Origin of the sequence: Prosthecobacter vanneervenii (assembly GCF_014203095.1) — a bacterium.
GTDB classification, from domain to species: Bacteria; Verrucomicrobiota; Verrucomicrobiia; order Verrucomicrobiales; family Verrucomicrobiaceae; genus Prosthecobacter; species Prosthecobacter vanneervenii.
In genome coordinates this window covers 1-54,548 of the sequence record NZ_JACHIG010000018.1, presented here as the reverse complement: position 1 = coordinate 54,548, position 54,548 = coordinate 1, and the positions used below count along the sequence as shown (strand labels likewise).

The 54,548-nt window shown below is 60.6% G+C and carries 45 protein-coding genes and 2 tRNA genes; 23 read left to right on the top strand and 24 right to left on the bottom strand.

Annotation, left to right across the window (positions count from 1 at the left end):
- Nucleotides 1–37: 37 nt before the first annotated feature.
- The 5 genes from HNQ65_RS25310 to HNQ65_RS25290 form a co-directional block, all read right to left on the bottom strand.
- Nucleotides 38–1,012 carry a hypothetical protein gene (locus HNQ65_RS25310; protein WP_184344431.1) on the bottom strand — a complete coding sequence of 325 codons (975 nt, stop codon included), beginning with the start codon at nt 1,010–1,012 and terminating at the stop codon, nt 38–40.
- Between the two features lie 135 nt (nt 1,013–1,147).
- On the bottom strand, nt 1,148–1,564 hold the full coding sequence (locus tag HNQ65_RS25305) for a MotA/TolQ/ExbB proton channel family protein (RefSeq protein WP_184344429.1): 417 nt from the start codon (nt 1,562–1,564) through the stop codon (nt 1,148–1,150).
- A 3-nt stretch (nt 1,565–1,567) separates the two neighbouring features.
- Nucleotides 1,568–3,307: a DUF1549 and DUF1553 domain-containing protein gene (locus tag HNQ65_RS25300; RefSeq protein WP_184344427.1), complete on the bottom strand. Its 1,740-nt coding sequence runs from the start codon at nt 3,305–3,307 to the stop codon at nt 1,568–1,570.
- Nucleotides 3,308–3,314: 7 nt separating this feature from the next.
- A complete protein-coding gene (locus HNQ65_RS25295) occupies nt 3,315–4,685 on the bottom strand; it encodes a DUF1501 domain-containing protein (protein WP_184344425.1) in 1,371 nt (456 codons plus the stop codon).
- 90 nt (nt 4,686–4,775) lie between these two features.
- The gene (locus tag HNQ65_RS25290; RefSeq protein ID WP_184344423.1) at nt 4,776–5,267 is read right to left on the bottom strand and encodes a GNAT family N-acetyltransferase; all 492 of its coding nucleotides are present in this window, start codon (nt 5,265–5,267) and stop codon (nt 4,776–4,778) included.
- Between the two features lie 192 nt (nt 5,268–5,459).
- Between HNQ65_RS25290 and HNQ65_RS25285 the strand changes: the two genes are divergently transcribed.
- From HNQ65_RS25285 to HNQ65_RS25270, 4 genes are all read left to right on the top strand, one after another.
- Nucleotides 5,460–6,542, top strand: a complete 1,083-nt coding sequence (locus HNQ65_RS25285) for a Gfo/Idh/MocA family protein (RefSeq protein ID WP_184344421.1) — start codon at nt 5,460–5,462, stop codon at nt 6,540–6,542.
- Between the two features lie 77 nt (nt 6,543–6,619).
- Nucleotides 6,620–7,318, top strand: coding sequence for an SUKH-3 domain-containing protein (locus tag HNQ65_RS25280; protein WP_184344419.1), 699 nt, complete (start codon nt 6,620–6,622; stop codon nt 7,316–7,318).
- On the top strand, nt 7,315–7,728 hold the full coding sequence (locus HNQ65_RS25275) for a hypothetical protein (protein ID WP_184344417.1): 414 nt from the start codon (nt 7,315–7,317) through the stop codon (nt 7,726–7,728). Before HNQ65_RS25280 ends, HNQ65_RS25275 begins: the two co-directional genes overlap by 4 nt.
- A complete protein-coding gene (locus tag HNQ65_RS25270; protein WP_184344415.1) occupies nt 7,712–8,269 on the top strand; it encodes a DUF6924 domain-containing protein in 558 nt (185 codons plus the stop codon). Before HNQ65_RS25275 ends, HNQ65_RS25270 begins: the two co-directional genes overlap by 17 nt.
- A 77-nt stretch (nt 8,270–8,346) precedes the next feature.
- On the opposite strand, the gene HNQ65_RS25265 is transcribed toward HNQ65_RS25270, so the two are convergent.
- From HNQ65_RS25265 to ndk, 4 genes are all read right to left on the bottom strand, one after another.
- The gene (locus HNQ65_RS25265; RefSeq protein ID WP_184344413.1) at nt 8,347–9,573 is read right to left on the bottom strand and encodes a Gfo/Idh/MocA family protein; all 1,227 of its coding nucleotides are present in this window, start codon (nt 9,571–9,573) and stop codon (nt 8,347–8,349) included.
- 211 nt (nt 9,574–9,784) lie between these two features.
- Nucleotides 9,785–10,627 (bottom strand): helix-turn-helix domain-containing protein, encoded by an 843-nt coding sequence (locus HNQ65_RS25260; RefSeq protein WP_184344411.1) that lies wholly within the window; start codon nt 10,625–10,627, stop codon nt 9,785–9,787.
- 353 nt (nt 10,628–10,980) lie between these two features.
- A tRNA-Leu gene (locus tag HNQ65_RS25255) sits at nt 10,981–11,065 on the bottom strand.
- A gap of 51 nt (nt 11,066–11,116) precedes the next feature.
- Nucleotides 11,117–11,542 carry a nucleoside-diphosphate kinase gene (ndk, locus tag HNQ65_RS25250; RefSeq protein ID WP_184344409.1) on the bottom strand — a complete coding sequence of 142 codons (426 nt, stop codon included), beginning with the start codon at nt 11,540–11,542 and terminating at the stop codon, nt 11,117–11,119.
- Nucleotides 11,543–11,650: 108 nt separating this feature from the next.
- Between ndk and HNQ65_RS25245 the strand changes: the two genes are divergently transcribed.
- Nucleotides 11,651–12,394, top strand: a complete 744-nt coding sequence (locus tag HNQ65_RS25245; RefSeq protein ID WP_184344407.1) for an HAD family hydrolase — start codon at nt 11,651–11,653, stop codon at nt 12,392–12,394.
- A gap of 74 nt (nt 12,395–12,468) precedes the next feature.
- Here the strand turns inward: HNQ65_RS25245 and HNQ65_RS25240 are convergent, their stop codons facing one another.
- Complete coding sequence (locus HNQ65_RS25240) at nt 12,469–15,108, bottom strand: right-handed parallel beta-helix repeat-containing protein (RefSeq protein ID WP_184344404.1); 2,640 nt, start codon at nt 15,106–15,108, stop codon at nt 12,469–12,471.
- 97 nt (nt 15,109–15,205) lie between these two features.
- Nucleotides 15,206–16,342, bottom strand: coding sequence for a LexA family transcriptional regulator (locus HNQ65_RS25235; protein ID WP_184344403.1), 1,137 nt, complete (start codon nt 16,340–16,342; stop codon nt 15,206–15,208).
- Between the two features lie 323 nt (nt 16,343–16,665).
- Between HNQ65_RS25235 and HNQ65_RS25230 the strand changes: the two genes are divergently transcribed.
- Nucleotides 16,666–18,393: a serine/threonine-protein kinase gene (locus HNQ65_RS25230; RefSeq protein ID WP_184344401.1), complete on the top strand. Its 1,728-nt coding sequence runs from the start codon at nt 16,666–16,668 to the stop codon at nt 18,391–18,393.
- Between the two features lie 112 nt (nt 18,394–18,505).
- Nucleotides 18,506–19,870, top strand: coding sequence for a serine/threonine-protein kinase (locus HNQ65_RS25225; protein ID WP_184344399.1), 1,365 nt, complete (start codon nt 18,506–18,508; stop codon nt 19,868–19,870).
- Nucleotides 19,871–20,043: 173 nt separating this feature from the next.
- On the opposite strand, the gene HNQ65_RS25220 is transcribed toward HNQ65_RS25225, so the two are convergent.
- From HNQ65_RS25220 to HNQ65_RS25210, 3 genes are all read right to left on the bottom strand, one after another.
- Nucleotides 20,044–20,208, bottom strand: coding sequence for a hypothetical protein (locus HNQ65_RS25220; protein WP_184344397.1), 165 nt, complete (start codon nt 20,206–20,208; stop codon nt 20,044–20,046).
- Nucleotides 20,209–20,432: 224 nt separating this feature from the next.
- Complete coding sequence (locus HNQ65_RS25215; RefSeq protein WP_184344395.1) at nt 20,433–20,822, bottom strand: hypothetical protein; 390 nt, start codon at nt 20,820–20,822, stop codon at nt 20,433–20,435.
- Nucleotides 20,823–21,053: 231 nt separating this feature from the next.
- The gene (locus HNQ65_RS25210; protein ID WP_184344393.1) at nt 21,054–22,211 is read right to left on the bottom strand and encodes a Gfo/Idh/MocA family protein; all 1,158 of its coding nucleotides are present in this window, start codon (nt 22,209–22,211) and stop codon (nt 21,054–21,056) included.
- Nucleotides 22,212–22,294: 83 nt separating this feature from the next.
- On the opposite strand from HNQ65_RS25210, the gene HNQ65_RS25205 reads away from it, so the two are divergent.
- On the top strand, nt 22,295–23,380 hold the full coding sequence (locus HNQ65_RS25205; protein WP_184344391.1) for a Gfo/Idh/MocA family protein: 1,086 nt from the start codon (nt 22,295–22,297) through the stop codon (nt 23,378–23,380).
- Here HNQ65_RS25205 and HNQ65_RS25200 read toward each other — a convergent pair whose 3' ends face one another.
- Complete coding sequence (locus HNQ65_RS25200; protein ID WP_184344390.1) at nt 23,381–24,256, bottom strand: YicC/YloC family endoribonuclease; 876 nt, start codon at nt 24,254–24,256, stop codon at nt 23,381–23,383.
- Between the two features lie 113 nt (nt 24,257–24,369).
- On the opposite strand from HNQ65_RS25200, the gene HNQ65_RS25195 reads away from it, so the two are divergent.
- Genes HNQ65_RS25195 through HNQ65_RS25185 form a run of 3 tightly spaced genes read left to right on the top strand, consistent with a single transcriptional unit; the run spans nt 24,370 to nt 27,395 of the window.
- On the top strand, nt 24,370–25,281 hold the full coding sequence (locus HNQ65_RS25195) for a ParB/RepB/Spo0J family partition protein (protein ID WP_184344388.1): 912 nt from the start codon (nt 24,370–24,372) through the stop codon (nt 25,279–25,281).
- A 31-nt stretch (nt 25,282–25,312) separates the two neighbouring features.
- Nucleotides 25,313–25,804: a nuclear transport factor 2 family protein gene (locus tag HNQ65_RS25190; RefSeq protein WP_184344386.1), complete on the top strand. Its 492-nt coding sequence runs from the start codon at nt 25,313–25,315 to the stop codon at nt 25,802–25,804.
- A 25-nt stretch (nt 25,805–25,829) separates the two neighbouring features.
- Nucleotides 25,830–27,395, top strand: a complete 1,566-nt coding sequence (locus HNQ65_RS25185) for a fused MFS/spermidine synthase (protein WP_184344384.1) — start codon at nt 25,830–25,832, stop codon at nt 27,393–27,395.
- 116 nt (nt 27,396–27,511) lie between these two features.
- Here the strand turns inward: HNQ65_RS25185 and HNQ65_RS25180 are convergent, their stop codons facing one another.
- Nucleotides 27,512–28,939 (bottom strand): S41 family peptidase, encoded by a 1,428-nt coding sequence (locus HNQ65_RS25180; RefSeq protein WP_184344383.1) that lies wholly within the window; start codon nt 28,937–28,939, stop codon nt 27,512–27,514.
- A gap of 82 nt (nt 28,940–29,021) precedes the next feature.
- On the opposite strand from HNQ65_RS25180, the gene HNQ65_RS25175 reads away from it, so the two are divergent.
- Both HNQ65_RS25175 and HNQ65_RS25170 read left to right on the top strand, forming a co-directional pair.
- Entirely contained in the window at nt 29,022–29,258 is a 237-nt protein-coding gene (locus HNQ65_RS25175; RefSeq protein ID WP_184344381.1) for a DUF4160 domain-containing protein, read from the top strand.
- Nucleotides 29,239–29,637 carry a DUF2442 domain-containing protein gene (locus HNQ65_RS25170; RefSeq protein WP_184344379.1) on the top strand — a complete coding sequence of 133 codons (399 nt, stop codon included), beginning with the start codon at nt 29,239–29,241 and terminating at the stop codon, nt 29,635–29,637. The genes HNQ65_RS25175 and HNQ65_RS25170 overlap by 20 nt, the downstream gene beginning before the upstream one ends.
- Before the next feature lie 11 nt (nt 29,638–29,648).
- On the opposite strand, the gene HNQ65_RS25165 is transcribed toward HNQ65_RS25170, so the two are convergent.
- The gene (locus HNQ65_RS25165) at nt 29,649–33,353 is read right to left on the bottom strand and encodes a PVC-type heme-binding CxxCH protein (RefSeq protein ID WP_184344377.1); all 3,705 of its coding nucleotides are present in this window, start codon (nt 33,351–33,353) and stop codon (nt 29,649–29,651) included.
- Between the two features lie 176 nt (nt 33,354–33,529).
- Between HNQ65_RS25165 and araD the strand changes: the two genes are divergently transcribed.
- The 3 genes from araD (at nt 33,530) to HNQ65_RS25150 (ending at nt 36,820) form a co-directional block, all read left to right on the top strand.
- Nucleotides 33,530–35,272 (top strand): L-arabinonate dehydratase, encoded by a 1,743-nt coding sequence (gene araD / locus HNQ65_RS25160; RefSeq protein WP_184344375.1) that lies wholly within the window; start codon nt 33,530–33,532, stop codon nt 35,270–35,272.
- A gap of 96 nt (nt 35,273–35,368) precedes the next feature.
- A tRNA-Pro gene (locus tag HNQ65_RS25155) sits at nt 35,369–35,445 on the top strand.
- Nucleotides 35,446–35,485: 40 nt separating this feature from the next.
- Entirely contained in the window at nt 35,486–36,820 is a 1,335-nt protein-coding gene (locus tag HNQ65_RS25150) for a response regulator (protein WP_184344373.1), read from the top strand.
- A gap of 2 nt (nt 36,821–36,822) precedes the next feature.
- Here the strand turns inward: HNQ65_RS25150 and HNQ65_RS25145 are convergent, their stop codons facing one another.
- A complete protein-coding gene (locus HNQ65_RS25145) occupies nt 36,823–38,913 on the bottom strand; it encodes a PAS domain-containing hybrid sensor histidine kinase/response regulator (RefSeq protein ID WP_184344371.1) in 2,091 nt (696 codons plus the stop codon).
- 175 nt (nt 38,914–39,088) lie between these two features.
- Here HNQ65_RS25145 and HNQ65_RS25140 point away from each other — a divergent pair, with 175 nt between their 5' ends.
- Both HNQ65_RS25140 and HNQ65_RS25135 read left to right on the top strand, forming a co-directional pair.
- A complete protein-coding gene (locus HNQ65_RS25140; RefSeq protein ID WP_184344368.1) occupies nt 39,089–40,267 on the top strand; it encodes a Gfo/Idh/MocA family protein in 1,179 nt (392 codons plus the stop codon).
- 127 nt (nt 40,268–40,394) lie between these two features.
- Nucleotides 40,395–40,934, top strand: coding sequence for a DUF1287 domain-containing protein (locus HNQ65_RS25135; protein WP_184344366.1), 540 nt, complete (start codon nt 40,395–40,397; stop codon nt 40,932–40,934).
- Here HNQ65_RS25135 and recJ read toward each other — a convergent pair.
- Entirely contained in the window at nt 40,922–42,652 is a 1,731-nt protein-coding gene (gene recJ / locus HNQ65_RS25130; protein WP_184344364.1) for a single-stranded-DNA-specific exonuclease RecJ, read from the bottom strand. The two genes, HNQ65_RS25135 and recJ, sit on opposite strands and share 13 nt — an antisense overlap.
- A 77-nt stretch (nt 42,653–42,729) precedes the next feature.
- Here recJ and HNQ65_RS25125 point away from each other — a divergent pair, with 77 nt between their 5' ends.
- Entirely contained in the window at nt 42,730–43,227 is a 498-nt protein-coding gene (locus HNQ65_RS25125; protein WP_184344362.1) for a DUF3592 domain-containing protein, read from the top strand.
- Here the strand turns inward: HNQ65_RS25125 and HNQ65_RS25120 are convergent.
- Together HNQ65_RS25120 and HNQ65_RS25115 are read right to left on the bottom strand one after the other, a co-directional pair.
- The gene (locus HNQ65_RS25120; RefSeq protein ID WP_184344360.1) at nt 43,210–44,649 is read right to left on the bottom strand and encodes an arylsulfatase; all 1,440 of its coding nucleotides are present in this window, start codon (nt 44,647–44,649) and stop codon (nt 43,210–43,212) included. The two genes, HNQ65_RS25125 and HNQ65_RS25120, sit on opposite strands and share 18 nt — an antisense overlap.
- 54 nt (nt 44,650–44,703) lie before the next feature.
- Nucleotides 44,704–45,369: a hypothetical protein gene (locus tag HNQ65_RS25115; RefSeq protein WP_184344358.1), complete on the bottom strand. Its 666-nt coding sequence runs from the start codon at nt 45,367–45,369 to the stop codon at nt 44,704–44,706.
- A gap of 129 nt (nt 45,370–45,498) precedes the next feature.
- Here HNQ65_RS25115 and HNQ65_RS25110 point away from each other — a divergent pair, with 129 nt between their 5' ends.
- The 3 genes from HNQ65_RS25110 to HNQ65_RS25100 are packed head-to-tail and all read left to right on the top strand — an operon-like array spanning nt 45,499 to nt 47,666.
- Complete coding sequence (locus tag HNQ65_RS25110; protein WP_184344356.1) at nt 45,499–46,086, top strand: flavodoxin family protein; 588 nt, start codon at nt 45,499–45,501, stop codon at nt 46,084–46,086.
- Nucleotides 46,083–46,802, top strand: coding sequence for an AAA family ATPase (locus HNQ65_RS25105; RefSeq protein ID WP_184344354.1), 720 nt, complete (start codon nt 46,083–46,085; stop codon nt 46,800–46,802). Before HNQ65_RS25110 ends, HNQ65_RS25105 begins: the two co-directional genes overlap by 4 nt.
- Before the next feature lie 39 nt (nt 46,803–46,841).
- Entirely contained in the window at nt 46,842–47,666 is an 825-nt protein-coding gene (locus HNQ65_RS25100; RefSeq protein WP_184344352.1) for an HNH endonuclease, read from the top strand.
- A gap of 17 nt (nt 47,667–47,683) precedes the next feature.
- On the opposite strand, the gene clpB is transcribed toward HNQ65_RS25100, so the two are convergent.
- Both clpB and HNQ65_RS25090 read right to left on the bottom strand, forming a co-directional pair.
- Nucleotides 47,684–50,269 (bottom strand): ATP-dependent chaperone ClpB, encoded by a 2,586-nt coding sequence (gene clpB / locus HNQ65_RS25095; protein WP_184344350.1) that lies wholly within the window; start codon nt 50,267–50,269, stop codon nt 47,684–47,686.
- A gap of 524 nt (nt 50,270–50,793) precedes the next feature.
- Nucleotides 50,794–51,984, bottom strand: a complete 1,191-nt coding sequence (locus HNQ65_RS25090) for an AI-2E family transporter (protein ID WP_184344348.1) — start codon at nt 51,982–51,984, stop codon at nt 50,794–50,796.
- 62 nt (nt 51,985–52,046) lie between these two features.
- On the opposite strand from HNQ65_RS25090, the gene HNQ65_RS25085 reads away from it, so the two are divergent.
- Nucleotides 52,047–52,910 (top strand): M48 family metallopeptidase, encoded by an 864-nt coding sequence (locus HNQ65_RS25085; protein ID WP_184344346.1) that lies wholly within the window; start codon nt 52,047–52,049, stop codon nt 52,908–52,910.
- Between the two features lie 95 nt (nt 52,911–53,005).
- Here the strand turns inward: HNQ65_RS25085 and HNQ65_RS25080 are convergent, their stop codons facing one another.
- Nucleotides 53,006–54,463, bottom strand: a complete 1,458-nt coding sequence (locus HNQ65_RS25080) for a sulfatase family protein (RefSeq protein ID WP_184344344.1) — start codon at nt 54,461–54,463, stop codon at nt 53,006–53,008.
- Between the last annotated feature and the right edge of the window lie 85 nt (nt 54,464–54,548).

Genomic DNA, 54,548 nt, shown 5'->3' with positions numbered 1-54,548 from the left:
TCACACAGCAGCATCGATCTTGATTCATGGACGGGAGCTAAAGTCCCAGATCTCCCTCGGCCATGACGGTGTGCTTTGGGGCGTGCTTCATGAGTTCTGGAAGTAGGAAGAAGTGGCAGACACGCTGGGGGCGCTGCATGAGGGAAGGGGCGTGGTCCCAGCCATGGTCGGAGGGGAACTTGGCTCCGGTGACGAGAAGGGCGCCGCCGGGAAGAATGCCTGGCTCTTTGACCAGCAGGCCTGTGAGGGCAAGGAGGTCACTGTCATCCTCATATGCGGTGAAGGTTTCCAACACATCCCAGCTGCGCAGGCCACGTACTTTTCGAGGGGTCACGATGAGATAGCTGCTTAGCGTGCCTGCGCCGTCCGCCAGACCAAGGAAGTGATGCTGGCGCGCAGTGGATCTACAGAACCAACGCAGGTAGTCAGGCGTGATCCATTTTTCGATCCGGTCGGCGCGCTGCCAAGGACGTGCCATGGCCACAATCTCCGCTGGATCTGTGATTACGCGCAGGTGTGCAGGCAGCGACGGCCACCAGAAGCGCCCACTGAGATGTGAGGCGATACCTGCAGGAAAGAAGTGGCGTATGACGGTCTGCTCCGCACGTGCACCCAGCTTTAAAAGGGCCTCCTGTACCCGGGGGTTGGGAGTGGAGTGAGTGATCATGCGCTGCGCCACGAGCTCACGCTGATTCAGGAAGATTTGCGCGGCAGCTCTCGGGTGGTGCGGGTCCACGCAAAAGGTGGTGGCATTGAGTGTCTGGAAAGTGCGCTCCCGAAAGGTGGAAATGGCCGGAATAGAGCCGCCATAAGCGACGAGACGCCCCTCTGCGTGCACCCAGCGTCCGCGTTCTGGATCTGTGACAGCGGCGGGATTCTCATCCCACCAATGCTGCATGCGCTGCTCCCAGCCGGGACCTTCTCGCGGCGGGATCTGACGCGTCAGGAAGTCCACCAGCTCCGCCCGTGCTTCAGGGGTGTCGGGGTAGGGGCTGATGTCGAGTTTGGGCATGATGGCTTGCCGAAGGTTCCTAAAATCCACCAGCAGAACCGGGGTTCAAGCATTGTGATGTGTCTTTGATCTTGTGGCGGATGTGGCGTCAAGTGCCACAGGCAATCCCTGGCTGTGAAGATGTAACGGCCGATTTCAAAGCTCTGGCAGGCTTTGATTGGGTCGCAGAAACTCCTCTTTTTTTAGCAGGGCGTAGATGAAGAAAAACAGGCCAAAGGGCATGAAGTAGCTGAAGAAGATGAGGGTGCCGTAGATGCACAAGAACCAGTACATCCATACAGCGCGGTAGCGGCATACTGTGATGGCGATGAGAATCAGGAGGATGCCCACCAGGGAGAGAGCAATGCCTGTGAAGGATGCGGCGAGGACGTCACCGATAGCTCTGCTGAGTTCGGCGGTATCGCCCTGACTTGGCGATCCGAGGGCTTTGAAAGCTTTCCTCATGCCGGTCACCGTGCCGACGAAACCGACGAGCTGTGCGAGCTGAAGCCATGCTCCGAGCCTGGCAATGAAGGCACCGCTAATGGAGGTGGAGGGTGGAGTGGGATTCATGGCTCAATCCACATAAACAAACTCATTCGAGTTCAGCAAGGCCAAGCAGTAGTCGGCCAAAGCTTCGTGGAATGCGGAGGTGAGGGCGGTTTGCTTTTGCAGGTAGTTTTGTCCGGCCCCGATCTCCTGCGCCGTGGGAGTGCGAGCGAGGCAGCGCAGCGAGGCGGCGGTGATGAGGGCGGTTGTATCCGAGCCATGCTCCATCTGAAGGTGGGCGGCCAGCTTTGACGCAATGCACTGGGCGAATTCGGAATTGAGCAGCAGGAGAGCCTGTGGAGCGGTGGTAGAGGTGTTTCTCCGGGCACAGCTCATCTGGGCATCCGGGCGGTCAAAAAGCTCGAAGAGCGGATGGCGCAGATTGCGCCGGGCAAAGGTGTAGATGCTGCGGCGGGTGTGCTCACTGGTGTCCTTGGTGGCTTCGGCCTGGCTTTTGATGAGGGTGCTGCTGATCTCTTTTGGCAGCGGCAGCTTCACGCCTGGGCCGCCGGTTTTGAGATTGAGCTGGCCGCTGACACTGAGCATGGCATCGCGCAGCATTTCGCCGGTGAGGCGGATGGGTTGCGCCCTTTTCTGCCGGTAGGTCTGCGACATGAGGATGACCTTGTGCAGGCGCTTGAGACTCCAGTTTTGGCGAGGCAGCTCGGTGGCCAGCCAGTCGAGCAGGGCGGGATTTGACGGGGGCTCCCCTTGGTGTCCGAGGTCTCCAGGGATGGCGGCCAGAGGGCTGCCGAAGTGCTGCTGCCAGAAGCGGTTGGCCATGGCGCGGAGAAAGAGAGGGTTGTCCTTGCTGGCGATCCACTGAGCGAGTGTGGTGCGGTCAGGTTTGGGCGGGGTGGTGCCGAAGATGCGGGGAAAGGCGGGCTGGATCTCAGGGCCTGGGCGCTTGAAGTCGCCACGGACAAAGACGGTGCTGGCGGGAATGCCTTCGGTGTAGATGCGAACTGCCGGGCCTAGAGGCTTGCTGTTTTTGGTGAGGACGGTGTTGTCGAAAAAAGCGCGCAGGCGGTAGAAGTCGGCCTGGCTGATGGGATCGTAGGGATGGTCATGGCACTGAGCACAGCCAACAGTGAGGCCCAGGCCCACGGAGCCGATAGTGGTGGTGATGTCATTGAGCAGTGCATGGCGGCGCTCGTCCTGATTGTTGAGGTCCGGCATGTCCGGGCAGGAGAAGAGGAAGCCGGTGGCGGTTTCGTCTCCCATCAAATCTCCGGCGATCTGGTGCTGCACGAAGGTGTCGAAAGGCAAGTCGCGGTTCAGTGCGTCGATGACCCAGTCGCGATACTGCCAGGCGTGTTTGCGCTCGGCATCGTATTCGAAGCCGTCGGTGTCGGCATAGCGTGCGAGGTCGAGCCACCACTGGGCCCAGTGCTCGCCGTAACGCGGGGAGGCCAGCAGGCGGTCCACCAGATGCTCGATGCTGGATGCTGGGTGGTCAGCGCAGGCTTTCGCAAAGGCTTCGACTTCTTCGGGAGAAGGTGGCAGGCCGGTGAGCGTGAAGGTGATGCGGCGGATGAGTGTGGCGGGATCTGCGGCTGGTGCTGTGTGGTCTGTGAGATCGTCGATGCCTGTTTTGGCGGGTGTGGATTGCAGCGGTTTGAAAGCCCAGTGCTGTTTGTCTGCAGGCTTGATGGGGCGCTCGTCTTTGACGGGGTCGGCGGAGGCGTGGATGGAGACGGCGTGGGCGTGTACGCCACTAAGCCATGCCATCAAAACATACTGAATGATGCGGAGTGCGGCCTTCATTCGTCATTCAGGCAAGGATTCCCTTCACCACATTTCCTTCCACGCCGGTAAGGCGCTGGTCGAGGCCGTTGAGGCGGAAGGTGAGGCGCTCGTGGTCCAGGCCGAGGGTGTGGAGGATGGTGGCGTGGAGGTCGTGGATGTGGACTTTGTCCTGGGCGGCGCGGAGGCCGAACTCGTCCGTGGCGCCGTGAATGTGGCCGTGCTTTACGCCTGCGCCCATGAGCACGGTGGTGTAGCCCCAGGGGTTGTGATCCCGGCCGACGCCTTTTTCGCTCATGGGCATGCGGCCAAATTCTCCGCCCCAGATGACGAGGGTGTCCTCCAACAGGCCACGTTGCTTCAGGTCGCGGATGAGGCCGGCGACGGGCTTGTCGGTGCGGGCGCAGTATTCGGTGTGGTTTTTGAGCACGTTTTCGTGGGCGTCCCAGCCATTGGTATCGCCGGAGTAGAGCTGCACAAAGCGCACGCCGCGCTCGATCATGCGACGTGCAAGCAGGCAACGGGTGCCGAACTCGCGCGTGGTGGGATCATCCATGCCGTAGAGTTTTTGGGTGGCCTCGGATTCATGAGAGATGTCCACCGCCTCCGGGGCAGCGCTCTGCATGCGGAAGGCCAGCTCGTAGCTGCGGATGCGGGCGTCGAGTTCGGAGCCGGCGGCATGGCGGACAAGATGCTGTGCATTCATCTGCTGGATGAGGTCGAGCGTGGCGCGCTGGCGTGCGCTGCTCTGAGGGCTCTGCAGATGGAGGATGGGGCTGCCCCCGGCGCGCATGGTGGTGCCCTGGTAGGTGGCAGGCAGGAAGCCGCTGCCCCAGGCAGGCGGGCCGCCTTTGAGGCCACCACCAGGGTCTGGCATGACGACGAAGGCGGGCATGTCTTGGTTTTCAGAGCCGAGCCCATACGACACCCAGCTGCCCATGCTGGGCTTTCCCATCTGGATGGAGCCGGTGTTCATCTGATAGACGGACTGCGGATGATTGACGCTGTCTCCATGGCAGCTGCGGATGACGCACATCTCATCTGCCAGCTCCGCCATGTGCGGGAGGAAGTCGCTGATTTCGATGCCGCTCCGGCCGTGCTTGCGGAAAGGCTTAACGGGGGCGAGCAAGGGATTCTGCGCCACTTTTCGGCGGGTCTCCACCGCGCCGTAGCTGTCTGGCAATGGTTTGCCGGCGTGCCGGATGAGTTCGGGCTTGGGATCAAAGAGATCCACATGGCTGGGGCCTCCGTGCATGAAGAGCCAGATGACGCGACGAGCCTTTGCCGGAAAGTGCGACCGTGAGTCCGCCATGAGGTGGGACAGCGCCACACTCGAGAGCCCCATCGAAGTGGCGGAGAGCCAGCTGCGGCGGGAAAGAGTTGCGGGATCCGAGAGCATGGCGTCTAGACGTTGGCGGTGCAGCAGTTCTAGCGGGACTGCATGCGAAAGGTCAAGACGGAATGGCTGGCAACCCGAGGCTGCCCGCTGCTACAGCATTTTCTGCATCCACAGCACATCCAGCCAGCGGCCGTGCTTGTGGCCGACCTCCTTGAGGTGGGAGACTTTGACGAAGCCGAACTTGGCGTGCAGGGCGATGCTGCCTGCCTGATCGGCATCGATGCCGCCGAGGACGGTGTGGTGGCCGATTTTTTTGGCGAGTGCGATGAGCTCTCCGAGGATCAGACTGCCGACACCTCTGCCCTGATGCTCATGGTGCAGATAGACGGAGTCCTCCACACTGTGGCAATAAGCCTGGCGCGGGTGGAAGCGGCTGAGGGAGCCCCAGCCGACCACGATTCCGTCTTCTTCGGCAACGATGACGGGGTGCTCCGGGCCGTGGGCGTCAAACCAGTCCTGCCGCTCCTGCGCAGTGCTGGGCACGGTCTGGTAAGTGCAGGTACTGTGCTCCACGTAGTGATTGTAAATGGCATTGATGGCCGGGAGATCGGCCTGAGTGGCTGGACGGAGAGTCGCGGGCATGGGGCAAAGAACGGAAGGTGCAGGTTTAATGAAAGCGCCCAAATGACGAATGTCGAAATCAGAATGAAGGAGAGGGGAGGTGGGGGTGGCATGCCTGCGTCGTTTTCAAACCTTGACTCTGAGGCAGGGAATCTCCATTCTCGCGACCACGTTCGAAAATTCACCAATCAACTTAACGAATCACTTTATTTTATGGGCATCAAAGTAGGAGTCATCGGAGCAGGCGGCATGTTGCAGTATCACGCGGCAGGTTTCCGCCAGGCTGGCGCAGAGATCGTGGCCGTGGCGGACGCCGCCCCTGGAGCAGCAGCACGCGCTGCAGAAAAGTACGGCATCCCGCATGCCTATGAATCTGTGGAGGCCATGCTCAAGGGCAGCCCCGACATCAAGGCGGTGAGCGTGATCGTGCCGAACAAATTTCACAAGCCGCTGACCCTTCAGTGCCTGAAGGCTGGCAAGCATGTCTTCTCCGAGAAGCCGCCTGCGCTGAACGCCAAGGAGGTGAAGGAAATCATCGCCGCCGCAAAGAAGGCCAAAAAGAAGGTGCTCTTCAACTTCAACAACCGCGCGCGTCCTGAATCCCAGGCGATGATGAAATACATCAACGACGGCGTGGTGGGCAAGATCAACTCGGCCCAGGCCAAATGGATCCGCCGCACCGGCATCCCCGGCTTTGGCGGCTGGTTCACGACCAAAGCCCTCTCCGGTGGCGGACCTCTCATCGACCTCCTGCACATGGTGGATCTGGCCATGTACTTCATGGGCTATCCCGAGCCCACCCACGTCCTGGGTCAGACTTTCTCCGATTTCATCACCGACAAGCAGTTCAAGGGGCCCTGGGGCATTCCTGACCGTGTGGGGGGCACCACCGATGTGGAAAACGCCGCGCATGGTTTTGTGACCTTCAAGACCGGCCAGGTGCTGAGCCTGCAGGTTTCCTGGGCTGAAATGATCAAGCGCGAGGAAGTCTCCGTGGTCTTCCAGGGTACCAAAGCTGGCGGCAAGGTGGAGCGCCTCTTTGGCATCGATGGACTGGACAACACCGCCATCGACACCTGCGAGCTTTACGTGCAGGAAAACGGCAACAGCGTGAACCGCAGCATCACCGTCCCTGCCTGTGAGGACATGGGCCGCATTGGCTCTGCCGCGAATTTCATCCACGCCATTGAAGGCAAGGCTGCTCCGCTGAACACTCCTGAGCAGGCCCTGCGCCTGATGCAGGTGATCGACGCCATCTATGCCTCCGCCAAGACGGGCAAGCCGGTGTCGATCTGAGCTGGAGAATGATTGATACCAGCGGGGAGAATGAGCGCAGGCTTGTTCTCCCCGTTTTGTTTTGAGATGATGTGACCATGCAAAAGCTGGTGTCCCTTTTTCGCATCGCCATCCGCTCGATCAAACTCGGGTTTGCTCAGCGTCAGCCACAAGCGTGGGAGCTGGAACTTGAGAAATTCCGTGTCGATCAGGCCGGGCGTACCAGAGCAGCCCTGCAGCTTCTGGCTAAGCTCAGCGATGCGGCACGAAGGAGATTCAGCGAGCCGGTGCTGCTGCGGCTGCTTGCCGCAGGATGGCGAGAAGGACGCCGCCTGCCTCCTGAGGAGCTGGCGGCGCTGCAGGCGGTGGCAGCGCATCCCTTCCCGACTGTTGTCACCGATGGTCTGAGCGAGTTCGGTGGTTTGACCCTTTATCCGCATTCAGGGCTGGGACGTTTTGCGTGGATCGGAGAGGTGGACAAGGATCTGACAGAGCACCAGAGCCAGTTGGAGCGGCTGCTGGAAAGAAGCCTGCACCCCATCGGGTTCAGCAACATTTTTGATGATGATGGGCTGGTGATTTACTCGGATGATGCAGGTCGTCTTTTTGCTGATGGCGAGATGGGCTCCGAAAATCCAGGCGACAGCCGGATCGATTACCTTGCCGCCAGTTTTGACCGCGCTCTGGAAATCATGCTGAGGTATTCGGCAAAGAGTGATGAATGGCCCGGCGTCCCTGCTTCTGGAATGTGGTGCTATAACAAAGTTTCCGCAGATGCTGCCCATTCGATCTCATGAAATCGCTTCTTCCGCATCATCGGCAACCGGCGGGCTTCGCGCCGCAGGGGTGCTTTGAGCTGCTGTTCCTGGTTCAGATTGTGGGAGGCATTGTGAGCCTCGCGTTCGGAAACTGGATCAGTGCGGGGCTGTTGCTGGGGCCGATCTGTGTGCTGTTTTTTGTGTTTAAATACCTAGAGCGGCGTGACCGCTGCAGGGTGGGTGACAACGTCCGAGTGACCCTTGGCGCGCAACTGTACCGCAGCAAGGAAGGCATGATCATCGAGGAGCATATGCACGCAGGCGGGAGGAGGTTCATGGTGAAACTGTCCTGTGCTGAACACCCGGATCCCGTGGATTTGCCCGCTTATCATCTTATCAAAGTAAAACGGTCAGCCTCCATTCCCACCACCGATGAAACAGCTTCCTGAAACCGAGCACCCCATTGTCCTGCGCAGCGATTTCAGCGATGATCAAGCGTGGAGTCGTTTGTGCAGTCTCATTTCCAGCCCCATCGGTCGGGACGGCTTTCTGGCGCATGTGAGCTTTGTGGAAGATCCGGCTTTTGCAGGTGTGAACCCCGAGATGCTGTGCTCCAGCATGGCTGTGCGCAGCCAGCACGGGTTCATTATCGTGGCGGACAGCATCACCTTTTCAGACTCGGAACAGCCGCTGCTGGTGATGGATTTTTTGAATGAGCCGGGCCGCGTCTTTCGTGCATTGCCGACACGAATTCAGGCGATCGAAAACAATCTTTCCATCGGAAACATGGGGTTTGAAGAGTTTGCCGAGCATGTGGATGCGAGCGGCATCTTCCGTGGATTTCCCGGAGAGAGCGCGAAGACTTATGAGATCAATACGTCGCCTGTGCCGCCACGGCCGGTGAAGAGAAAGCCCTCGCCGCCGAAGACCCTGCTGGGGCGTGCGCTCTTTTACACTTACAAGCTGCTGCGTGGGAGGACCGGTGGCTAGCTTTTGGGACAAGTCCAGAAAAAGGGGGGAACAGGCGATGCGCCCGTTCTCCCCGTGGGTGGGTGATCGTGTGCCAGTTAGGAGAGGCCGCCGCGGTCGCTGTTGAGGGAGGCGTCGCCGTATTTGGCGCGTGGTGTGGGGGTGTAGTCCAGCGGGGTCCAGGCAGCGTTGGCGGCGGAGGAGGCGACGACGGCTTCGATGAAGGCCATGCCAGCCACGCCTTCCTCGATGGTGGGGTAGTCCATGTCCAGCGGGTTGGGCTGTGTGCCGTTGATGACGGCGCGGACGTGGTTGGCGAAGTTGCGGTAGATGTTGGCAAAGCCTTCCAAGTAGCCTTCGGGATGGCCGGAGGGGGTGCGGGTGGCGGCGCCTGCTGCGCTGCCGAGGTAGCCCAGGCCGGTGCGGTAGATCTGCTTTGGCTTGTCGAGTGAGGTGACAATCATCGTATTCGGATCCAGCTGGGACCATTCGATGCCGCCCAAGGAGCCGTAAACGCGGAGGCTGAGATTGTTTTCGCAGCCGATGCTGATCTGGCTGGAGTGCAGCACGCCCTTGGCACCATTGGTGAAGCGGAGGAGGACGTTGCCGTCGTCCTCCAGGCGGCGGCCTTCTTTGGCCAGGAAGATGGTGAGGTCAGCGGCCAGCTCCTTGATGTGGAGGCCGGTGACGTATTCGGCGAGATTGATGGCGTGGGTGCCGATGTCCCCCATGCAGCCGGCGGCACCGCAGATGGCGGGGTCCACACGCCAGGCGGCCTGCTTCTGGCCGGTGTTTTCCAGCATGGTGGCGAGCCAGCCCTGGGGGTATTCGACGACGACTTTGCGGATTTCTCCGAGCTTGCCTTCCTCGATCATCTGGCGGGCCTGACGCATGAGCGGGTAGCCTGTGTAGTTGTAGGTGACGCCGTAGAGCTTGCCGGTGGCCTTGACGATCTGGGCCAGTTCCTTGGCCTGAGCGAGGTTGAAGGTGGCGGGCTTGTCGGAGAGGACATGGAAACCGGCCTCCAGCGCGGCCTTGGCGGCGGGGAAGTGCAGGTGGTTGGGGGTGACGATGGAAACGAAGTCCATGCGCTTGTCTGCAGGCAGAGCGGACTCGGTGCGGATCATTTCTTCGAAGTTTCCGTAGCAGCGCTCAGGGGGGAGGAAAAAGTCAGCGCCGCTGTCCTTGGAACGCTGGGGGTCAGAGGAAAAGGCGCCGCAGACGAGTTCGATCTGCTGGTCGATAGATGCTGCGATGCGATGAACGCCGCCGATGAAGGCGCCGCGTCCGCCGCCGATCATGCCATAACGAATTTTCCGGTTCATGGGACAACTAAAAAGAGGGTTGGGTGTCTGGAGTGAGAGTGAGGGGCGAGTGTGCGCAGGGGGCGGGGGTGGGTCAAGTGCATCCGCATCGGCGCAGGCGCGGTGCGCGGGCACAAAAAACCCCGGAAAGGATGGGCCCAACGCGCTCAGGCGTCCTCTCCGGGGCTGTTGTCGTCGAAACACCGCAGTGCGGTGCGCATGGCGACAAATTTTAGGCGGCCATCAGGGCCGGGCTGCCGTGCTTCATGCGGCTGCGGAATTCTGTGGGGGATTCATCCGCGATGCGGCGGAAGCTGCGGTTGAAGTGGGACAGGCTCTGGAAGCCGACATCGTAGGCCACTTCGGTGATGCGGGCGGCGGGCTTCATGAGCATGCGCTTGGCTTTTTCCACGCGGGCGCGGTTCACGAAGTCGGTGAAGGTCAGGCCGGTGGCGCGCTTGAAGAGCTTGCAGAAGTGGAAGGGGCTGACGTTCACGGCGCTGGCCACGGCTTCGAGAGACATGGGCTCGGCAAGGTGATTGTGAATGAAGGACTTGGCATTGCGCACGGCCTCAGGCTCATGGGTGGCGGTGGCGAAGAGCATGCGGTGGGCGCTGTCGCCAAGCTGAAGAGCGAAGGACTGAAGGATGGCCACGGCTGCCTCGTAGCGGGAGGGTTCCATCACGGGCACATGTTCAAAGTGGACCTGTGCGCTGCGGATTTCCGTGGCGGAGCGACCGTCGTCCAGAAGAGCCTTGGCGACCGGGGCGAAGGTGTCTGCATTGGCGGGCTGGAGGCGAACACCGCCGGTGAGCATGACAGCGATGGTGTTTTTACCCACACGGACGGGCACCTGGGTTTCCACCACTCCGGCCACTCCCTGGCGGGTGACGATCTTTTCGACGGGGCTTTCTTCGCGGACGGCTTCCAGGCTCAGTGGCAGGCTGGTAAGCGTGTGAAAGGCTTTCTGGTAGTGCTGGAAGAGCTCGCTCTCGGCCAGGTTCTGGATGAAGCGCTGGCGGGGGCTGGTGTGAGAAGGGGAGGTTGCAACAGAGAAGGAAGTGGTCGTGCTCATGATGTCAGTGGCGCGTTTGAGGTTCGTGTTCACGGGGCCTATCCTGCCATGCCAAAAGGAATCCGATATTGTCGTCAGCTACGGTACGTGAGCTCGTGAACGTCCGCAGCCGGTGCCTCGTGGTGGGCCGCAATTTTGGAATAATGGTTTCCACTAGACCGGGCATGCTTCCCTCTGTGGGGGAGCATGAAGCACCCCATGCAAGCTCTCCTGCTCAGTAGCGGAAGAAAGGGTGGGCGTGCTCCGTGCACACCTGGGCGGGCGGTTTTGCCCACTCGGATTTTGCGCACGCCAGAGCATGCAGCGGGCACAGGGATGGTGATGGCACATGCTTTGCGTGTGCGCCACACCCGTGCCGATGGCCGGACTCGAACCGGCAAGGGAGTTGCCTCCCAGCGGATTTTAAGTCCGCTGTGTTTACCATTTCACCACATCGGCTTCGGGCAGTGTGCCTGAGCCGGGCGGAGTGTAGGCTGCATTACGCGCGGCTCAATAGCTGAAAATCTCGCCTTCTTTGAAAAAGCGCTTCAGCTCCACGGCAGCGGCCTCGGGGGAGTCGGAGGCATGGACAACATTGGTCATCTTGTCGGTGCCGAAGTCGCCGCGGATGGTGCCCTTGGGGGCGGCCTTGGAGTCCGTAGGGCCGAGGAGGTCGCGAACGTGGGAGATGATGTTTTCTCCAGCAATGGCCACGGCGATGACGGGCTTGCTCTTCATGAAGCTGGCCACGTCGGGGAAGAAAGGCTTGTCGGCGATGTGTGAGTAGTGCTCCTTGAGCAGCTCATCGGTCAGCTGGATCATTTTGCAGCCACGGATGCGGAACCCTTCGTCTTCCAGGCGCTTGAGGACTTCGCCATTGATGCCGCGTGCCACGCAGTCGGGTTTCAGCAGGATGAGAGTGGTTTCTTGGGCCATGAGATCAGGTTTTGGGGGGAAGGGGCGTGCAATGTGCCGTCCGTGCAGGCATCCGTCAAGGCTGGGAATGTTTTGCCAGATGGAAACCTGAGGCTAGGCTCGGGCGTGATGCCCGCACGCTCTTACGCCTTTTTTGATCTCGATCACACGCTGCTGCCGTTCGACACGCAGGCGCTGTTCTGCAATTTTGTGCTGCATCGTGAGCCGTGGCGGGTGCTGCTGCATGCGCTCTTTGTGCCAGTGGCGCTGGGGCGTGCCTGCGGGCTGGTGAGCACGGCCACCGCCAAGCGCGCCTTTTTGAGCTACCTGCGCGGGATGTCGCGCGAGCGCCTGGCGGAGTATGCGCATGAGTTTGCCAGCGTGTGCGTGCCGCGCTGGGCCTATCCGGACCTGCGCGCGGAGATCCTGCGACACAAGCATCAAAACCGCATTCTGGTGCTGAATACGGCGAGCCCGGATTTTTATGCGCGCGAGATCGCGCATGTGCTGGGGTTTGACTACTGCATTGCCACTCGTTTTGAGATCGGTCGAAAATTTCCTGGTATGCCGAGGCTGGTAACGGGTAACAACAAGCATGAGGCCAAGATCGTGGCGATGGAGGAGGCCGTGCCAGGGTTGACCGAGCTGACGGAGAAGGAGCGCGCCAACTGCTGGAGCTATTCAGACAGCGCGGCGGATCTGCCGCTGCTGGAATACGCGGGCTATGGTGTGCTCATTCATCCTTCAGGCAGCCTGGCCGCCATCGGGCGTCAGCGTGACTGGGCTATCCTGCGCCCTGAGCGCCCCTATCGTACCAAGGCGGGGGACATGCTGCGCGTGGTGCTGCAGATGTTTGGCCTGCATCCAGAGTGATCAACCAACGCGTCAGCGTGCAGTGGAATCTTGGGTGCAAATGCAGACAGCAATGCAGGTGTGGTGCCGAGTGATTACTTGAGCTGCTCGAGCTTGAGGTTGTCGATGAAGAAGGCGGTCTGGGTGGTGCCGAGGGCGCTGAAGAGGAGGTAGCCAGCGTTTGACCAAGCGGGCTTGCAGGCGAGGTCGGGGTAGGCGTGTTTGGTGCCGTCCTGGCGGGTGATTTCTAGGGACCATTTGCCAGCGCCGGTGGAGGCGGTGATGGAGACGCGGAACCATTCACCAGCAGGGATTTTGATGAGCTGGACTTTGCCATCGGTGCTGGCGGCGAGCTGGTCTTTCTGCCAGCGGAGGTAGGGGCCGTTGCCGAAGTCGAGGTTTTTGCCACGCATTTCGAAGAACCAGTCGGCACCGGGCTGGGCCATGACGTCGAACTCGGCATGGAAGGTGCCGGGGGTGTCCCAGGTGGTGGGGTAGATGTCGAGGACGGGGTTGTAGCTTTTACTGAGGCCGGGGGCGTCTTGCACTTTCAGGCTGCGCTTGGAGCCTGGAGTGATGGGGGAGGAGGTTTCGTCGGTGACGCCGATGGATTCGCCTTTGTTTTCGTGGGTGTATTTGGCACCGCGGATTCCGAGGGTGCCGAGGCCGGCGTGCTCGAAGTTTTGATCGACCTTGTAGGGTGGGGCGGGCCAGGGTTTGGCGTCGGTGTCCCAGGTGGGGTAGGTGTGGCCCTTGGCAGCGAGGTCGCGCCATGCGGGGTCGGTTTTGCGGACGCCAGCTAGGGTGAGGTCCCAGGGTTTGAAGCCGATCTTTTCGGCGGGGGAGTTGGGCTTGAGCCGGAAGTCGCGTGCGGCGAGGTCTTCGAAAAGGGGATCGGCAAAGAGGCTTTCCTTGTCGCGGCCCATCTTGCGCCACTCGTCCCAGGTGAAGTGGGTTTTGGTGAGCGTGGCGGGGATTTTTCCATCGGTGGGCCAGTAGAGGTTTTTGCGGAAGACGAGGCTGTCTTTGGGATCGCCGCGCTCGGTTTTGTCGAAGAATTTCCAGTTCCATTCGCCACCGTCGAGGAGGGGGGACGCGGGGTCCCAGACGACGATGTTGTTCATGTAGCGGAAGCGGAGGCGGGCCTCATTGCGGGAGGCCTGGATCTGCGCGGTGTGGCCGAAGGCGAAGATGTTGTTTCGGACGGTGTTGAAGTAGCCGTAGTGCTGATGGAAGCCTGCGTTCCAGGTGTCGTGCACGAGGTTGTTTTCCATGAGGGTGTCGGCGCTGCCTTCGTCATTGTAGAGGCCCCAGCCGCCGTAGCGATGGCTGGCGACGTGGTGGACGTGATTGCCACGAATGATAGTGCCGGGAGACGTGCCGAGGCCGTAGTAGCCGCCCATGTCGCTGAGGTAGGCCCAGCCGAGGTGGTGGATGTGGTTGTTTTCGACGGTGGTCTCGCGGGAGGCGGTGTCGCCGTAGCCCCAGTTCCACCCAGCGCTGACGCCGGTGTAGTAGAAGTCTGCGATGTCGCAGTGGCTGACGGTGCAGTGCTGGGTGTGAGTGAAGACGACGCCGCAGGCGCTGGGGTGGAGGCGGCCGCCGTGCTGAATGATGGAGTCTGAGATGGTGATGTGGTGATTCACTCGCTCGTCGGCGGGGCGTGCGATTTCGCCGACGTAAACGCCACCGCCGCCGAGGTCGTGCAGGTGGCAGTGGTTGACGGTGGAATCAGAGCAGCCGTTTTTAAACCAGATGGCGTGGAGGCCGGTGTGGGCGATGTCGCAATGGGTGAAGTGAAGGCGGGCGCTGTCTTCGATCTCGATGCTGCCCTGGGTGGTGGTGGCGGCCTGGGTGTCGTGCAGGCCTTCGGCGGGGTAGAGATGATTGCTGTATTGGAAGGAGATGCCTTCGAAGCTAACGTCGTGCGCGCCTTTAATGGAGAGGAATTTGTCGGTAACGGGGGCGATGACTTCAGCCTTGGTCATGTCTTCGCCGGGGAGTGGGAGGTAGAGGACTTCGCCTTTGGCGCGGTCGAGGAACCACTCGCCGGGGGCATCAAGGGCGGCGCGGAAGTTTTCAACCCACCAGCGCTGATCGGGCTCGAACTCGACAAAGGGGTAGCGGGAGCAGCCTTTGATCCGGACGGCGAGGGTTTCGTCGTTGAGGTCTTTGATGCGGCACTGGCCGACGGCCCAGGCGTGGGTGACGGTGAGGAGGACGTGATCGCGTTCTGCAGGCGGAATGGATTTGAGGACTTCGTACTGCTCCTGCGCCACGGAGAAGGCGTGGAAGTTCATGTTCTCCTTGAGGTCAGGGAACACGCCTGCGCCGACGGCTTCGGTGATGTGGTAGTAGCCTTTGTTGGGCGAGCGGGCGAGGGTGGCGCGGCGGCCATTGATCCAGAGCTGCTCGAAGGTCCAGGCTTTGTCGGGAAGCGTGGCTTTCCAGAGGCCGCCGTCTGCTTTTTGCCAACCGGTGATGGGCTTGCCTGCGGTGAAGGTGGCGTCGTTGCCGGACCAGGTGACCTGGGAGTCTTCAGCGCTGAGGGTGAGGTGCTCGGTGAGAGGGTAGGTGCCAGGTGCTACGAGAATGCGTACGGGCTTGGTGGCAGCACGCGCGGCATCGCGAGCTGCCTGCGGGGTGGAAATAGAGCCCGCAGGGGAGAGGTGGATGTCTGCGGCGAGGGAGAGGGATGCGGCAGAAAGGATGAGGGCGAGGATGCGGAAGAGCATGGGCTCTTATTCGCGCCAAGGGCGGAGAAGGGCAAGGGGACGGTGTGGTTCTAAACGGGGAAGTGAGAGCTGAAAATTGCTGACTGGCCGGAGGCAATCATAGGAGCATCTGGCGGACGGTGGTGGCGACGGGGTAGATCCAGGCGATCTCGTCAGGGGTGAGGGTGACGGGAGGGTAGAGGGGATTGAGACTGGAGAGGACGATGGAGTGGCCGTGGTCGGCGGTGCTGTAAATGCGGAAGAGGATGTCGCCGCCGAGGCTGTCGCTGAGACGGGCGATGACGCGGTTGCCGGTATGGGGGGCGGTGTTGGGATAGAGGATGGCGAGCTCGCCATCGTGATGCTGAGGGAGCATGGCGTCTCCAGCGAGGCGCATGGCGAAGGCATCCGGATCTGTGACGCTGAAGGCGAAGTGCTCGGTGGCGGCAAAGGCGGCGAGGCTGGGGGCGGTGAGATCGCGTGCGGCGGGAATGGTGAGGACCGGAAGCGCGCTGATGCGGGGCATGCCGGAGACCGGGGCTGCGGGGATGGAGGGAGGAAGCGGCGGAGATGGTGCTCCTGCGGGGGCTTCAATGACAGCGGCAGGCTGAATGGCAGGTGCCGCTGAGAGGGCTGCGGAGGGGGTGTCGTGAACAGTGGGCTCCGAGCTGGATGTAGTGCCATTGAGGATCTCGGCCTCAAGTTTTTCGATGAGCTTGATGACAGGCAGGGAAGCGTGCGCGCCGTTTTCGATCTTGGTGACGTACTGGCGGGAGACACCGAGGCGCTGGGCTAGCTTTGGACGGGTGACGCCCATTTTGGCACGGAGGGCGGCGACGCGGAGAGCGAAGGCGTTTTTCTCGCGAGTGACGGGCATTTCTTCGGGCATGGCAGGGGCTGTGACAGGAGCGAGGGCTGAGGGGGCTTCTTCTTCGGACTGCACCAGGCGGTCCAGAGCCGCAATGGCTTCCGGTGGGAGGCCTGACATGACCGGGGAAGGGGTGGCTGTGGTGTCAGGCTGGGGCATGTGCATGGCGAGCTGTTTCAAGTTGGCGGCAGCCTCAAGTTTTTCGATCAACTGAAATACGGGGCGGGATGGGGCAAGGCGGCCTTTTTCCATGACACTGACATAGCTGCGGCCGACACCGAGCCAGCTGGCGAGCTCGGGCCTGGAGACACGGAGCTTTTGACGAAGGGACTGGCAGCGAGCAGGGAAGCCGACGAGTTTTTCTTCGGAGACAGGTGAGTGTGGCATAAAAGAAGAAGGTGAAGTTTCAAGGGGTGACGTCGCATTCGACTGGCATGCACCGGGGGATTTGGCGCTGACACTCTTCCTATGCATAATCTGCGCCAAGAACACGGGCTGGCGCATGGGGGGGAACAAAAGTACCACACAGGGGCATAATGAGCCGTCGCTTTTCATGCGAAGTCTCTTTTTGTGCTGCCCATTGGGAGGATGATGTGCAATGGTACATTGCAGGAACTGAATAAGTCAGGGCGTAAACTCGCTGAAGTTCCGGCACGGAGCACGCTACTGAAAGCGTGAGCCGCTGGATCGAAAATTCGCCGTTTTAGTTCATGTCCGAAGAGAGCCACGCACATCATCAGCCCCCGTTTGAAGTCCCCTCTGTGGAAGAGATGGGCGCACTGCTGCCGCAGTATGAGTTTGAAAAGCTGGCTGCGTTTGGCGGGATGGGAGCGGTGTATCGAGCCAGGCAGGTGAGCCTGGAAAGACCGGTGGCAATCAAGATCCTGCCGCCTGAGTTTGGCATGCAGGAGGACTTTGCGGAGAGGTTCAAGGCTGAGGCGCGGGCGATGGCGAAACTGAACCACACGCACATCGTGGCGGTGTATGACTTTGGGATCACACGTGCGGGGCACCTCTACCTGGTGATGGAGTGGGTGGAGGGACCGACGCTGCACACGATGATCCACAAGGGCAGCGTGCCGGTGCGCACGGCTGCGAGCCTGGCGATGCAGCTGTGCGAGGCGCTGGCGTATGCGCACAACCATAAAATTTTGCACCGGGACATCAAGCCTGGGAACATCATGGTGAACGAGGAGGGGCAGGTGAAGGTGGCGGACTTTGGGCTGGCGCGGCCGATCACTGGAGAGGCGGAGGAAAACCCGTATGGCACTCCGGACTACGCCGCGCCTGAAATTCTGAACAAGGGATCGGTGGACCAGCGGGCGGACATCTTTGCGGCGGGCATTGTGTTGTATGAGATGCTGACGGGGCGTGTGCCACAGCAGCCGAGGAGGTCTGTGCAGGAGTATGCGCCGCTGTCGAAGCGGTGGGATGAACTGATCGACAAAGCGACGCATGCAGACCAGAGCCTGCGGTTTCAGGACGCAAACGAACTGAGGGCAAACATCGCCCTGCTGATCAACCAAGCGCAGGCGGTGAGCGTGGTGGCGGTGGATGAGAAGCCCAAGCCAGCGATGCCTCTGCAGCCGCTGCATCTGGCACTGATCGGAGTGGCGGTGGTGGTCGTGGGCGGATTTTTTGCGCTACGGACGAACAAGACGGATGTGCCTGCTGAAAAAGAAACAGCGAACACCCAAAGCGAGCCAGCGAAACCGAAGCCCCAGCCGGAGAAGCTGAAGGCTGAGCAGACAGTCAGGGAGGCGGTTAAATCTGAGGATTCCAAGCCTGAGGTGAAGCCCAAGGAACCCGAACCGGAGGCCAAGAAGATGGTGGCGGTGATGCCGGCGCCTGAGCCTAAGCTGGAGCCGACTGCGCCCGTGCCTGAAATGAAGGCTGCGCCCGTGCCCGAGATGAAAGGAGAGCCAGTCGTGGAAAAACCGGAGGAGATGATCCGGAAGCTGAGTGAGAGTGACCCCGAATTGGTGCAGATGCTGGCCGGATTTGCGAGTGAATGGGGGGCGAACGAGGACATCGACATCCAGCCGAAGCTGCGTGATCTGGCGGCCAAGTACATTCCCGCGCTGCAGCGCAACCTAACAGGGCTCAAGCCAGAGCAGCGTGATTATCTGCTGAGCGAGATATCTCACGTGGCCAATCGCGAAACGCTGGACGTGCCGCAGGAGACGTGGCCGCCCGTGCTCAAGACCCTGCGCAAGGCCTATGATACGCAGCTTGAAACGATGCAGGCGACTGCGACCGAGGCTGCACGGAAAATGCGTGCAGCGCAGATCGAGCTCGTGGCACAAAAAGCGCGTGAACGTGCGGCTGCCGGAAAAATGGAGGAGGCCAAGCGTGCGGAGATCGTGGCTGCTGAACTGGCCAGACTGACTGCAGCACCTTCGCTGAAAGCGCTGCAGGAAGTGGTTTCTGCGAAGTAATGGAGTGTGGTGGAGCTTTTTTGAAGGGCTTGTGGATATGGGTTAGATTTTTAAGAATGGAGCATCGGAATTTTTTTGCTCGCTCATGAGTGAGAAGCGGGTATGTATGGAGATGCCCGAAGAGTCGACCCCTGACGAACAGCCTTCGTTTGATGTGCCCAGCCTGGAGGCGATGGACGCCTATCTGCCGCAGTTTCAATTTGAAAAACTGGCGGCATGTGGCGGCATGGGCGCGGTGTACAAAGCCTATCAGGAGAGCTTGGATCGTAGAGTGGCTGTGAAGATTCTGCCGCCCGAATTTGGGGCTGAAAAAGAATTTGCCGACCGCTTCAAGGTGGAGGCGCGCGCGATGGCGAAGCTGAACCACACGAACATCGTCGGGGTGTATGACTTTGGCATCACAGCCGGAGGGCATCTTTATCTGGTGATGGAATGGATTGAGGGGAGGTCCCTTCACGAGATGATTCACAAAGGGGGGCTCTCACTCAGAAAGGCGACGAACCTGGCGATGCAACTGTGCGAGGCGCTGACCTTTGCGCATGAACACCAGATCATTCACCGGGACATCAAGCCGGGGAACATCATGGTGAATGACGCTGACCATGTGAAAGTGGCTGACTTTGGCCTGGCGCGACCTGTTTCTGATGAGGCGGAGCAGGAGAACCCCTTTGGCACGCCGGATTATGCCGCGCCGGAGATCCGCGGCGGCAGCGTGGTGGACCATCGGGTGGATATTTATGCCGCAGGTGTGGTGCTGTATGAGATGCTGACGGGCACCGTGCCCAAGGAGCCGCGTCGTTCGGTCACGGAGTTTGCCCAAGTTTCGAAGCGATGGGACGAGATCATCGCCAGAGCCATGCACCCTGATCCGGAAAAGCGTTATCAGGATGCGTCGGAATTTCGTGCGCACATCAACGTGGCAATGAAGCAGGCTGCGGAGCCGGGCGCTGCTCCGGCCAGGCCGATAGCCATCGATCTCGGGCTGGGGCTGGATTCAGGAAGAATCGCCGGCTTGAAGGGGCCGCTGATGGCCGCGAGCATGAAACCTGCCGCGCAGACAAAGCCGGCTGCTCGAATGCCACAGAAGCAGGTCATCCTGGCTGCAGGAGCGGTGGGTGTGCTGCTGGGGGGATTGCTGGCAGTGATGTTCCGGCCCAGCGTGAAAGAGAAAGAGATCAAGGCAGGCTCCGTGGCCACTCCTGCGGAAATCCAGCAGGTGATGCAGAATCTGGCGCATGATGACACAGAGCTTACGAGGCTGCTGAATTCATTTGCCGAAGACATGGCATCTACAGGAGCGGATCAAAGCCCCAACTCAGCCATGGCTGAAAAGCTACGCAAAGCGCATCAGTCAACTCTGCTGGCGAAAGTCAGGGAACGCCAGGAGGCGGCCCGGCGCGCTGAAGTCGTGGCTGAACAAGTGGAGAAGCTGAAAGGAGCGCCGTCTCTGAAGGCGCTGCAAAAAGCGGCTGAATAGCCCTGTTCTCGAAGAGTCTGCCACATTGCCTGACAACGGAGCGGCCCCATTGGCTGCGTCAGTCGCATGCCTGTAAATGAGTTCGCCGCTTTCAGCGGCCATGGCTGTCGAGAATCGGCCCCAAAAAAAGCCGCCACCTGTTTCCAGGTGGCGGCGTGGCTGGTCAGGAGAGCTTATTCGCCTTTGCAGCAGTCTTTGCCGCAGGTCTTGCCTTTTTCCTTGCAGCAGGCGGCGCAGTTGTCCTTGCAGCACTTTTCGCAGGCCTTGCCGGCGGCAAGAGCGGTGCTGGAAAGGGCGGCGACGGAGGCTGCGGCGATGAGGGTGAGGATGGTTTTCATAGTGTTGTGTTTGTTTGTGTTTTTGAGGTGCCTGCTTTGAGGATTCCGGCGCGCGGCGCAGGCGTGCACGTGCCGGGTGTGCCATCGGGTGGCGTGTTGAACTGGCGGTGAGGCCAGACGGCCGGGCAGGCTGTCTGGGGTGCGGCACAAATCATGGCCGCGAAGAATGAGATAAGATCACTGCTGCCCGGAGCGTCTGGCTTCCAGACGCGGGGGGTGTGTCTTCAAATGAGAAGGGCACAGTGCCGAGCGTAGAGCGGCGGCGATGTGTACAGGGGCGGCCCGTGGTCGTGACGGGGCGCAGAAAGAGATGAAATCTGAAATTGGAAGCTGGTGGTGGAGAAGAGATGCCAGACAGGCGCTGCGAGGAGCTTCAATGCCGGGGCGGGAGCCTTGACGATAGTGGAGGCGAAGTCGCGCGAGGCCTCATGGCGGGCACAGGGGCAGCCTTGGTCTTTGGGCTGGCCGGAATGATGATCTGAGGCCGCGTGCTGTTTACGGGCGCAGCAAGATGCCACCTCGGCCTGTGGTGATGCGCTGACGGCCACGCAGCACCAGCACATCGGCAAAGCGATGCAGAGGCTGAGGAGCAGGGCTGTGAGGCGGGTGAGCATGTCGTACCGTTAGATGCAGGAACGAACAATTTTATTCCAAAGTTGCAAGCAATCAGTGTGCCGGGGTTGGTGTGGAGTGTGCGTGGATGGAGATAGGAGATGCTGGATGCCTGTCGCCAGTCGGGGCCGCTGTTCTCTACGGGCTAGGGCTGTGACGGAGAGATGGAGGGCACAAAAAACGCCGCGCGGTTTCCCGGGCGGCGTTTGATGAGTTTCAGGCTTGAAGAGCTTTTAGCGGAAGCTCTTGGCGAAGTCGTCGGAGGTGGCTTTGGCGACGACCTTGGTCTTCTGGAAGGTGGATTTTTCGCCCTTTTCGATGAGGAGGCTCTCGTAGTCGGCGGATGACATGGGGAGCTCGATGGTCTTGTCCTGCCAGGTGGAGAGGAGGATGGCGTTGGCGAGTTCGACGCTGCGGATGCCTTCTTCGGCGGGGGAGAGGAGTTTCTCACCCTTGAGGATGGCGTTGGTGAAGTTCTGCAGGATCTCGATGTGCTGACCGCCGGTCTGGTCCACATGGATGTCCATGTGCCAGCTTTCGGGCATGGCGAAGGCGGCTTCGGCTTCCATGCAGAACTTGCTCATCTGCTGGCGGTTGCGCTGGAAGTGGATTCGGGTGCCGTCGGTGACGGTGAGGCGACCCTGCTCGGCGGAGATTTCGAGCTTATTGATGCCAGGAGCCTCGCCGGTGCTGGTGACGAAGGTGGCGGTGGTGCCGCTGTCGTACTGGAGGACTGCGGTGACGTCGTCCTCGACCTCGATCTCATGGAAGCGGCCGAACTGACAGAAGCCACGCACACGCTGGGGCATGCCGAAGAGCCACTGGAAGAGGTCGAGATTGTGCGGGCACTGGTTCATGAGGACGCCGCCGCCTTCGCCCTTCCAGGTGCCGCGCCAGCCGCCAGTGGCGTAGTAGTAATTGGTGCGGAACCAGTTGGTGACCTCCCAGTGGACGCGGCGGATGGCGCCGAGCTCGCCGCTGTCGATGAGGTCTTTGACCTTCTTGAAGCAGGCGTTGGTGCGCATGTTGAACATGGCGGCGAAGATCTTGTTTTTATCCGTGTGGGCGGCGATGAGGCGTTCGCAGTCGGCCTTGTGGACGGAGATGGGCTTTTCAACCAGGACGTGGAGTCCGGCCTTGAGGGCCTCGATGCCGATGGTGGTGTGGCTGAAATGGGGGGTGCAGATGAGGATGGCGTCGATGTGGCCGCTGCGGATCATGGCATTCACATCGGTGAAAGCCTTCTCGCCTTCGACGAGGTTCGGCAGGGTGCCGACGCTCTCGCACAGCGCGGTGACGCGCAGGCCGGGGATCTTCCCAGCGCGAATGTTTGCAAGGTGTGCCTTGCCCATGTTTCCAAGCCCAACGATGCCAAGTCTGACGGTTTCCATGGGCGCGAGCCTAGCGGGTCTGGCGGCACGGTCAAGCGACTCAACAGTTGCGCTTTAACAGACCAGCCTGCATTTTAGAAGTCATGCGCCCAACCCGACGCCTCCAAGCTCTTTGCATCCTCGCTTCGGGATGTGTGGCGGCGCTGGTCGGCACTCCTCTCATGGCGGACGACCTACGAATTGGCATCATCGGGCTGGACACCTCGCATTCGGAGCAGTTCACGCTGCGGCTGAATGATCCGGCGAATCCGAACCACATCCCGGGGGCGAGGGTGGTGGTGGCTTTTCCTGGTGGCAGCCCGGACATTGAGGAGAGCAAGACGCGCGTGGAAGGCTTTACGGCCACGGTGCGGGACAAATTTGGCGTGCGGATCGTGGGCAGCGTGGCGGAGGCGTGCAAGGATGTGGACGCGGTGCTGCTGCTGAGCCTGGAAGGACGCCCACGCCTGGAGCAGATGAAGCAGATCATTGCTGCTGGAAAGCCGGTCTTCATGGACAAGCCGGTGGCTGTCTCGCTGAAGGACGCGGTGGAGATCTACCGGCTGGCTGGAGCTGCGCAGGTGCCGGTCTTTAGCGCCTCGGCAGTGCGCTGGTATCCAGGAGTGCTAGAGGTGGCGAATGCGGAGGCAACACCTGCGCGCAGTGTGATCTCGTATGGCCCGGCGCATGTGCTGCCGCACCATCCGGACCTGTTTTTTTACGGCATCCACCCGACGGAGGCGCTCTTTACGGTGATGGGGACAGGATGTCTTTCTGTGGTGCGGACGACGACTGCGTCTGAGTCGGTGGTGACAGGGCTGTGGGCGGGCGGGCGCACAGGCACTCTGCAGGCGATCCATGAAGGGGCGATGGCGTACAAGCTGATCCGCTTTGGGGACAAGCAGATCACCGAGCAGAAGTCCGAGGGGGACTACACACCAATGCTGCGTGAGATTGTGAAGTTTTTCCAAACGAAGCAGCCGCCGGTATTGCCAAAGCAGACGCTGGAGATTTATGCGTTCATGGCTGCGGCGGAGGAGAGCAAGCACCGCGACGGAGGCCGTGTGACGCTGAGGGAAGTGATGGTGAAGGCTGGTGCGCCGGAGGCGTGGCTGCCGGAGGATGGCAAGGCGAAGCACGAGATGCCGAAGTCGGTGCCCAAGGGGTTGCCGAAGCCGAGCGGGTCGTGATCATTCTGCGTTCTGCACCTGCTCGCGGATCTTCTCGAGTTCAGTCTTGGCGGTGACGACGTGGTGGGCGATTTCGGCGTTGTTGCACTTGGAGCCCATGGTGTTGAACTCGCGGAAAAACTCCTGGAGGAGGAAGTCGAGGCTGCGGCCGGCGGGAGCGCCGCCGTCGAGGTACGCGCGGAACTGTTTTACGTGGCTGGCGGCACGGGTGAGCTCCTCGGAGATGTCGGTGCGGTCGGCGAAGAGGGCGATTTCTTTGACGAGGCGCTCGTCGTCGAGCGGGAGGGGGAGGCCGGCGTCTTCGAGGCGCTGGCGGAGCATTTTGCGATGGTGCTCGGGGACGGTGGCTGCCTTGGTGCGGATGGAGTCGAGGAGGGTCTCGATCTGAGAGAGGCGGGACTCGATGTCGCTACGGAGGCTGGCGCCCTCGGTGGTACGCATGGTGTTGAGCTGTTTCAGGGCAGCTGCCAGCGCCTCCTGGACGGGGGGCCAGGCGTCCTCGGCGGCGGTTTCGGCCTGGGCTTGGGTGATGACGCCGGGGAGGCGGGTGATGTCTGTGAGGGAGATGTCCGGCGGCATGTCCAGCTTGAGCGCGAGGGCATGCATGGCGTGAAGGTAATGGGCGGCGAGGGCGTGGTCCACATGGATGGAGTCAGTGCCTGCGGCGCCGGTTTCCCGTCGGACAGCGACATTGACGCGGCCACGAGAGACGGCGGCGGCGACCTCTGTGCGGACGGCGTTTTCGAGTTCGGAGAGCTCACGGGGGAGATTGACGGCGACTTCGAGCTGCTTGCGGTTTACGGAACTGCATTCCACGCTCCAAGTGACTCCGGGGCGCTGAGCCTCGCCCCGGCCAAATCCTGTCATACTTTTCATGGTTACCTCATGGAACGGTATTTGACTTTGGTAAAGTCCTGGCTGTGGCGGATGCAGATTCGTCGCGATTCCGATTTGCAACGTTCCGAGTGCTCCCTAGTCTCGCCAGCCCTATGGCAAAACCGGTACTCGGCAAAGGACTCGGAGCACTCATTTCGGCATCTCCTGCGGTGTCGGGAGTGGCGCGTGTGCCTGCGCTGGCGCAGCCAGCCCCTGGAGACGTGGTGAACCGTGTGACGCTGGACCAGGTGGTGCCGAGCCCGCTGCAGCCGCGCAAGGAGTTCCAGTCCGAGATGCTCACAGAGTTGATGGAGTCCATCCGCGAGCATGGGATCATCCAGCCGCTGATCGTGCGCCGGGTGAATGGAAAGCTGGAGCTGATCGCGGGTGAGCGACGCTTCCGTGCGTCTCGCGAACTGGGGCTGAAGGAAGTGCCGGTGATCGTCCGCGAGGCCAGCGACAAGGACGTGCTGGAGATGGCTCTCATCGAGAACCTGCAGCGCGAGGGGCTGAACCCCATCGAAGAGGCGCAGGCCTACTCCCGCCTGGCCAAAGATTTCCAAATGCGGCAGGAGGACATTGCCCAGCGAGTGGGCAAGAACCGCGCCACCGTGGCCAACACGATGCGCCTGCTGGAACTGCCCGGCGGCATCCGCGACATGCTGGTGGGGGGCAAGATCTCCACGGGGCATGCGAAAGTGCTGCTGATGCTGAAGCAGCATGAGGAGCAGGAGCGTGTGGCACATCAGATCGTGGCCAAGAGCCTGACGGTGCGCGCCACTGAGAAGGCCGTGGATGCCATCCTGCATCCGCCGCCCCCGCCGGCACCCAAGCCGACGGAGACCGACCTGACGCGTGCGATTCAGGCGGTGGAGCAGAAGCTGATCCAGCACCTGACGACGAATGTGAGCATCCACCACGGGGAGAAGAAGGGGCGCATCGAGATCGACTACTACGGCGTGGAGGATCTGAACCGCATCCTGAGCGTGATCGGGGTGGAGGAAGAGGCCTTTGCGGAGGAGTAACCGGGCGCTGAGCGCCAACGATGACACCCGCATGAAGAATGACGATCCAGCGCTGCTGACCCTCGTGCTGAAAAGGCTGGTGCTGCTGTCGTCTTTCGTGATCCTGAGCGCGGCCTTTCTCTCCGGCTGCGGTGCGCAGGAGGCCGCGTCCCGAGTTGAGACGGCTGATGTGCGCGAGTTTCTGACGCATTATTTTTCCACGTGGTCCGCGAAGGACATGGACGGGTATGGCGCGTGTTTTCATGAGCAGGCGCGGGTGGTCTTTGTGCATCAGGGCGCTCCGCACAGCTATGGGCTGACCGATTTCCTGCATGGGCAGAAGCTGAGCCATGCGACCACGACGGTGCCGATGACCGAGGTGCCCACGGACATGAAGATCCTGCGCGATGACCGCACAGCGCAGGCCAGCGTGCGCTGGAAGCTGACGAAGGGCAGCGAGATCACCACCGGCACCGACTGTTTCACGCTCATCCAGACCCCGGCGGGCTGGAAAATCATGAGCCTGGTATTTTACAACGACTGAACGGCCCAACCGCGCCAGCAATCCCATGTCACGATCCACTTCCCCCAAGACTCCCGAGACCCCTGCTGTGGAGAATGCCTACGCTCATCAAATACGTCTGTTTCTAGGGGCGGTGTGCTTCTTTGCCGGAGCGGCGATCATGGTGGTGGAGATCAGCGCCTTCCGGCTGCTGGCCCCGTATTTTGGCAACACGATCTACACCTCCACGGCGCTGATCGGAGTGATCTTGGTGGCCTTCAGCGTAGGCGGCTATCTGGGCGGGCGGCTGGCGGACCGGAAGCCGGCACTGGACCTGATCGGATGGCTGCTGGCAGCTGCTGCGGTGCTGACGCTTTTCATTCCTGCGCTGCACATGGTTTTCAGCCTGGGGCTGAGCGCGTATGGAGTTATCACCGGGCCGCTCTTGATCTCGCTGGTGCTGTTTGCGTGTCCAGGGGTGCTGCTGGGTGCGGTGTCGCCGGCATCGGTGCGGTTTTACAGCCTGACGCAAAAGGACACTCATGTGGGCATGGCCGCAGGGACGATCAGCATGCTGGGGTCTCTGGGCAGCTTTGTGGGCACGTTTGTGTCGGGCTTTTACCTGCTGGCGAATTTTGGTGTGCGCGGCATTTTTGTGGGAGCTGGAGCGGTGCTGCTGCTGCTGGCGGTGGCCTCCTTCATCCTGGCCAAGAAAGCGGGCGGGCCGCAGGTGCAGGTGCTGATCGCGGGACTGATCGCCGGAGTGGTGGGCGGGACGTCTGAGCGGCCGCCGCTGATCGGCTTGATCCATGAGCGTGAGTCTTTCTACCACCACATTAGCGTCTATGATGAAGGAGAGGCACCGCACAGGCGCCGCACTCTGGCGCTGGACTCCACACAGGAGGGCGGGATGAATCCGGACACCGGAGAGCTGATCCTGCCCTACCAGGAGTACTGGAAGCTGGCGCTGCTGCGCGAGCCTGCGGAGGTGAGCAGCGCGCTCTTCATCGGCGCGGGCGCGTTTGGGATGCCGGAGAATGTGTCGCGCGATTTTCCGAAGGCGGCGGTGGACGTGGTGGAGATCGATCCGCAGGTGATCGAGGTGGGGCGCAAGTATTTCAAACTGGACGAGTACCCACGTGTGAATGCACATGCTGATGATGCGCGGCGGTTTCTGCGTCAGGCTGGTGGCCAGAAGTGGGATCTGATCTTTGGAGATGCGTACAACGGGCGGCATGCGATCCCCTCGCACCTGGCCACGCGGGAGTTTTTCCAACTGGTGGCCGACCACTTGGAGCCGAAGGGGGTGTATGTGATGAACATCATCGCGGCGGTGAACGGACCCAAGGCGGATCTCACGGCGGGGATGGTGGCCACGCTGCGGCAGGTGTTTCCCTCGGTGGAGGCTTTTGGCGTGGGCTACCGCAAGGATGAACCGCAGAACGTGATCCTGATGTGCTCGCGCGAGAATGTGCGTGCGCTGATGACCGACCGGTATGTGACGCCGGGATCGTGGCAGGAGAAGCTGATCCGCACGCTGGTGCCGGCGGGCACGGTGCCGCGCTCCCAGGTGGTGTTTTCAGACGATCACAATCCGGTGGATGCGATCATTGCGCGAGGTCTGCTGGAGTAGGCTTCAGAGACAGGCGGATTTACACCGCAAGAGATTAGAAGACCGTAGAGAATACTTTTGGAATCAAGATTTTGCGAGCTTCCATGTGCTGCTGCACTGTCTCTGCGAGAACAGGTCTAGCGGTTTTCGAGGGGCTTGGCGGCGGGTGCGAGAGCGGGGGCGACGAAGGCGTCGAAGACGAGGACGCCTTTGAGGGAGTCCACGGCGCGCTCGAGCTGCTTGTCACCGAGACTGGCGAGCTCCAGGGCGGCAGCTTCGCCGGTGCCGTGGGAGGCGCGCCATTTGGCGATGCGGAGCTCCTCTTCAGAAGTGAGGGCGGAGATGATGTTGGGCTCGACTCCGGCTTCGTGAATGGTGCGATGGCTGGGGGTGTAATACTTGGCGGTGGTGAGACGCATGGCGGCCCCGTTTTTCATGGGCAGGATGGTCTGCACGCTGCCTTTGCCAAAGCTGGTGGTGCCCACAATGATGGCGCGCTTGAGGTCCTGCAGCGCGCCGGCGGTGAGCTCGGAGGCGCTGGCGCTGCCTTGATTGATGAGGACGGCGATGGGGTATTTGCGCGGCTCTTTGCCATTGCGAGCGGGTGTGCGGAAGGGCGGTGGATTTTGAGAGGCGACGCGGCCCTCGGTGGTAACGACGACGGTGCCTTCGGGGAGGAACTCGCCGCAGACGGCCACGGCGCTGTCCACGAGGCCGCCGGGGTTGTTTCGCAGGTCGAGCACGAAGGCCTTCATGCCCTGCTTTTCGAGATCATCGAGCGCCTTGCTCATCTCGCGTGCGGTGGGCTGGTTGAACTGGGAGATGCGCATGTAGCCGATCTTGTAGTCGCCCGCCATTTTGGAGGAGAGCAGCATGGGATCGTGCACGGAAGTTTCGGCCAGGGTTTCGTGCTTCACCTTGAACTCGAGGAACTGCTTGGTCCCTGGGCGGCGGACGGTGAGGCGGACCTCCTCGCCGGTCTTTCCCTGGAGGAGCTGCATGGCCTCGGCGACGCCGACGGAGTCTGTAAGCACATCATTGATGCGCACGAGCTGGTCGCCGGAGAGGACGCCTGCAGCGGAAGCGGGGCCGTCCTCGCGCACGGTGATGATGGTGAGAATATTCTGACGCAGGGCGATGGTGATGCCGATGCCCTCTGAGGTGTCGCTCTGCTCGCGCTGCATGTCCTCAAAGAGAGACTTGCCCATGTATTCGCAGTGCGGGTCCAGGCGGTGGAGCATGCCCTCCAGCGCGCCCTCGACGAGCTCGGCGTAGGTGATCTTGGACTCGTCCACGTAGTTTTGCCGCACCATTTCCATGGCACGGGTGAGCATCTCCATCTGGGTGTAGGCGTCTTCCGGCGGGGGCTTGACCGGAGGTGCGGCGGGTGTCTTGGCCTCGGATTTGGGAGCGGCTGGCTTGGAGTCTGCCGGTTTGGCCGCTGGCTTGGTGGGAGGGGGCGTCGTCGCGGCGGGTGCAGCGGGGGCCGGTGCAGGAGACGGAGGCGCGGCGTGAAGACTCACGCTGGCGGCCAGGATGGAGAGGAGTGCGGGGGCACGACGCATGGCCGCACCCTGCATGATTTCGGGCACTTGCACAGAAGAAACTCGGGCTTGTCAGAGGTGTAGTTTCCATCAAAGGTTTTGCATGCCCGTTGTGCTCCAAAGCGGCCCTTATCGCCTGTTTTTCTATTCAGACGAGGGCAATGAACCTGTGCATGTGCATGTCGAGCGCGAAAACAAAGAGGCCAAATTCTGGCTGGAGCCGGTAAAACTGGCATCATCAGGAGGGTTTGGTGCGGCAGAGATCCGGAGAATCGAACGTATTGTATCCCGAAATAAACAAGCTATTATTCAGCGCTGGAATGAGCACTTTGAATCCTGATCTTGATGCGCCCAAAGCCTTGAAGGTTTCCTTTGAGGGGGAAGTGCTGCATGTGCTGCTTGAGGGAGGGCGGCAAATTGTGGTGCCGACCGCTTTGTTTCCACGCCTGCGGTTTGCCACGAAGGCCGAGCGGCGGGCTTATCGGCTCATCGGTGGCGGTTCGGGGATTCACTGGCCTGCTCTTGATGAGGACATCAGCGTCAAAGGTTTGCTGGCCAAGAAGGGCTCGGCGGAGTCTTCCCACTCACTCATCCAGTGGCTGCTGAAGCGGAAACAGGCTTCCAAGAAAGAAAAATCGTCTGTTCAAGGCATTCAAATTCTTCCTCCCAAACGAAGAGCTGCACCCGTGGGTAAGTCCAAACTAAAGCAAGCTGTTTAGTCAGCTCTGCATTACTCCAGCGTGATGCCGCCCCAGTAGGCGAACTCCATGTTCCAGCCGTTGGCATGGGCTTCGAGGCGGAGGGTGATTTCCTGGCCGGTGAATTTTGAGAGGTCGAGTTCGATGGTTTTCCAGCGGGGCTTTTCGTGGTCTACGGTGAGTTCTTTGACGACTTCGCCATTGATGACGGCCTTGGCGGTCCAGTCGCCGCGATCATCGGCGGCGACTGTGGCGGTGAGTTTGGTTTTGCCGGGCTCGATCTTGAGGGTGCGCTCGAAACTGGCGGGTGTTTTTTTGTCGGGGAAGGGGTGGATGAGGAGGACGTTTTTGCGGCCGTAGTATTCGCTGAGCTTCATGGGGGTGCGCTCGAAGTCGGGGGCGCTGACGGTCCATGCGGGGTTCCAGAGGTTGACGCTTTCCCAGTCGATGGTGCGGGAGCTGTTGCCCTTCGATTTTGCGGGGGCGATGTCTTCGACGCCTTTGATCAGCAGTTCCTTTTTCTCCTTGGTCAGAGGGCCTTCATCCGGCGGGGCGAGGACGTACCAGATGAGGTCGCGGAAGGCGGTGTCGGGGAGATTGCCGAAGCCCATGGGCATGAGGCTTTGTTTGGTGTTGGTCAGAGTGGCGACCTGATTGCGTGGGACGATCTGGGAGGCACCGCCTGCGCCGAGGAGTTTGACGTGGCTGGGAGTGTCTTCGACAACGCGACCGGCGAGGGTGCGGCCGTCCTTGGTGCTGAGCGTGAAGTTTTCGTAGCCATTGCCGATGATCTGATTGGGGTCGATGACGTTGGCGAGGATGGCGTCGAGATTGCTGCGGCCGCTGCCAATGAGGTCTGGGCCGACTTTCTGGCCGCCGCCGTGGAACTCGTGGCAGACCATGCAGGTGGCGGTGAAGAGGAGCTTGCCATTGGCGAGGTCGGGCTCGCCGGTGAGACAGGCTTGTTTCTTTTTCGCGATGAGGACTTTCACATCGTCGGAAGAGTCCTGCCAGGCACCGAGGACCTTGGAGGCGTGATTGCGGGTGGCGGTGTCCTGGCTGGTGGCGAGGGCGCGGCGGACGGGAGCGGGGAAGCCTGCGGCGCTGACTTTGCCTTCGCCGATGGCATCGAGCAGGGTGTGAATCCATGGGGTGCGGCTGCAGAGTGCCTCAATGGCGGCGTTGTAGAGGAGGCCTCTGGCTTGCGCATCGCGGTGTGAGGCGGAGGTTTGCGCTACGGAGAGCAGCGGAGAGATGAAGTCATCGCTGCCGAAGTCTGCGGCGGCGCGGATGGCGGCGACGGAGAGAGCGGGAGAGGTGCTCTCGGTGAGGATGAGAAGCAGCGCCTTTTTGACGGTGTCCGACTTCACTTTGACAATGGACTGGAGCAGGGCGACGCGCTCTTTTTCGGGCTTGGTGGTGTCGCGCAGGGCAGTGATGGTTTCCTGCAGGGCGGCTTCATCGCCCCAGAGGACGGCGAGGGTCTGGCCGTGCTTGCGGATGTCTGCGTTGGCGTGGGCACGCCATTTGGCGAGGCTGGCGGAGACGTCTTTGGTGGGCTTGATGACACCGCTATCCTGGCCCTTGACGAGGCCGCCGAGGGCGTGGGCGAGGAGGATGTCGTGGGCGGAGATTTTGTCGCAGAAAGCGATGGCGAGGTCGAGGTTCTCGGGCTTGCGGGTGTCGCAGAGGCGGCGCATGGCTTTGTGGGTGAGGGCAAGAGAGAGGGGCTGTGACTCAGGTGCGATAGCCGCATACCAAGCCATGAATTCGCCAGCACTGTCATTAGCTACGAGTGATGATATCGCCTGCCATGCCTGAAACTGGATCAAAGAATCACCAGGGTTTTTGTTGGCAACTAGCAGAGACTTTAGAAGCCTTTTGATGTCCTCCATGGAGTCGAAACCAAAGGGAGTTGAGAGTAAAGCAGCTTCAAGTGTCAGAGGGGCTGTACTAAACATGTCACGGAACATCACAATCGCCTGGGATCTGACAGAGGCAGAGGAATCTGCCAGCAAGTTTTCGAACTCATCAATTTTAGTTTCAACTCCAAACGAATCAGGGTTCGTACGGGTTTGACTTCGAACAAAATTAGCTCTTACAAATTCGCTTGGATCCTTGGCTAGGGAGCGGGCGATTTCAGAGGAGAAGCGAAATGAACCAAATGAGGTGGAAGGGCTGAAAATGCGTTTGGCATATCCAAATGAACCCAGTGTCCACATAGTTTCGATTTTCAGAGAGGGCACTGCTGCCTTCTTGATTGCTTGCTCCAATGCCGACTGGATTTCGTTATTTTGAGGTGCCGTCACATTTTCCACCAGCATCCTTCTCGCCATGCGGCGCATCCAATTGTTGGGATGCGCCAGGGTTTTGACGAGATCGGGGGTGGGTAGGGTTTTGAGGTTGAGGTCGGTTTGTTCGCGCGTGGTTTTGGATTTGTCGTCCTTGAGGACGATGCGCCAGATGCGGCCACGTTCGCGGTCCACGCCTTCGGGATTGGCTTTGGCGTTTTGGTAGCAGGGGTATTTGTCGCACCAGTCCATGATCCAGAGGAAGCCGTCGGGGCCGGTCTGAGTGCTGACGGGGCGGAACCAGCCGTTGTTGGCGCGGAGGAAGTCGCGGCGGGGTTCGCATTTGAAGGTGGCGCCGACGGGGGTGAGGACTTCTTCGTGGATGGCGTTGTCGTGGATGTTGCCGATGAAGGCGTGGCCGTGGGTGTCGGCGGGGTAGCGGCCGCCCTGGTAGATCTGGATGCCGGCGTAGGCGGCGCGGAAGTGCTTATGTTTTACGATGCTGGGGAGGAGTTCGTAGGCGTAGGGGTTCTCGGGGGCGCCGCCCTGGCGGGTGTAGATGCCACCGGGGGCCATGTGGAAGAAGTGGTCGATGACGCAGGCGCTGACGAAGAAGTTGCCGGCGGCGTCGTAGTCGCAGCCCCAGGGATTGCTGGTGCCGTCGGCGAAGACTTCGAATTCCCAGGAGGGGGCGGGGGATTCTTTGGGGGCAGGAATGCCCCCGTTACTTGGGCGGGCGCGGCCGATGCCGGCGTCGAATTTGAAGCCTTCGCTTTCGGGCTGGCCGGGGCGGCGAACTTTGCTGTTGGTGAAGACGCCGTGGGTCATGTAGAGCCAGCCGTCGGGGCCCCAGGTGAAGCTGTTGACGAGTTCGTGGGTGTCTTCACGGCCAAAGCCGGTGAGGACGACGCGCCAGGCGTCGGGTTTGTCGTCGCCATCGTCATCGCGGAAGTGGATGAGGTGGGGCTGCTGGCCGACGTAGATGCCGTTGTCTCCGCAGATGATGGCGCTGGCGAGATTGAGGCCTTCGACGAAGACGGTGCGTTTGTCGGCGGTGCCGTCGTTGTCGGTGTCTTCGAGGATGATGACGCGGTCGCGGGGGATTTTTTCGCCGAGTTTCGGCATGGGGTGGTATTGATCGTCCTTGGCCACGCCGCCGTAGGGGCGCTGGTCTTCTGGGAGGGGCGTGCCGAGGGGGTATTCGTAGGCCTCGACAACCCAGAGTCGGCCTCGGTGGTCCCAGGTCATGGCGACGGGATTTTGCACCATGGGCTCGTGAGCAAAGCAGCGGACCTCGTAGCCCTCGGGCACGGACATTTTGGCGCGGGCTTCCTCGGGCGTGGGGCAGACGGTGGTGGCGGCGGCGCGCTCGCCTTCGAGCTCTTTGCCTGCTGCAAGGAGGTGGGAGGTGAGGAGGAGCAGCGGAAGGAAAAGGAACGGGCGCATGATTGAGGACTGTTTGTAGCAGAAGCTACGAAGAAAGGACAAGGGTGATGTCGGACAGGGTTTGGGTGGAATCGGACGCTTGGGTTTGGAGGGAGCGATTTGATCGAGGACGAGTTCGAGTAGGAGGACGAGGACGATTTGACCAGACGAAATCCCTCTTGTTAATCTTTACTCCAATGTCCACCGCAACCACCCCCACTCGCAAAACTCCTGAGCAACTTCGTTCCTGGCGCTGGTATGGCCGAGATGAGCTCAGGTCCTTTGGACACCGCTCCCGTGCCAAGCAGGCGGGGTGGGGGAGTGAGGATATTGTGGGCAAGCCGGTGATCGGGATCCTGAACACGTGGAGTGATCTGAATTCGTGCCATATGCACCTGCGCCTGACGGCGGATGCGGTGAAGCGGGGCATCTTTCAGGCGGGCGGGCATCCGATGGAGATCCCAGTGATGTCCGTGGGCGAAATGCTGACGAAGCCGACGGCTATGTTTCACCGCAATTTCCTGGCGATGGAGACGGAGGAGATGCTGCGGGCAAATCCGATCGACGGAGCGGTGCTGCTGGGTGGCTGTGACAAGTCCACGCCGGGGCTGCTGATGGGCGCTTTCAGCATGGACATCCCAGTGATCTACATGCCGTGCGGGCCGATGATCAAGGGCAACTGGCGCGGTGACACACTGGGCAGCGGCAGCGATGTGTGGAAGTACTGGGATGAAAAGCGTGCGGGCAATCTTAGCTGGGAGCAGTGGTGCGAGATCGAGGACGGCATCGCGCGCAGTCCGGGACATTGCATGACGATGGGAACGGCGAGCACGCTGACGGCTCTGGCTGAGACGCTGGGGCTTTGCATTCCGGGAGCTTCGTCCATTCCTGCGGTGGACAGTGCGCATACGCGTATCGCGGCGGCGGCGGGGCGGCAGATCGTGGAGAACGTGTGGCTGGACCGCAAGCCGTCGGGCATTGTGAGCGAGCGCTCATTTGAAAATGCGATCGCGGTGGACATGGCGTTGGGCGGCAGCACGAATGCGATCGTGCATCTGGTGGCGATGGCCGGACGCCTGGGGATCAAGCTGCCGCTGGAGAAGTTTGACGAGATCAGCCGCAAGATTCCGCTGCTGGCCAACATGCGGCCTGCGGGCAAGTATTTGATGGAGGAGTTCTTCCTGGCCGGCGGTCTGCGGGCGTTGCTGAACGGCATGCGCGAGCTGCTGCACACGGATGTGCCGACGATCACCGGCAAGACGCTGGGCGAAGACATCGAGGACGCGATCATTCACAACGAAGATGTGATTCGCACCCCCGCCAACGCATTGCAGCCGGATGGCGGCACGGCGATCCTGCGGGGGAATCTGTGTCCGGATGGTGCAGTGATCAAACATGCGGCGGCGACGAAAGAGCTCTGCACGCACACGGGACCGGCACTGGTGTATGACAGCTATGCGGAGATGAAAAAGCACATCGACGACATGGATCTGGATGTGACGAAAGACACCGTTCTCATTTTGCGCAATGCAGGCCCTGTGGGCGCGCCGGGCATGCCAGAGTGGGGGCAGCTCCCCATTCCGAAGAAGCTGATCATGCAGGGGATCCGTGACATGGTGCGCCTGAGCGACTGCCGCATGAGCGGAACGAGCTACGGGGCATGCGTGCTGCACATCGCGCCGGAGAGCGCGGTGGGCGGACCTCTGGCGTTGGTGAAGACTGGCGACCTGATCGAGTTGGATGTGCCGAACCGGAAGCTGCATCTGCACGTCAGTGAAGAGGAGCTGGAAAAGCGCCGGGCCGCCTGGAAGCCCGCACCGCAGCGCTACCACCGCGGCTATGCGAAGCTGTTTGTCGAACATGTCACACAGGCGGACCAAGGTGCGGATTTTGACTTCCTGCAGCATGGTCCAGCGGTGCCGGAGCCGGACATCTTCTAACTTGCGCGATTCCCTGAAAAGGTTACAGATACTGTCCCGACCGCTGGAACGCAGCAATGCCGAAAGTGGAACCGCAAGAGTCAGCAATGATCAAGGCGGGCTGTGGCTCAGCCTGGTAGAGCGCTTCGTTCGGGACGAAGAGGTCGTGGGTTCGAATCCCGCCAGCCCGACCACCATTTCTGCACGTTTTATTTGAGAAGACCGAGGCAAGACATGGTGCAACCAACCCCACCCAAAAAAATCCTGCTGGCTGAAGACGTGCGTGCGTTGTCCATGCGCCTCTCTCATGCGTTGGAGACGAACGGCTACATCGTACGTGTGGCAGAGGATGGAGAAGAGTGTCTGGAGCTGATGGAGGCGTTTCAGCCCGACCTGCTGGTGCTGGACCTGATCATGCCCAAGATGAACGGGCTGGAGGTGCTGAGGCACCTGCGGGCGCAGCAGTCCACGCAACACCTGCCGGTGATCGTCTGCACGGCGAAAGATTATGCCACCGAGCTGAAACACATCCAGCAGACTGGTCCAGTGGATGTGCTGATCAAGCCCTTTGACCCTGCGCTGCTGATCGAAAAACTGCGCCAGTATTTTCATGAAGCGGGGACGACGAAAGGGATCACCCACCGTGAACATTTGCCTGTTGTGGCGGAGCAGTATGCACCGGTGCTGGATACGAAGCGCCCGCATGTGAAGCTTTGGGGCACGCGAGGGTCCATTCCCGTATGCGGAGCGCGCTATGCGCAGCATGGTGGCAATACGACCTGCTTCGAGTACAACACGGGCAAAGAACGAATCCTGTTTGATGCTGGATCCGGCCTGCGTGAGGCGGGGCAGTCCTTCCTGGCCGGAGGGCCGTGCCACATTCATCTTTTCATCACGCACACGCACTGGGATCACATCCAGGGCTTTCCGTTTTTCACGCCAATCTACATCCCCGGGTATGAGATTACGGTGTATGGGGAGCGCGGGTTTGGGAAGAATATCGAATCTCTGCTCTGCGGCCAGATGGACCGGGACTATTTCCCGATCCAGCGCGAAGATCTGCGCGCCAAGATCAATTTTGTGTTTCTGGATGACGTGCCGGTGAAAATCGGAGACGTGACGGTGACGCGGGAGTTTACCCAGCATCCCGGCGCCACGGTGGGCTTTAAGGTGGAGCATGACGGCTGGAGCGTGGCCTTTGTGCCGGACAATGAGTTCCTCCAAGGCTACACGGGCGCGCCGGTGACGCTGACACGTGACTCGGATCTAGTCGTGCCCTATGAGCCCATCCTCAGGTTTTTGGACGGGGTGGATCTTCTGGTGCACGAGGCGCAGTACCTGCCGACGGATTATCCCAAACGCATCGGCTGGGGGCACTCCAATCTGGCCACGGCTTGTGCGCTGACCAAGCTGGTGGGGGCCAAAAAGTGGGTCGTGGTGCATCATGATCCTGACCACGATGACAATGCACTACAGGTGAAGCTGAACCTGACGCGACAGATTTTGAAAGAACTGGGACATGCCGTGCAAGTGGTGCACGGCTTTGACGGCATGACGGAGTACCGCTGAGGTTATTTGGCTCCGGTCTGGAATGCAGCCGTGAGGGCCTGATCCAGCGTGACGCATTCTTTTTTGACCTGGTCGAGCATGATCTGAGCACCCTTCATGTCTCCGGCATGGGCATATTCGCAGAGTTCGGAGCAGTGCTTGAGGGCGATGCCAGCGGCGTAAACGCCCAACATGCCCTTGAGCGCGTGCGCGGCCTCGTAAAGCGGGCCGGCCTTGCCGGTGGCGAGGGCTTTTTCGGCTTTGCGGAGGTATTTCTGAGAGTCTTCGGCGAAGATGCTGACGAGCTTGCGGATGAGTTTTTCATCCCCGGTGGACTCACGGAATTCGGCGAGATTGAAGGGGGGTGGCACCACCTTGGCACGAGGGGCGGCAGGCGCAGCCTCCACTGACTGCTGCCCTTCATCCTGCGGAGCAGAACGCTGGGCGTATTGCTCCACCACACGAAAGAGTTCGTCTGAGCGCAGGGGTTTGGAAATATAGTCATCCATGCCTGCTGCGAGGCATTTTTCACGGTCGCCCTTCATGGCATTGGCCGTCATGGCGATGATGGGCACATGCCTGCCGGTGCTCTGCTCCAGGCGGCGGATTCTGGCGGTGGCTTCATAGCCATTGAGCCCGGGCATGTGGACGTCCATGAGAATGGCGTCGAAGGTGTCTTTCTGGCAGCGGACGATGGCCTCGCGCCCACTGGAAGCCAGGGTGACATGGTGGCCGCGCTTTTCCAGCATGCGTGCGCCGACGAGCTGGCTGACGTGGCCGTCCTCGACGATCAAAACCTTCATTGAGGTATTGGTGGTGACGACGGTCTTTTTGCGCGGGGCGCGCGGCTTGATGGAGATGCCGCTGGTGCGGCCAAAGGCAGCGGTGAAGTGGAAGGTGCTGCCCTTTCCCGGCTGGCTCTCCACCCAGATGCGGCCCTGCATGAGGCCGACGAGATCGTGGCAAATGGCCAGTCCCAGGCCGGTGCCGCCATAGCGACGCGAGGTGGAGCTCTCCGCCTGGGTAAAGGCCTCGAAGATGCTCTCGTGCATGTCATCGGAGATGCCGATGCCGGTGTCGTTGACCTTGAAATGGAGCGTGGCCTTGTCTGCCGTGAGGGATTCCAGGCTGACATCGATGGTGACGCCGCCTTCGTTGGTGAACTTGATGGCATTGCCGACCAAGTTGACGAGGATCTGGCGAAGCCTGCCGTCATCGCCAATGAGACGCACGGGAACATCTGAATTGATGTGATGCAGGAGCACCAGGCGTTTTTGGAAAGCCCGGACGCCCATGGCCTGTGCCACCTCTGTGACAACTTCGCTGAGATCAAACTCGTGCGCGTCCAGATCCATGCGACCAGCCTCGATCTTGGAGAAGTCGAGGATGTCATTGAGCAGCTCCAGCAGCGAGTCCGCGGAAAGCTTGAGCATCTCGAGGTACTCGCGCTGGGTGTCATTCAGCTCGGTGCCGAGCAGGAGCTCGCTCATGCCGATGACGCCGTTCATGGGCGTGCGGATCTCGTGGCTCATGTTGGCCAGGAAGGAGCTTTTGGCGCTGCTGGCGGCCTCGGCATCGTGCCGGGCCTGGCGCAGCTCCTCTTCGACATGCCTGCGCTCGGTGATGTCGGTATGGGAGCCCGCCATGCGATAAGGAGTGCCGGACGCGTCTCGCAGGGCACGACCGCGTGCCAGGATCCAGCGCCAGCTGCCGTCTTTGTGGCGGAAGCGGAACTCCACGGCGTAGTAGGGGCTGAAGCCTGACAGATAGTCGTTCAGGATGGCCATAACGCGATCGTGGTCCTCCGGATGAAGCAGGCTTTCAAAGGTGGCGAAGGAGTTTTCGAGCTCGGTCTCCTCGTAGCCGATCATGCTTTTCCACCGGGGGGAGAAAAAGACCTTTCCGGTGCGAATGTCCCAGTCCCAGATGCCGTCATTGGTTCCACGCACAGCCAGGGCAAAGCGTTCCTCGCTCTCTGCGAGCTCCCGCACGGCCTCGGCAGGCGCGTCGGGCAGGCGGAGGCTGCTGGCATGGAGCATGGCCTCAAGTTCTTGAATACGCTGCTTCAGCTCCGGCACGGAGTCTCCTGCGGCATGTTCCTTGATGTCTGACATGTGTGGGTGGTGGGGGAGCTGCGGGATAAGCAGCCCGCATGGATAGACAAAAAATGGAGCAAACAAACTCAAAAGGTGAATTCACAATCGCTTATGAGTGGTTTCTCCAGCTTTCTGGGTGGAATGAAAACATCCTGGTGAGTTTTTCGGGCGGGTGCTAACGTTCCTGTTGCTCATGAACCGCCGCCGTCTCCTCGCCTCCCTGCCTGCCGTATTTGTCACCTCAAGCCTGGCCGCCGCTGATTCCAAGCTCCGGGTTGCTATCATCGGACACACCGGACGAGGCAGCTATGGTCACGGTCTTGATACCATGTGGCTCAAGATTCCCACGGTCGAAATCGCTGCAGTCGCGGATGCGGACGAAAAAGGGCTGGCTGGCGAGCTGAAGAAGCTGGGGGTGAGCAAAGGGTTTGCCGATTACAAGGCCATGCTGTCAGAGACCAAGCCGGACCTCGTGGCAATCGGGCCGAGGCACATCGACCAGCACCGTGACATGCTGCTGGCGGCGATTCAGGCCGGGGCGAAGGGCGTTTATATTGAGAAGCCGTTTTGCCGCAGCCTGGAGGAGGTGGACGAGGTCATCGCGGCAGCGGACAAGGCGGGTACCAAGATCGCCATCGCGCACCGCAACCGCTACCATCCTGCGCTGCCGGTGGTGGCAAAGCTGATCCAGGATGGTGTCATAGGGCGTGTGCTGGAAATGCGCGGACGTGGCAAGGAGGATACGCGTGGAGGCTCGCTGGATCTTTGGGTGCTGGGCTGCCATATCTTTAATCTGGCCACGTTTTTTGGTGGGGCGCCGCAAGCATGCAGCGCCACCGTGCTGCAAGCGGGGAATCCCGTGACCAAGGCGGACGTGAAGGAGGGGGACGAAGGAATTGGCTCGCTGGCTGGCAATGAGGTGCATGCACGCTTTGAACTGGCGGGCGGCATGCCGCTCTTCTTTGATTCGATCCAGAGCGCAGGCACGAAAGAGGCGGGGTTTGGCCTGCAGATCATCGGCACCAAGGGAATTATTGATTTCCGCATCGACAAAGAGCCTGTGGCACATCTGTGCACGGGGAGTCCGTTTGACCCGGCGGCCAAGGAGCCACGGAAGTGGGTGCCGATCACCACAGCGGGGGTGGATAAGGCTGAGCCCATCGCGGATCTGGGGAAAAAGCTCTCCAGCCATGAGGCGGCGGGGCTGGATCTGATCGCGGCGATTCAGGAAAAGCGTGCGCCGCTTTGTAATGCTGCGCAGGGGAGGGAGACCATCGAGATGATCAGCGCCATTTTTGAATCCCATCGCCTGAACGGGCAGCGGGTGGCCTTTCCGCTGAAGACGCGGGTGAATCCGCTCACGCTGCTCTAAGGGAGGTGGATTGTCTTGCACAGTGGGGGATATAAGTTCAACGCCGCTTAGCTTCTGCGTGTCGAATCGAGCCATGATTTTCTTGTGCCGCGTATGCCTTTTGTTCTCAGCCTTCGCCTTGACGTGCATGGCGCAGACTGCTGCGCCGTCCTTTGCCGAGAGGCTGGTGCAGGCGGCGCTGGAGCGGGTGAAGCATACGGTGCGCTACGATCCTGCGTATGTGGTGCTGGATTATCCGAGAGGAGATGTGCCTGCGGATACGGGCGTGTGCACGGATGAGGTGATCCGCAGCTACCGGGCGCTGGGCATTGATCTGCAAAAGCTGGTGCACGAGGACATGAAGCGGGCCTTTGATTCATACCCGAAAATCTGGGGCCTGCGCAGCACGGACAAAAACATCGACCACCGGAGAGTGCCGAATCTGCAGACGTTTTTCAAACGACGCGGGGCAGCGCTGCCGGTGACGCAGAGGGCGGAGGATTATCTGCCCGGAGACATCATCACCTGTACGGTGCCGGAGAATCTACCGCATATTGCCATCGTGGTGCCTGCTACCGATGGCAGTGCGACGCCATGGATCGTGCACAACATCGGCAGCGGACCCAGGCATGAGAACCGGCTGTTTGAGTTTCCGATTACCGGGCACTACCGGTATCACCCACGCTGAACGGATTCTGCGGTGCGGACGGCCTCCAGGGTGAGCTGCCACTGCTCCACGCCACGGAACCAGCCGCGCTGGATACGCATGGCCACATCCCACGGGGCGGGGGGTAGCCTGCCGATGGGGGCATTGAACCAGCGTGCCTCCATGGAGGCTCCCTCCTGGGTGAGGATGATGCGCAGGTGCTTGTCCTTCATGATGCGGCCCGGGAGCTTGGGCTTCACATTGCGGCAGAGAAAGAGGGGCTCCGGGTTTTTCTGGCCGAAGGGTTCGAGGAGCTTGTAGCTTTCGAAGAAGCTCAGAGAGAGATCGCGCAGCTTGACCTCGGCATCGAGTTCCAGCACGGCGGTCATGGCCTCCTTGCTGAGGGCCTCGCGGGCGGCTTCCTGAAAGGCGGTGCGGAAGGAGTCGATCTTGTCCTCGTGGACGGAGATACCTGCGGCCATGGCGTGGCCGCCGCCGCCGAGCAGGTGGGCACGGCAAATGTCGATGGCCTCGACGAGGGAGAAGCCGGGAATGCTGCGGCCGCTGCCTTTGCCGATGCCGTTTTCATCAATGGAGACCAGGATGGTGGGGCGGTGGCAGAGGCGTGAGATGCGGGAGGCTACAATGCCGATGACGCCCGGGTGCCAAGAGCGCGAGCCCAGGACGATGGCGGAGACGGACTCGAGATCACCGATACCGGCGAGCATAGCTTCGGCCTCGGCATGCACCTGCTGCTCGACGTTTTGGCGATCTTTGTTGTGGGCTTCGAGGAGCTCGGCCAGCATGGCACCTTCATCGGGATCAGCAGCCAGCAAGAGCTGCAAGGCGGTAGCGGCGGTGTCGAGGCGCCCTGCGGCATTGAGACGAGGGCCAAGACGAAAGCCTACGTGATGGGTCTGCACGATGCCATCCACCCCGGCGATCTGCTTGAGGGCCTTGAGGCCGTGGCGTGTCGTCTGTGCCAGGGCTTCGAGCCCGCGCCGCACGAGGAGGCGGTTTTCGTCAATGAGCGGCACCAAGTCTGCCACGGTGCCCAGGGCCACGAGGTCGAGCGTCTCCTTGAGATCGTAGCCGGGAATCATACGCGCCTTGAGCAGGGCGTGGGAGACTTTGAAAACAAGACCTGCAGTGCAGAAGTAGTGGTGGGCGGTGCCGAGCTTGGGATTCACCAGCGCCAGGCAGTCCGGACGGCCGAGGGGGGAGAGCTCGTGGTGGTCAATAATGACGCAGTCCACGCCATCTGCGCGCAGCTTGGCCACTTCTTTGAGCGAGGTGGTGCCGCAGTCCAGAGCGATGAAGAGAGCGGGCTTGCCAAACTGCTCGTAGCATTTGGCGATGCCGTCCATGCTCAGTCCGTAGCCTTCCTCCATGCGGGTGGGCAGGAAGAGGTGTGTGTCGAGCCCATAGGCCTTCAGGATGAGATGCATCAGCGCCATGGAGGTGACGCCGTCCACATCGTAGTCGCCATAAAGCACGATGCTTTCTTTAGCGTCCACAGCACGGAGGATGCGATTGACGGCCAGGCCCATCTCTGGCAGCACAGTGGGGTCTCCGAGCGTGGCGAGCTTGGGTACGAGGAAATCGCGCGCCTCTTCCACGGTAGTGAGTCCGCGCTGCACGAGCAACTGTGCCATGAGCGGAGGCAGCCCCATGTCTGCCGCCAGCTCCGCAGCGCCCTCCACGGCAGGCTTGAGCAGCCAGCGCGGCGGACGTATGGAAATGGGGACGGGGTCGGACATGTGGAAATTTGCGAGATGGTCGCATCTCTGTATGGAACACGTGTGAAGCGTAGTCAAAGCCTGCTTCCCCTGAAGCCATGTCGCAGAATCAATTTGCATCTCAATCAGGCCGCTTGTGGCTGGGAGCGATGGGAGTGTTCCTCATCATCGCCGGATCATTCTTTGCCTGGCGCATGTGGCTCTCGTATGAAAAGGCGCAGATGACGCGCAAGTGGGTGCAGGTGCCGTGCCGAATCGTGTCGTCCAAAGTGGTGGGCGAGCGCCCGACTCCGCACACGGATCCCGCGCACCGGGTGGAGATCCGCTATGAGTATGAATTTGCAGGCAGCAAGCACCGCAGCACACGCATCCGTCAAGTGGAGGCAGCGCCTACGCCGCATCTGGATGTGGCGATGCAGAGGCAGCAGGAGTTTCCTCCCGGCACGGAGCGAGTGTGTTATGTGAATCCGACAGCACCGGATGAGGCGGTGCTGCAGCATGGCTCGCGGGCTGCGCTGTATTCCATCTGGTTTCCGCTGCTGTTTGTGGCAGGCGGGGTGGGGATGGTACGCGGGGCTTTAAGGCGCGCGGTATGAGGCCTGCATGAGTTTTTCCAGTTCGACGACGATTTCAGGCTTTTCGGCAGCGAGGTTCTTTTCTTCGCCGATGTCGGTTTCGAGATTGTAGAGGAGTTTTTCGAGGGGCTTGGGCTTGCCTTTGGCTTTTGGGTTTTTCGGAGCTGCGCCGGTGTTGAGGTGGATGAGTTTCCAGGGCCATTTGAGAACGGCGATCTTGCCGCCCTGTTCATCGAAGGCCCAGTAAAGGTGGGAGTGCTGTTGCTGATCTGATTTGCCAAGGAGGGTGGGGGCAAAAGAGATGCCGTCGAGCTGGGGATCGCTGCTGAGTTTGGTGAGGCTGAGATCCGCCAGGGTGGGGAGAATGTCTTGAAAGCCGCAGACGTGTTCGCTGGTGGTGCCTGCTTTGATCCTGCCGGGCCACCAGGCGATGAAGGGCTCGCGGATGCCGCCGTCGGTCATGTCGCGCTTGATGCCTTTGAAGTCGCCGTTGCTGTTGAAGAAGTCGCTTTGATGACCGCCCTCCTGATGGGGGCCGTTGTCGCTGGAGAACATGACGAGGGTGTTTTCGGCGAGGCCGAGTTCTTTGAGGCGGGAGAGGACTTTGCCAACCTCGTTGTCGAGGAAGCGCATGAACTGGGCGAAGCCTTTTTCGGCATCGGGCCAGTCCTTGTCTTTAAATTCGCCGTAGTCGGGGGATTCCATTCCGTGGCCGAGGGGCGAGTTTTTGCCAGCCTCGTTGTTGGCGTGGGGGATATTGAAGGCGTAGTAGAGAAAGAAGGGCTCTTTGGCTTTGGCGCGTTCGCCGAGGTAGCGCTGGACGTCATCGGCAAGGAGCTGGGGGACCCAGGCTTTGCGGCCATCGAGAGGAGCGACGCCGGTGCCGACGAGGTCGCTGTCGGAGTAATCTTTGGCATCTTTGGCGGAGCCGGGGATGACGGTGTTGGGGAGCTCAACGATCTTGCCGTTTCGGACGAGGGCTTTGGTGTAGAAGTTATGCGCGTGGCTGGTGCCGACGTAGCCGAAGAATTCATCGAAGCCTTTGCGCTGCGGGTCGTCGAGGGGGATGGGTTTGCCGAGGCCGTATTTGCCGATGCAGGCGGTGTGGTAGCCGGCGGATTTGAGGACCTTGGGAAGCGTGAGGTCGTCGTCGGGGATATGGCCTTCGCCGTTGCCACGCACGCGGCAGTGGCCGGTGTGCAGGCCGGTCATGAGGACGCAGCGCGACGGGGCGCAGACGGTGCAGCCGGCGTACATGCGGGTGAACTTCATGCCCTGTGCGGCCATTTTGTCGAGATGGGGCGTGGTGAGTGTTTTCTGGCCGAAGCAGCCAGCATCACCATAGCCCATGTCATCGGCGAGGATGAAGATGATGTTGGGCTTGTCCGCAGCGTGGGCGAATGCGCCGAGGAGGAGCAGGGTGAGGAGGAGAAGGCGCTTCATGGATTAGCAGCAAACGCGGGAAGTCGCGGGTTGCTTCAGGAAAAGAGGTGATGGTTAATCGTTTAGAATCTCAGGAGGAAAGGACGGCAGCGGCATGTTTCGAAGCTGCTCAATCTGCTTTGAGCGTTGATCAACGTACCAGTTCCAGGTTTTCCAAAAGGCATCAAACGGCACAAAGGGAAAATAAACCGGGTCGTGCATTCCGTAGTCTTCTATTCGGAGCCAGGTGGTTAATCTGCCCATGATGGGCACTTCACTGCAAGGGGTGCTGCCACAAGAAAATGAGGCTTGTTTGACCGACATTTTTTCTTCCAGCTTGTCGATGACAAAAGTCATTCTGTGCCCACGAATGATGTCATATCGGTTGCTGTTATTCGAAGAAATGAGCGTCTGATACTCGCTGGCTGCGGCTCCGTAAAAAACAGCATGATCTGCCAGGACATCGATCGGGCGTCCCTCAATGAAGAATCGCAAACCATGTTCGACGGGGCTGCGATCGACATCCAAAACGAGCGTGAGTTCATATTTCAGCACGCGGTTGGTTTCTCGTTTGTGTTTTCTCGGTCCTGGCGGGAAATGCTTGTCATATTCGTCTGCAAGCTCCTCTGGCAGGACCATTGAGCTGCCAACGCGCACGCGTGTTGTGGGAAGATTTTCTCCTTCGTTTCGGGCGAAGCTGAACTTTTTACCCAACACAAAAACGGCTTCTTCTTCCTTCATGCTTCTAATTTGAATGATTGCATATCTCGCGTCAACGTTGACACGTTTGGCACCTTCTATCGACTGATTCTAATAGTGTTGAGCGCTCAGCCAGAAAGCGCTTACTTTGCCCAGTTATCCATGTCTTTTATGAACAAAGTCCTCGTCCTCTATGACTCCCGCAGTGGCAATGTCGCGAAGATGGCTGCTTTGGTGGCGGAAGGGGCGGGGCAGGTACCGGAGACGGAGGTGCGGGTGAGGCATGTGGATGAGGCGACGGCGGAGGATGTGGTGTGGTGCGACGGGCTGGCGGTGGGGAGCCCGACGAACATGGGGATTCTGTCGTGGAAGATGAAGCGCTTCTGGGACGAGACGATGGCGGACAAGTGGCTGGAGGTGGACGGTAAGATCGCGTGCGCTTTCAGCAGTGCAGGCGGCTGGGGAGGGGGCATGGAGATGGCGTGTCAGTCGATCCTGACGGTACTCATGAATTTTGGGTTCCTGGTGTTTGGCGTGACGGACTACTCGGGCCGGAAGATGACGCTGCATTATGGCGCGGTGGCCTCGAAGGAACCGCGTGAGGAGGAGACGCAGGAGGCGTGTCGGATTCTGGGGCGTCGGCTGGCGGAGTGGACGGCGCTATATGTGCATGGGCGCAAGGATCAGAATCCGCTGACGAAGGGTGTGAAGCGGTTGTGTCCGGGTGATTTTGTGGAAGATAAGACGCAACAGGCATGACACCGACATTGTGCATTCTGGGTGGCTGCAACGGGGCTGGCAAAACCACGCTCGCCCGCGAGCTGCTGCCGCGTCTTGGCATCATGCGCTTTCTCAATGCAGATGAGATCGCGCGGGGGCTTTCGCCGCTGGATCCGAGCCTTACGGCATTCAAGGCGGGGAGGCTGCTGATAGAAGAGGCGCGAGGTTTGATCGCGGCGAAGGCGAGCTTTGCGATTGAGTCCACACTGAGCGGTAAAACGTATGTCGCGATGATTCGGGAGGCGAAGGCGCAGGGGTATCGTTTTCTGCTGCATTACATCATGATTGGCTCTGGCGATCAGGCGGTTGGGCGTGTGGCGCTGCGGGTGAAGATGGGCGGTCACCATGTGCCTGATGAGGATGTGCGCCGCCGGTTTGACAGGAGCCGGAAGCATTTCATGCAGGATTATCTGCCGCTTGCCGATGAGTGGGTGCTGTGGGACAATGCCTTGCCACCGCATCGTCAGATTGCGGACAGCAGCACTCATAACCTCGAACAACTCCAGACCATGCTTGCTTCCACTAAAGTTCAGGAAGTTCCGCCGATGGAAATGTCGGAGATGGTGCGCATCGGTCTCGAAGCCAGCCGAGTAGCGACGGAGAAGATGATGGACTACTACAAGCGCATGGGGATCAAGGTGACGCCGCAGATGACGCTGGTGCCAGAGAAGCCGAAGCGGGTGAGGCGGAAGTAGGGGGCTGCGCAGCTTCGTGAGAGGTGCATTAATGACTCAATGAACGACATCGAAAACAGGCGGAAAAACATCCCGAAATCTATTCGGTTCGAAGTATTGAAGCGTGACAAATTTACCTGTCAGTATTGCGGAAAAGCGGCTCCAGATGTTATTCTTCACATCGATCACATAAATCCTGTCGCGAATGACGGTGACAATGACATAACCAATCTGATAACCAGCTGTGAAGGTTGTAATTTAGGAAAGTCAGACAAACTCTTGAGCGACGATTCGGCTTTGAAAAAAGCAAAGTCCCAAATGGACAAGCTCCAAGAGCGCCGAGAGCAGCTCGAAATGATGATGGAGTGGCAGCGTGGGCTGAAGAGTCTTGCAAACACTACAGTTAGTGAGCTGTGCACATATTGGGAGGATCTTGCGCCTGGTTATCAACTCAATGATAATGGAAAAAACGACATCAAAAAATGGGTGCGCACCTTCTCGATTCCAGAAATTACCAGCGCGATGGATGTCGCGGCAGAGCAATATTTGGTATTTGAGTCTGATAATAAGGTGACACTGGAGAGTTGGGCGGCAGCCTTCAGTAAAATTTCAGGAATATGCCGGGTTAGTCGACAGGCAAAAACAGAGCCGGATATCCGAGAATTGTACTATATCCGAGGTATTCTTCGAAATCGGCTCAGATATTGCGATGATGGACTAGCTCTCGAACTTCTCAGGGATGCTCGATTTTGGGGTGTTGGCTTGGATGTTCTTCGTTCCATTGCATTGCAAACCAGAAGTTGGACTTCATTCAAGGCAGATGTCGATTTCGCGATACAGGACACTGATGCTTGGCAAATGGCTGGTAGATCCGGGGCAGAATAAAAGTATGAAAATGCGATTTAACTCTTCACAAACTGCACCTTTCCGCTCTTCATCTCCGCAGTGATGTGGTCGCCTTCTTTGAAGTTGCCTTCGAGGACGGCGAGGCTGAGGGGATCGAGGAGGTGTTTTTGGATGGCGCGTTTGAGGGGGCGGGCGCCGAAGACGGGGTCGAAGCCGGCGTCGGCGAGGTAGCGGGTGGTGTCGTCGGTGACGGTGAGGTGGATGTTCTGCTTGGCGAGGCGGTCGATGACGCGTTGGAGCTGGATCTTGACGATGCTGTCGAGCTGAGCGGCATCGAGGCGGTCGAAGATGACGATTTCATCAATGCGGTTGAGGAACTCGGGGCGGAAGAACTGCTTGAGGCTGTCGCGCACGAGGGCATCGCGCTGCTCAGGATTGCTGACGTCCTGGATGGCGTTGCTGCCGATGTTGCTGGTCATGATGAGGACCGTGTTTTTGAAGTCGACCGTGCGGCCCTGGCCGTCGGTGATGCGGCCGTCGTCGAGGACCTGCAGCAGCACATTGAAGACATCGGGGTGGGCTTTTTCGACTTCATCGAAGAGCACGACACTGTAGGGGCGGCGGCGGACGGTCTCGCTGAGCTGGCCGCCTTCTTCATAACCGACGTAGCCGGGAGGCGCGCCGATGAGGCGGCTGACGCTGTGCTTCTCCATGTACTCGCTCATGTCGATGCGGGTCATGGCGGTTTCGTCGTCGAAGAGGAATTCGGCGAGGGCTTTGCAGAGTTCGGTTTTGCCGACGCCGGTGGGGCCGAGGAAGAGGAAGCTGCCGATGGGGCGGTTCTCATCCTGGATGCCGGCGCGGGCGCGGCGCACGGCATTGCTGACGGCGGCGATGGCGTCCTTCTGGCCGATGACGCGCTGGCTGAGGCGCTCCTCCATTTTGACGAGCTTGGAGCGCTCGCCCTCCTGAAGGCGTGAGACGGGGATGCCGGTCCAGTTGGCGACGACGCGGGCAATGTCGTCCTCGGTGACTTCCTCGCGCAGCAGCGAGTGGGCGGAGCGTGGCTGGGAGGCCTCCACGGGGGCGGCGCTGAGTTTCTTTTCGAGGTCGGGGATGAGACCATACTGGATCTCACCGGCACGACCGAAGTCGCCACGACGCTGGGCTTGTTCGAGCTCGGTGCGGAGGCGGTCGATCTCCTCCTTGACCTTGCGGCCGGCATCGACGGTTTCCTTTTCCTTGAGCCACTGGGCTTTGAGGGCAGCGGAGCTTTCCTTGAGATCAGCGATCTCCTTGTCGAGTTTTTCGAGGCGGGCTTTGGAGGCGGCGTCCTTTTCTTTTTTCAGGGCCTGGCGCTCCATCTCGCCCTGCATGATCTGGCGCTCGATGACGTCGATCTCCGTGGGCATGGAGTCGAGCTCGATCTTGATGCGGCTGGCGGCTTCATCGACGAGGTCGATGGCCTTGTCCGGCAGGAAGCGGTCGGTGATGTAGCGATTGCTCAGCGTGGCGGCGGCGATGATTGCGCCGTCCTGAATGCGGACGCCGTGGTGCACCTCGTAGCGTTCCTTCAAACCACGTAGGATGGCGATGGTGTCCTCGACGCTGGGCTCGCCGACTTTGACGGGCTGGAAGCGGCGTTCGAGAGCGGGGTCTTTTTCGATGTATTTACGATACTCATCGAGCGTGGTGGCACCGATGCAGCGGAGTTCGCCACGGGCGAGCTGGGGCTTGAGGAGATTGCCGGCGTCCATGGCACCTTCGGCTTTGCCTGCGCCAACGATGGTGTGGAGCTCGTCGATGAAGAGGATGATCTCGCCTTCGCTGGAGGTGACCTCTTTGAGGAAGGCCTTGAGGCGCTCCTCGAATTCACCACGGAACTTGGCCCCGGCCATCATGCCGCCGAGGTCCATGCTGATGAGGCGTTTGCCTTTGAGTGAGTCGGGGACGTCGCCAGCGACGATGCGGCGAGCGAGGCCTTCGGCGATGGCGGTCTTGCCAACGCCGGGCTCGCCGATGAGGACCGGGTTGTTTTTGGTGCGGCGGCTGAGGACCTGCATGACGCGGCGGATTTCCTCATCGCGGCCGATGACGGGGTCGATCTTGCCCTGCTTGGCGCGGGCGGTGAGGTCGGTGCCGTATTTTTCGAGGGTCTGGTATTTGCCTTCGGGGTCCTGATCGACCACGCGCTGGCTGCCGCGCACGGTGGTGAGGGCCTTGGAAACGGTGTCGTAGGTGAGTCCGGCCTGCTTGAGGAGGTCGGAGAGTTCGGTCTTGGTTTTGAAGAGGGCGAGAATGATGTGCTCGACGCTGAGGTATTCATCCTTGAGCTTTTTCTGCTCATCCTCGGCCTTCGTCATGAGCTCGCGCATCTCATTGGAGAGATGCAGGCCGCTGGTGCCGCCGCTGACTTTGGGCTGGCGTGCAAGGAGGGCCTCGACGCTGGCTTTGAGGTTTTGGGCGGCAGCGGGATTGACGGCGGCTTTTTCAAAGAGGGGAACGGCGATGCCGCCCTCCTGCTCGAGCAGGGCGAGGAGGAGATGGGAGGGCTTCAGCTCCTGATGGCCGTGGCGGGTGGCGACGGACTGAGAGGCATTGAAGGCTTCCTGGAGTTTGACGGTGAATTTTTCGGGAGACATGGTTGGTGGGAGAAGGGTTGTTTCTCTGATCCTTTTGCTGGAAGCATGCCACAGGGCTGGCATGAGCTGCTACGCCTGATTTGCCTGGGAAGGAGCGCGATTTGGCGGTGCTAAGCGCTTGGTTTAGTGTGCGCAGATGGCACAGGAGGAAGGACGATTTGGCACAGGTGTGATGGGGGGAGTGGCTGCGCGGGGATGGAGGGGCGGGGAGACGCTGCTGGAGAACGCGGTGAGTGAAGGGACTGCTGGGTTTGCTTTCCGGAATGCTGGCTGGAAACCCAGGGCTTGCTGCGCTGCGTCCTGGGCTGAATCCTGCGGCCCTTCAGACCGCGAGTTGGGTGTTTGGCGAGTGCCATTTCTGGAAAGCACGCATTGAAGCATTCGGCGGAGGCTTGGGGACAAGTCTCCCTACCTTGTGCTGGGCATCGCACAGGTCGCGCTTCGAGAAGCGGGAGGCAGGAAGCTTCTAAATGCGCTGCTTGAACGATTCCCAATGTGGCATCGCGTAGGTCGCTCCAGAAGTCTTACTTCTCGCGGCCGGGGAATTCGGTGGTGGCGCCGCCGCCGATGGTTTCGTCTTCGTTCATCTGGAGGTCGTAGCCTGCGACTTCGACTTCGCCGTGGCGGATTTTTTTCTTGGCCATGGCGACGGAGATCCAGTGAAACTCGGTGTTGTTGTCGAGCAGGACCTTGAGGACCATGGTGAGGGGGACGGCGAGGAACATGCCGAGGGGGCCCCAGAGCCAGCCCCAGAAGATGACGGAGAGAATGACGACGAGCGGGGAGATGCCGAAGCGGTTTCCGAGCATGGTGGGCTGCACGAAGTTATCGAGGAAGAAATTGATGCCGCCGTAGCCGAGGGCGACGAAGATGGCCGTGCCGGGGCCGTGCTGGACAAGGGCCTCGACGATGGCGGGGACAGATGCGGCGGTGCTGCCGACGGCGGGGATGTAGTTGAACAGGAAGGCGAGCAGCGCCCAGAGGAGGGGATAGTGGAGGTCGAAGAACCAGCACCAGAAGCCTGCCATGAGACCGGTGAGGGCACTGATGAGGGTTTTGACGCCGAGGTACTTCTGGATGTCGTCGGCGCTGCGCATGAGGCCGCTGAGATCGGGGCCGCCGGAAAGGCTGACGGCCTGCAGGCGGCTCTGGGTGCCGTGTGCCTCCATGAGGATGAACATCATGACGATGATGACCATGATGAGGCTGGCGAGGAATGTGGCGAGAGTGCCGAAGGTGCTGATGCCGAGGGAGCCGAGATTGCTCATGACGTCCTGCTGGGTGGCCCAGCTGATGAGGTTGTTCCAGTCGAACATGCCGCTGACGGTGGCCTTGGCGCCGACGAAGCCTTTGGCTTCAAACCAAGTGGCCGCATCGTTGGAATATCTTTCAAGGCCGCGGAGGTAATTGGGGAGATCGCGCCAGAAGCTGATGAGCAAACGGACACCCACGGTGACGAGGCCAGCGAGCGCGCTGAGGTTTACCAGCATGGTCACGCCCAAGGCCAGGCCTGCGGGCACCCGGCGCCGACGCAGCCAGCGCACCATGGGGTAGCTGAGAACCGCGAGGAAGAAGGCATAGACGATCGGCACGAGCACATTGGCCGCGATCTTGAGCCCGGTGAGGACAACAAAGAGACAGGCCAGAGTCACCACCGCCTGAGAGCCTTTCCGGCCCCAATCCACCGGGTGATCTTGATCCTGAAACAACGACATGAGCTGCAATGCCGCAAAATAGGCGCTGGCTCAAGATTTTTCCGTGAGGTATAAAGCAGGGCATGAATCAGACACTGCAGAGACTCATTCAGCCGCAGCAGATTAACTTCTTTGGAGATGAACGAGGCCGTGGTGGTGGCGGGCTGAATCCGCGCATCATTCTGGGGCTGCTGATCATTGTCGGCTCACTGATTTACAACTGGCTGAGCACCACGAGCTACCAAAACGAGTTTACCGGCAGGAAGCAAACGCTGGCGCTGGCCACTCCGCAGGAGGAGATAGCGCTGGGGCTGCAGTCCACACCGCAGATGATCCGTGAGAGCGGTGGCCTCTCGCGTGATGCAGCGGGGCGGGCGCTGGTGGAGCGGGTGGGGAGCCGGCTGATCTCCTCGACTGCGGCGCGGGAGACGCCCTACCAATTTAAATTTCACCTGCTGGCGGACCCGCAGACGGTGAATGCCTTTGCGCTGCCGGGAGGGCAGATTTTCATCACCGAGGCTTTGTTTCGCCGACTGAAGTCGGAGGATCAGCTGGCGGGCGTGCTGGGGCATGAGATGGGGCACGTGGTGGGACGGCACTCCAATGAGCAAATGGCCAGCACCCGGCTGTGGAGCGGGATCGCTCAAGGTCTGGGAGTGATGGCGTCCGACGGGCACGGCAACTCGGGGGCGCAGATAGCCCAGATGGTGGCGCAATGGCGGGTGATGAAGTTCAGCCGCGATGACGAGTCTGAGTCTGACGCGCTCGGCGTGCGGTTCATGATGCAGGCGGGATATAATCCGGAGGCGCTGATCGGAGTGATGGAGATCCTGGCGCAGGTGAGCGGCGGGGCGAACAGGTCGGACTTTATGAGCTCGCATCCGAATCCGGCGAACCGGATGGAGCATATCCGGGATGTGATCGCGAGGGAGCGGGCGAGGCGGTGAGGGGGGCTCGGGAGAGAGTACCATCCTAGTCCCTCACGTTAGCAGGACAGGCTGGAAGCCTGTCTCTCAAGGACAGCCGGGACGGCTATCCTCCACTATGGGGCGAGGCCGAGGGGGCGGTTTTCGGTGCCTTGGATTTTTTGCAGGGCGTCTCCGAGCTGCTGGCGGGTGGGTTCGGCGAGCTTTTTGAGGCGCTCGACGATCTCGGGGTGATCGTGGGCGACGTCGCGGGTTTCGCCGGGATCGTCCTTCAGATTGAAGAGGGAGAGGCCGATGTTTTCGACGCGGTAGCCGTGGCGTGAGGCGATGCCTGCGATGCCGCTCTGGGTGATGGATTTGGGTTGCATCTGGCCGAAGCGTGCGGGCTTGCCATCGCGGCCGGGCTCGCCGTCCACGGTGATGTAGGGGTGGGGGAAGTGGAGCTTCCACTGGCCGCTGCGGATGGCCTGGAGCTCATCGCCGCCGTAGAAGACGAGGGACTCGTGAGGTGATGTGGCGTCTGCTTTGCCTTCGAGGAGCGGGAGGATATTGAGGCCGTCGATCTTGCGCTGAGGAAGCTGCGCTCCGACGAGTGAGGCGATGGTGGGGAGGAGATCGATTTCCATCACGGGCTCGTCGCAAACGCGGGCAGCGGGGACGTGGCCGGGCCAGCGGGCGATGAAGGGGCTCCGGACGCCGCCTTCAAAGGTGGTGAGCTTTCCCTCGCGCAGGGGCTTGGCGCTGCCGGCGTGGTTGCCGTAGCTGAGGAAGGGGCCGTTGTCTGAGAAGAGGATGACGAGGGTGTTTTCATCAATGCCGCAGCGTTGGATGGTGGCGAGGATCTGGCCGACTGAACCGTCGAGCTCCTCGACAACATCGCCATAGAGTCCGGCGCTGGATTTGCCGCGCGCGCTGTCGGAGGCAAAGATGGGGACGTGAGGCATGACGTGGGGGACGTAGAGGAAGAAGGGGGTGTCTTTGTGCTGCTGGATGAACTGCGTGGCGGCGGCGGTGAAGCGATGGGTGAACTGGCTCTGGTCGGGGTCTGTCTCGATGACTTTGAGACCATCGTAGAAAGGGAGGGGAGGCATCACATTGGCCAGCGAGGGGTGGTATTTGCTGTTGTCGTTGGAGTAAGGGATGCCGAGGAAGGCATCGAAGCCATTGCGAAGGGGATTGAAGAGCAGGTCGGTGCCGAGGTGCCATTTGCCAAAGGCGGCGGTGGCGTAGCCGCGTGTCTTCAACAGCTCGGGAAGAAGCTGCTCGTCGGGGTGGATGCCTTCTTTGCTGGTGTGGTTCAGGGCGCCCTGCATGCCGACGCGGTTGGCGTAGCAGCCGGTCATGAGCGCTGCGCGGGAGGCGCTGCAAACCGCCTGGGCCACGTAGAAACTGGTGAAACGGGTGCCCTCTGCGGCCATGCGGTCGATGTGGGGAGTTTTGATTTTTTCCGCACCGAAGCAGCCGAGGTCGGAGTAGCCCAGGTCATCGAGAAGAATAAGCACGATGTTCGGCGGGCGCTGATCGGCGGCGGCCAGCGGCAGGGCGAGAAGGCAGAGGGCTAGGAGGAAACGCATGATGGCATGGTGGCAAGAGGGTGGAGCGATGGCGAGATTTTTTGCGGTGAAAAAATCGGCGGGCTTGCTTCAGCGAACGTTCACC

Excerpts from the sequence above, each read along its gene's own strand:
- HNQ65_RS25200 (WP_184344390.1), bottom strand. The coding sequence starts at position 24,256 with ATGAAAAGTATGACAGGATTTGGCCGGGGCGAGGCTCAGCGCCCCGGA.
- HNQ65_RS25245 (WP_184344407.1), top strand. The coding sequence starts at position 11,651 with ATGCCCGCACGCTCTTACGCCTTTTTTGATCTCGATCACACGCTGCTG.
- HNQ65_RS25210 (WP_184344393.1), bottom strand. The coding sequence starts at position 22,211 with ATGGAAACCGTCAGACTTGGCATCGTTGGGCTTGGAAACATGGGCAAG.
- HNQ65_RS25100 (WP_184344352.1), top strand. The coding sequence starts at position 46,842 with ATGAACGACATCGAAAACAGGCGGAAAAACATCCCGAAATCTATTCGG.
- HNQ65_RS25150 (WP_184344373.1), top strand. The coding sequence starts at position 35,486 with ATGGTGCAACCAACCCCACCCAAAAAAATCCTGCTGGCTGAAGACGTG.
- HNQ65_RS25300 (WP_184344427.1), bottom strand. The coding sequence starts at position 3,307 with ATGAAGGCCGCACTCCGCATCATTCAGTATGTTTTGATGGCATGGCTT.
- HNQ65_RS25175 (WP_184344381.1), top strand. The coding sequence starts at position 29,022 with ATGCCCGTTGTGCTCCAAAGCGGCCCTTATCGCCTGTTTTTCTATTCA.
- HNQ65_RS25205 (WP_184344391.1), top strand. The coding sequence starts at position 22,295 with ATGCGCCCAACCCGACGCCTCCAAGCTCTTTGCATCCTCGCTTCGGGA.
- HNQ65_RS25140 (WP_184344368.1), top strand. The coding sequence starts at position 39,089 with ATGAACCGCCGCCGTCTCCTCGCCTCCCTGCCTGCCGTATTTGTCACC.
- HNQ65_RS25120 (WP_184344360.1), bottom strand. The coding sequence starts at position 44,649 with ATGAAGCGCCTTCTCCTCCTCACCCTGCTCCTCCTCGGCGCATTCGCC.
- clpB (WP_184344350.1), bottom strand. The coding sequence starts at position 50,269 with ATGTCTCCCGAAAAATTCACCGTCAAACTCCAGGAAGCCTTCAATGCC.
- HNQ65_RS25145 (WP_184344371.1), bottom strand. The coding sequence starts at position 38,913 with ATGTCAGACATCAAGGAACATGCCGCAGGAGACTCCGTGCCGGAGCTG.
- HNQ65_RS25310 (WP_184344431.1), bottom strand. The coding sequence starts at position 1,012 with ATGCCCAAACTCGACATCAGCCCCTACCCCGACACCCCTGAAGCACGG.
- HNQ65_RS25225 (WP_184344399.1), top strand. The coding sequence starts at position 18,506 with ATGCCCGAAGAGTCGACCCCTGACGAACAGCCTTCGTTTGATGTGCCC.
- HNQ65_RS25275 (WP_184344417.1), top strand. The coding sequence starts at position 7,315 with ATGAAATCGCTTCTTCCGCATCATCGGCAACCGGCGGGCTTCGCGCCG.
- HNQ65_RS25230 (WP_184344401.1), top strand. The coding sequence starts at position 16,666 with ATGTCCGAAGAGAGCCACGCACATCATCAGCCCCCGTTTGAAGTCCCC.
- HNQ65_RS25295 (WP_184344425.1), bottom strand. The coding sequence starts at position 4,685 with ATGCTCTCGGATCCCGCAACTCTTTCCCGCCGCAGCTGGCTCTCCGCC.
- HNQ65_RS25305 (WP_184344429.1), bottom strand. The coding sequence starts at position 1,564 with ATGAATCCCACTCCACCCTCCACCTCCATTAGCGGTGCCTTCATTGCC.
- HNQ65_RS25080 (WP_184344344.1), bottom strand. The coding sequence starts at position 54,463 with ATGCGTTTCCTCCTAGCCCTCTGCCTTCTCGCCCTGCCGCTGGCCGCC.
- HNQ65_RS25285 (WP_184344421.1), top strand. The coding sequence starts at position 5,460 with ATGGGCATCAAAGTAGGAGTCATCGGAGCAGGCGGCATGTTGCAGTAT.
- recJ (WP_184344364.1), bottom strand. The coding sequence starts at position 42,652 with ATGTCCGACCCCGTCCCCATTTCCATACGTCCGCCGCGCTGGCTGCTC.
- ndk (WP_184344409.1), bottom strand. The coding sequence starts at position 11,542 with ATGGCCCAAGAAACCACTCTCATCCTGCTGAAACCCGACTGCGTGGCA.
- HNQ65_RS25165 (WP_184344377.1), bottom strand. The coding sequence starts at position 33,353 with ATGCGCCCGTTCCTTTTCCTTCCGCTGCTCCTCCTCACCTCCCACCTC.
- HNQ65_RS25085 (WP_184344346.1), top strand. The coding sequence starts at position 52,047 with ATGAATCAGACACTGCAGAGACTCATTCAGCCGCAGCAGATTAACTTC.
- HNQ65_RS25110 (WP_184344356.1), top strand. The coding sequence starts at position 45,499 with ATGAACAAAGTCCTCGTCCTCTATGACTCCCGCAGTGGCAATGTCGCG.
- HNQ65_RS25240 (WP_184344404.1), bottom strand. The coding sequence starts at position 15,108 with ATGCTCTTCCGCATCCTCGCCCTCATCCTTTCTGCCGCATCCCTCTCC.
- HNQ65_RS25195 (WP_184344388.1), top strand. The coding sequence starts at position 24,370 with ATGGCAAAACCGGTACTCGGCAAAGGACTCGGAGCACTCATTTCGGCA.
- HNQ65_RS25215 (WP_184344395.1), bottom strand. The coding sequence starts at position 20,822 with ATGCTCACCCGCCTCACAGCCCTGCTCCTCAGCCTCTGCATCGCTTTG.
- HNQ65_RS25170 (WP_184344379.1), top strand. The coding sequence starts at position 29,239 with ATGAGCACTTTGAATCCTGATCTTGATGCGCCCAAAGCCTTGAAGGTT.
- HNQ65_RS25220 (WP_184344397.1), bottom strand. The coding sequence starts at position 20,208 with ATGAAAACCATCCTCACCCTCATCGCCGCAGCCTCCGTCGCCGCCCTT.
- HNQ65_RS25270 (WP_184344415.1), top strand. The coding sequence starts at position 7,712 with ATGAAACAGCTTCCTGAAACCGAGCACCCCATTGTCCTGCGCAGCGAT.
- HNQ65_RS25090 (WP_184344348.1), bottom strand. The coding sequence starts at position 51,984 with ATGTCGTTGTTTCAGGATCAAGATCACCCGGTGGATTGGGGCCGGAAA.
- araD (WP_184344375.1), top strand. The coding sequence starts at position 33,530 with ATGTCCACCGCAACCACCCCCACTCGCAAAACTCCTGAGCAACTTCGT.
- HNQ65_RS25260 (WP_184344411.1), bottom strand. The coding sequence starts at position 10,627 with ATGAGCACGACCACTTCCTTCTCTGTTGCAACCTCCCCTTCTCACACC.
- HNQ65_RS25115 (WP_184344358.1), bottom strand. The coding sequence starts at position 45,369 with ATGAAGGAAGAAGAAGCCGTTTTTGTGTTGGGTAAAAAGTTCAGCTTC.
- HNQ65_RS25265 (WP_184344413.1), bottom strand. The coding sequence starts at position 9,573 with ATGAACCGGAAAATTCGTTATGGCATGATCGGCGGCGGACGCGGCGCC.
- HNQ65_RS25125 (WP_184344362.1), top strand. The coding sequence starts at position 42,730 with ATGTCGCAGAATCAATTTGCATCTCAATCAGGCCGCTTGTGGCTGGGA.
- HNQ65_RS25185 (WP_184344384.1), top strand. The coding sequence starts at position 25,830 with ATGTCACGATCCACTTCCCCCAAGACTCCCGAGACCCCTGCTGTGGAG.
- HNQ65_RS25235 (WP_184344403.1), bottom strand. The coding sequence starts at position 16,342 with ATGCCACACTCACCTGTCTCCGAAGAAAAACTCGTCGGCTTCCCTGCT.
- HNQ65_RS25135 (WP_184344366.1), top strand. The coding sequence starts at position 40,395 with ATGGCGCAGACTGCTGCGCCGTCCTTTGCCGAGAGGCTGGTGCAGGCG.
- HNQ65_RS25180 (WP_184344383.1), bottom strand. The coding sequence starts at position 28,939 with ATGCGTCGTGCCCCCGCACTCCTCTCCATCCTGGCCGCCAGCGTGAGT.
- HNQ65_RS25190 (WP_184344386.1), top strand. The coding sequence starts at position 25,313 with ATGAAGAATGACGATCCAGCGCTGCTGACCCTCGTGCTGAAAAGGCTG.
- HNQ65_RS25290 (WP_184344423.1), bottom strand. The coding sequence starts at position 5,267 with ATGCCCGCGACTCTCCGTCCAGCCACTCAGGCCGATCTCCCGGCCATC.
- HNQ65_RS25105 (WP_184344354.1), top strand. The coding sequence starts at position 46,083 with ATGACACCGACATTGTGCATTCTGGGTGGCTGCAACGGGGCTGGCAAA.
- HNQ65_RS25280 (WP_184344419.1), top strand. The coding sequence starts at position 6,620 with ATGCAAAAGCTGGTGTCCCTTTTTCGCATCGCCATCCGCTCGATCAAA.